The following is a 54905-nucleotide window of genomic DNA, read 5'->3' on the forward strand; positions in this document are numbered from 1 at the left end:
ATCTGCGCGACCCGAATGCCGACCGGCAGCGGCGAGCCGGACGACTTTGTCGTGCTCTGCGTCGTTATGGTCGCATCGGGCTGCGGCGGACGAATGAAGTTCACGGTCGTTGCGGAAACCCGGTCTGCGCGGAAGACGCCGGAGACCAGCGCCGATGGCGACCAGTCGACCTCGATGCCGCCGATTTCGGCATAGGCACCGTCCTTGTCCGACAGCGTCAGGCTGTCGATGCGCAGATCACCCGACAGCAGACCTTCCGGTCGAGAGAAACTGACCTTGCGGTCCGGGGTGGACACCAGCGCCGAGATCCGCTCTGCCGCAATGTTTCCGCCGAACGGCGTCAATGCAACGAACAGGACGACGCCGAGCGCCATGACGAAAAGGACCCCGACCGCGGCAATCGCGGCCTTGAAGACCCATCTCAGCAGGCGAACGAAAAGCGTCATGCTGGCAACTTTACCTTTCAGAATGCCTGGCCAATGCCGGCATAAATTCCATACTGGCTACCGTCGTCATAGCGTCGCAACGGAAGCGCGACGTCCAGCCTGATCGGCCCGAAAGGAGTGGCGTAACGCAACCCGATCCCCGCTCCAGCTCTTATATCAGAAAAATCAGGCACGATTTCGGTCGAAACCGTACCGACGTCGAGAAACGGTACGATGCCGATGCTATCTGACACTTTTACGCGCATTTCAAAAGAGGCCACAGTGTAGGATCGTCCGCCCAGCGCTTCGTCATCGCCGTTATAAGGCGAAATTTCGCGATAGGAATAGCCGCGCACCGATCCGCCGCCGCCGGCATAAAAGCGCCTGGTGGCTGGGATGTCCTGCAGCTCGTCGGCGCCGACCAGCGTCCCCGCACTCAGCTTGCCTGCAAACACGACCCGATCCTCTGCACCCAAACCGAGATACCCGGAAATCGAGCCCTCGAAAGACGAGAAAATGCTCTGATTGAAGAACTCATAACTAGGCTTGGCGGAAAGCGTTGCGCGGTAACCTTCGGTTGGGTCCAGTTTGTTGTCACGCGCGTCGCGTTCGAAGCCGACAGGCACGCTGAACGTCAGGTACTCATTCTTTCCGAAGGCATCGTCGGCGAGAATATACGCGACTTCACCGCCGGCGGTGAGCTTGTCGGTGTCGTTGAGTTCGTAGGAAAAGCCGGCCGAATAGGCGATCGACTGCGCGTCGTAGATATCGTCTGGATTTTCGCTCTTGGCTTCCAGGCGCGATTCGAACGTTGCCTCAGGCACGGGAAAGCCCGGCTTGGTAAAGACGATACCGGCGGAATAGTCGAATGTGGTGACGTCGGTCGTTGCGCCGATGCCGGAAACCTTGCCTTCCACGCGCAGCGATTCGGCCTGGCCAAACAGATTGCGATGCCCCCAGTAACCCGAGAGACCCGCTCCATCGAGCGAAGAGTATTCGGCACCAAAGCCGAAATACCGCTGCTTGCCGTCCGAAACCTCGATCATCAGCGGCAGCGATCCATCCGGTGCAAGAGCATCGGATTCCTGAATCGTGACGCTCGAAAACACGCCGAGCTCGCGCAGCCGGTCATTGGCCTTTTTCAGCTGCACCGGTGAATAGCGGCCGCCCTTGTCGAGGCGGGAATAGCGTTTGATGAAGGCTGGGTCGACTGTGCGCGAGCCTTTGACCGTGACCATGCCGAACGGTGCGATCGGGCCCGAGATGGCGCCAAGCACGACATCGACCGTGTTGGTGCGATGGTCGGCGGTTACCTGCCGTTCGGTGAGCTTGGCAAGCGGACGACCTTCTGCCTTGACGTCGACCAGCAGCTTTTCGCCGGCCTTCAGAATCACGCGCGAACCAGCTTCGCCGCCAGGCTCCAGATCGTAGTCCGCGGGGTTGCGACCGGCCGCATCCTTGTCGAACCGTACCGAGCCAAGTTTGAAAACCGGACCGGGTTCGATCTGAACCGTCACGGGAACGGGTGATGAGTGGTCGAAGGTGGGGTTGGGTGGCAGCGCGTCGATATCCGTTCCGGCAACAGAGATACGGACGACCCCGCCATACCGGGCTTCTTCGTAGAGAACAGCAACCAGGCGGTCCCGGTCTTCGCGGGCCTTGATGACGATGCCAAGGTCACCGGATACAGGCTCGTCCTTGTCGGCGATCAGCGATGCCGCGGTTTCCAGGCGATCCTTGAGTTTCTTGTCCGCATCACCGGCTTCCAGAGTCGCGTCGTAGCGGACCGGGTCGATCACCTCGACCTTGTCCTCGTCGTCGCCAAACAGTGTAATGCCGAAAAGCTTGAAGGCGTAGGCGCTCTCGATGAGCGCAGGCGAACAAAGAAGGGCGGCCGCAATCGCTGCGACGGAACCGGTCCTCCGGTAATTCATCTTCTTCCGCCCGCTGCTTACGTTCTGCATACGCTAACTTATTGCCGACTTATCACCGCCCCGGCCATCATGACCAGCTCCTGGTCTTGTGTAGCCGCAAATTGTTTAACGGGGTACCCCCTTCTCGTCGATAAGTATGTCTACATAAATGAAAAAGCCCTGGAGCATGCTCCAGGGCCACAGTCTTGCGGTGCTCGTCGAGCGCCGCTCCGATTAGTAACGGCGCGGGCAATCGTCGATGTAGCGACGGCCGTAGCGATCGCGATAATAGCACTGGCCCGGCTGTTCCGACACGTTGCCGATGACCGCACCGGAAACGCCGCCGATGGCTGCGCCAACGGCTGCGCCGCGGACGTTACCGGTGACTGCGCCGCCAATGATGGCGCCGGATGCAGCGCCGATACCGGCACCCTTTTCAGTCGCGGTGCAGCTCGCGAGAGATGCGCCGAGCACGAGAAGCATCAAAGCCTTTTTCATGAATTCCTCCTGAGTAGTTCCTGCCGGTTGATTGTGTCCGGCGAAACCCTTGCAGGTGCGCACGCCGGGCTTTTGTGCATCCGATGAACAATAGGCCGGCTCTTCAAATAGTCCATATAAGCAAGACACATTCTGATCTCATTCTTCGATGGCTGTGGCAAAAATCCGCTTTCAGTCAGGTTTCGCCGGTATGAAATGGGGATTGATCGGCTGGCCGACTTGGGGAATGATGAGAAGGTGGGGGAAGTCGCATCACGCCAGATCGAGCCGATTGTTCGGAAAGTCTTTCGTCTTTTCGGGGTCGCCTGACTCGTAACGATTTTGGCAGATTTCAATGGTAGTTTCGCTTCATTGGAATTGTTCCAAAAAATCGGACTTTTCGCCGCAGGTCGGGGCAAATTGACCTATTCGGGCTTGACGCATGGCGAAACCGGACCCAAAACCGGGGTAGGTTCTGGAGTGTGACATGGATTTCGAGGCATTTTTCAAAAGCGAACTGGACGGACTTCATTCGGAAGGCCGCTACCGCGTGTTCGCCGATCTCGAGCGGCATCGCGGAAGTTTTCCGCGCGCGACGCGTCATACGCCCGAGGGACCGAGGGAGGTTACCGTCTGGTGTTCCAACGATTATCTCGGCATGGGCCAGAACCCGGCCGTGATCGAGGCCATGCACGAGGCCATTGATCACTGTGGCGCGGGTGCGGGAGGCACCCGGAATATTTCTGGCACCACCCACTACCATGTTCTTCTGGAGCAGGAGCTCGCGGACCTTCACGGCAAGGAATCCTCGCTCGTGTTCACGTCCGGATATATCTCCAACTGGGCGACGCTGGGTACGCTCGGCCAGAAGATCCCCGGTCTGATCATTTTTTCCGACGCGTTGAACCATGCCTCGATGATCGAGGGCATCCGCTATGCCAAATGCGACCGGGTGATCTGGAAGCATAACGATCTGAACGATCTGGAAGCAAAGCTTGCGGCAGCCGATCCGAAGGCGCCCAAGATGATCGCGTTCGAGAGCGTCTACTCGATGGACGGCGATATCTCCCCGATCAAGGAGATCTGCGATCTTGCCGACAAATACGGTGCGATGACCTATCTCGACGAAGTTCATGCGGTCGGGATGTACGGCCCGCGCGGCGGCGGCATTGCCGAACGCGAAGGCCTCATGGACCGTCTGACAATCATCGAAGGTACGCTTGGCAAGGCTTTCGGCGTCATGGGCGGCTATATCGCAGCATCGACGGCGCTGTGCGACTTCATCCGTTCGTTCGCATCCGGTTTCATCTTCACCACGGCTTTGCCACCGACACTTGCTGCCGGCGCGATCGCATCGATCCGCCACCTCAAGGCAAGCCCGTTCGAGCGCGTGCGTCACCAGGATCGCGTCAAGAAGCTGCGGATGATGCTTGATCAGCAGGGCATCCCGCATATGCACAACCCAAGCCATATCGTGCCTGTCATGGTCGGCGATGCGGCCAAGTGCAAGTGGATCTCCGACATCCTTCTCGACACCTGCGACGTCTATGTCCAGCCGATCAACTATCCGACGGTTGCGAAAAAGACCGAGCGCCTGCGCATCACACCGACGCCGCTGCATACGGATGCGGATCTGGAACATCTGGTCAGCTCGCTGCATCAGCTGTGGTCGCGCTGCGCATTGGCACGCCAGGTCGCCTGACACGACGTTTGCCTCATCCCCGTGCGTGTCACGGGGATGCCGGGCGCTCCAAGTCGCCCCGTCTTCACATCACGCAATGAACTTGTCTGATCACGCGGCCGTCCCGCCGTAGCCGATGGCTTTGGGCGCTTAGGCGGCCATTTCCCGTTTGTCGATGATTTCGTCGGCACGGCGGCGTGCTTCAGCGTCTGCTGCAAACACGGCATCCATCGTTGTGGCAGCGTGACCCATCATCGCGTCCATCACGTCTTCGACCACATCCGCCATGGTGAGGAAGCCGATCCTGCCGGCGCAGAAGGCATGAAATGCCATCTCTTCCGCGGCATTCATGATCGCGCCCTGCGCGCCGCCGCGCTCCAGCGCAGTGCGGGCGAGCCTGAGTGCCGGAAACCGAACCTCGTCCGGCGCCTCGAAATCCAGCCGTGCGAGCTTGGCGAAATCGAGCCTCTCTACATTCAGCTTCGGCCGTTCGGGATAGGTCAGCGCATAGCCGATGGCGGTGCGCATATCCGGACTGCCGAGCTGCGCAATGACGGATCCATCCTGGTAACCCACCATGGAATGAATGATGGATTGCGGATGCACGATCACCTCAATCTGGTCCGGCCTGATATTGAACAGGTGCTTCGCCTCGATGATTTCAAGCGCCTTGTTGAACATCGAGGCGCTGCCGATCGAGATCTTTAGCCCCATGGACCAGTTGGGATGGGCGCGGGCAACCTCTGCCGTGACGCCGGCCATCTCCTCGCGGCTCCATGTCCGGAACGGTCCGCCGGACGCGGTCAGAACGATGCGTTCCACCGCATGGTGCTGGTCGTCTTCCAGCGACTGGAAGATCGCGCTGTGCTCACTGTCGACCGGGATCAGCCGACCGCCGCCCTCGGCCACCGCCCGAACGAAGAGTTCGCCAGCGGAAACCAGGCACTCCTTGTTGGCAAGGGCGATGTCTGCTCCGCGTTCCGCAGCAGCAAGCGTCGGCGCAAGGCCGGCAGTCCCGACGATTGCCGCCATCACCAGGTCGGACGGTCGTGCACCCGCTTCGATCAGCGCCGAGCGTCCCGCCGCGACCTCGATCCCGGTGCCTGACAGTGCCGATTTCAGCGCGTCGTAATGGGCATCATCGGCGGTTACGGCCAGCGCTGCGCCGCAGGCTATCGCCTGCTCGGCCAGCAATGTGACATTGGCGTTGCCGGTAATTGCAACGACATCGAATGCGTCGCGCCCGCCAAGCTGGCTCACGACATCGAGCGTGTTGACGCCGATCGAGCCGGTGGAACCAAGAATGCTGATGCGACGCTTGCCGGTTTCGGCCATGGTATGTCCTGTCTTTACGGTGACCGCTGGTCTAAAAGAGAAAGCGGCGGCTCACAAGTGTAAGCGCTCAACTCCGAACTTTCGAAGAGCCCGGTAGGTCATGACGGATATGCAGACGATCGAGACCCAGACGATCGAAACCCAGAAGATCGAAACCCAGTGTGTCATCGCCGGGGCAGGGCCGGCGGGCCTGATGCTGGGCTTTCTTCTGGCGCGGGCCGGCGTCGATGTGGTCGTGCTCGAAAAGCACGCGGATTTCCTGCGCGATTTCCGTGGCGATACCATCCATCCCTCGACGCTGGAAGTGATCACAGAGCTCGGCCTGATCAATGACTTTCTGGCACTGCCGCATACAAGGGCGCCAAAGCTTTCCGCGCAGATGGGCGGCGAGACGATCACCATGGCGGATTTCTCCCGTCTCCCGGTCAAGAACCGTTTCATCGCCTTCATGCCGCAATGGGATTTTTTGAATTTCATGGCAAGGCAGGCGCAAAGCTATCCCAATTTCAAGCTGATCATGGATGCCAAGGTAACCGGGCTCATTGAGGAGAAGGACGCAATTGCCGGCCTCTGCGTCGAAACGCCGGATGGTCCGCTGACCATCCGCTCGCAACTCGTCGTCGGGGCCGATGGCCGCAATTCCATCATCCGGGACAAGGCCGGCCTCACCGTCGAAAGCTTTGGAGAGCCGAGCGAAGTCCTGTGGATGAAGCTTTCCAAGCAGAAGGATGATCCGAACGAGGTGATGGGGCATGCCGGTCCAAGCCAGGGTCTGGTGCTGATCGACCGGGGTGACTACTGGCAATGCGGCTATGTGGTCCGTCGCACGACCTATGCAGACATCCGCGAAAAAGGCATCGAGGCTTTTCGTCAGCGAGTGGTGGACGTTTCGCCGCTTCCGGCCGCGCGGATGGCGGAGATCTCCTCCTTCGACGACGTCAGCCTTTTGACCGTACGGATCGACCGGCTGACACAATGGTGGCGCAGCGGCCTGATCTGCATCGGCGATGCGGCGCATGCGATGTCGCCGATCGGCGGCGTTGGCGTCAACCTTGCCATCCAGGATGCGGTGGCGACGGCAAACATTCTGGCAAAGCCGCTGCGCGAAAACAGGCTCTCGGATGCGGATCTCGCGGCCGTGGAAAAGCGCCGCAGCTTTCCGACGCGCGCCACGCAGAAACTGCAGCTGATGATGCGCTCGAGCCGCCGCAGCGATGAGGTCGATGCGCAAAAACGCAAAGGCCCGCCAGCTTTTATCCGCGGCATCGCCCGCTTTCCGCTTCTCGCCCATCTCTCGGGACGACTGATGGGCCTCGGCTTCCGTATGGAGCATGTCCGCAAGACCTGAACCGTTTGCCGTGGGTTTTCAGATCGACGAGGTCGGCGCAGCGGGTAAAGCGCAACTTTGAGGCGCCTCAAAATGCCACCAGTATTCCTGCCCGCAACCTTTCCAGGTATCTCCCGTTGTGAAAGGGGTCCACGAACGGGGTGATGCGATGCTGATGTTCGGACGAATGCTGACGATGGCTGCAGCGATACTGGGCGGCCTGTTTTTCTCTCAGGCGCCCGAGTTTGCCCAGCAATACCGCCAGCGCATCGGCGGCGCGCTCGATGAGCTGAAGGTGATGATCACCCAGTTCGACACCCAGGCCAACCACCACGGTCTTGGCCGGCAAGAAGCGCTCAACGTCTATTCGAGCTCGCCGGAAACCTTCCTGCGCGACCAAGGCGACACGATGCGCGGCATCTTTCAGCGTTACGAGACCTTGCTGACGCAGCAGGATGAACTGATCAAGGCCTCGCTGCCGATCAAGCCGTTCGTGGTGATGCGCAACGCCGACCCCATGACATTCACCAACACATGGCGCGACTATGTGCCGGCCGTGCCGATCGACGCCGCAGGCCTCACCTGGGCCGGCGGTGGCTTCTTCGCCGGCTGGGTCGCCGCTGGCATTCTCGGTTTCGTGCTCAAGGGGGCGACCCGCCCATTGCGCACAAACCGCGCCAGGAAGCAGGCCACGCCGCAAGTATAGACGAGGAGGGTGCGGAATTGGTGATCCCGAATGGACGGCGAAATCTCCGAGAACGTAATCCCGGGAACACGGAATTTTCGTAGAGAGAAACGCGACATCCTTCCGACAGCGCGCGTTCTCAGCCACGGGAGCGGCCTTCTGGAAGTGAAAGGCGTGGCGCAGTATGTAGACATCGTGCACTGGTATAAGAGTTTGGCCTGCTGGCGCCGCACGTTGGCCAAGTACCCGCTTTCTACAGGTATCGACCTCAAGTCGATCTCGTACGGTGGCGCCGATCTACTACATCGCCAGGTCCTCTTTTCCACACGACAGTCACCAGCCCCGCTCAAGTATTGCCCGCTAAATTAGCTCTACTTGAGGATTGGGCGAACATAGCCATGGCTGAATGGGACAACGTCGTCACCATCGAGTTGCGGGGGGAAACCAAGACCTTTGTGCGTATCAAAAGCACGAAGGAGGCGGCGAAGTATTTGATCGAAGCGTGGCCGGGTTCCCGGGACGCAGCTTACCATGATGCCGTGGTCGCCTGCGCTGGAGCATTGAGGGGCCTCACGAACGAAAGACGCGTTGTCGAAGTGCTGTGTAAGGCGGCTTCGTCGTCCAACCTGATCGCCTACCACAGCATCGATGCTTTCGAGGCAGAGATGATCAGCGCAATCAGAATGGCCTTGGACACCGATCTTCAATCTTGTCTCGAGGCAACGTTAAATAAATTCGAGCTAAACAGTATAAATTTCGTCGAGGTCGGGATTTAGTTGATCCGCTGTTTGATGAATTTTGCAGGCGCTCTATTGTGTGTTGAAAGAGCCATGCGAAAATTCAAGCCTGGCCAAAATCGAGACGTTGAGCATGGCCGCAGCAAATGCAGTTACGATGGCTTGGGTCGAAGCAAATCCTTTGCAACTACGAGTTCTCGCCACGGTTCTGAGTTTGCGTATTTCGACGGTAGCGGATGGTTGTGGTGCTGAGCTGTTCTTACTGTGCAGCAACGCATCACGTCGCGGGTAACGGCTGAGCGAACTCGGACGTAATCAGCCAGCGAATGATCAGTTTGTGGGAACGCCGGGAACGCGGACGCCCCAAAAGTCCTGCAAATGTGGTGATCCCAATTGGATTCGAACCAATGGCCTCAAGATTAGGAATCTTGCGCTCTATCCTGCTGAGCTATGGGACCACTCGGCAAAACCCATACAAAAGGTGATGCGTTTAGCCAAGCTTTTTTCTGCGGGTTATGATGACAGGCGCTGCTCCGTGAGCTTGACCCAGTAGGAAATGCCATAGGCGATTGCTTCGTCGTCGAAGTCGTAGTTGGGGTTGTGCAGCGCTGCCGTATCGCCGTTGCCGATGAAGATGAAGGCGCCGGGGCGGCGTTTGAGCATGAAGGCGAAGTCCTCGCCGGCCATGGTGGGTTCGACGTTCGCATCCACATTGGCGGCGCCGACGATGGATGAGGCGACGCCGATCGCGTGGTCGGTCTCGCTGTCGTGGTTGGAGGTAACAGGGCATTTGCGCTCGTAGTCGATCGACCAGCCGGCGCCGTGGGCGCTTGCCAAGCCTTCGACGATCTGGCGGATGCGGTTTTCGGCAAGGTCGCGGGTGTCTTCGTTCAGCGTGCGCACCGTGCCCATGATGATCGCGTTGTCGGGGATGATATTGTGTGTCGTGCCGGCATCGAAGCGGGTCACGGATATCACCACCGACTGTACGGGGTCTGCGTTGCGGGCAGCGATTGCCTGCAGGCTGCCCACCAGCTGCGAGCCGATGAAGATCGGGTCGATCGTCTTGTGAGGCTGGGCCGCGTGGCCGCCGCGACCCTTGATGGTGATGGTGAAGCGGTCGGGTGCGGCCATGATGCCGCCCTTGCGGATGGCAAACTGGCCGACCGGAATGCCCGGCATATTGTGCATGCCGTAGACTTCGTCGATGCCGAAGCGCTCCATCATGCCGTCTTCGATCATCGCCAGCGCGCCGGCGCCGCCTTCTTCGGCGGGCTGGAAGATCAGCGCCACGGAGCCTTCGAAATTGCGGGTTTCGGCAAGGTATTTTGCAGCACCCAGCAGCATGGACGTGTGCCCGTCATGGCCGCAGGCATGCATCTTGCCAGGGGTTTTCGAGGCCCAGGTCTTTCCCGTGAGTTCGGTCAGCGGCAGCGCGTCCATGTCGGCGCGCAGACCGATCGTGCGTCCACTGCTCCCTGCGCCTGAGCCCGCGGCGCCCTTGCCCCTGATGATGCCGACAACGCCGGTGCGGCCGATGCCGGTCGCGACCTCGTCGACGCCGAATTCCTTCAGCTTAGCGGCTACGAAGGCTGCGGTCTCAACGACGTCATAGAGGATTTCGGGGGTCTGATGGAGATGTCGGCGCCATTCGCTGACTTCGCCTTGAAGTTCGGCGGCGCGGTTCAAGATGGGCATTCGGATTTCCTGTGCTGCTGCTGCTCATAAGGTTGTGACCCATCCTCCCGAAGGGAGTGTGCCTCGCCTGATTGACGTAATCAATCATCTTTGCCATTGCTTGGCCACAGTGGCCACATATGCGCCAAACGTTTCGGGCCTCCATTCCCGGCTCCAGCGACGAGGAACGCTCTTGTCATTCTTGCATCTGAAATCCGCGACCGCCGTTCGGGTGGTCTCCGCCATTGCGGCACTAGGCCTCCTCGTTTCCGCCGGCAGCGCTGCGGCCAATCCGCGGCTGATCGTCGATGTGAAGAGCGGGCGGGTCATCGCCCATCAGGATGCGTTCCTGAAATGGTATCCGGCTTCACTGACCAAGCTGATGACGGCCTATGTCACCTTCAAGGCGATCAAAAGCGGCCGTCTTTCGCTCGAAACCCAGGTGGTGATGAGCAAGAAGGCGACGGACCAGCCGGCCAGCAAGATGTATTTCAAACCGGGCACGCGGCTGACGCTCGACAATGCGATGAAGATCCTTCTCGTCAAGTCTGCCAACGATATCGCCGTGGCCGTCGCCGAAACGGTGGGCGGCTCGCTCGATCAGTTCGTGGAAATGATGAACTCGGAAGCGCAGGGGCTCGGCATGGCATCGAGCCATTTCATCAATCCGCATGGCTTGCCCGGCAAGGGCCAGTTCACGACGGCGCGCGATCTCGCCGTGCTGACGCTGGCGCTGAAGCGGGAATTTCCGCAGTACCAGAGCTATTTCTCGCTGGAAGGCATCGATACCGGCAAGAAGCAGTATCCGAACTTCAACACGCTGATCGGCCGCTTTGATGGGGCCGACGGCATGAAGACCGGCTTCATCTGTGCCGCCGGCTTCAACCAGATCGGCTCGGCCACCCGCAACGGCCGCACGGTGATTTCGGTCGTGCTCGGGTCCGACAGTCTCGCCGGCCGGGCGGATGATACTGCGAACCTTCTGCAGCAGGGGCTCACCTCCCAGGCAAACGAAGGCGTGCCGCTCGCCTCGCTGCCGCCCTATGGAAACACGGCCGAGGTGAATGATGTCAGCGCCGAGATCTGCAATCCGAAGGCTGCCAAAGTCCGCAGTGAAAATCGCGACGATGCCGGGCGAACCGTTCTGCATTCGCCCTATATTCACGAGATGACGCGGCCGCCGCAATATGCGGTGACAAGCCTCATCCTCGGCGGCGAAGACGTGCCGGATGCCAATACGGGCACGAAGTCCGTACCGATCCCGCAGCCGCGCCCAGCCAATCTCTAAAGGGCTGGCTGAACTTTAAGGTACGAAAACATGTCCTTTAGCGGTCGCATTCCGGTTTCCATCCTCACCGGCTTTCTGGGGGCGGGCAAGTCCACGCTTCTCAACCGGATCCTGAAGGATCCGGCCGCCAGCAACACGGCCGTCATCATCAACGAATTCGGCGATGTGAGCATCGACAATTTCCTGGTCGAAAGCTCAGGCGATGCATTGCTCGAGCTTTCCAATGGCTGCCTGTGCTGCACCGTGCGCGGAGAGCTCATCGATACGCTCGCCACGCTGATGGACGGCGTTCAGACCGGACGGCTGAAGCCGATCCACCGGGTGGTTATCGAAACGACAGGGCTTGCCGATCCGGCGCCGGTCATGCAGTCGGTCATGGGCAATCCCGTCATCGCGCAAAATTTCGAGCTCGACGGCGTCGTCACCGTCGTCGATGCGGTCAACGGTATCTCAACGCTCGATCGTCATCCGGAAGCGGTCAAGCAGGCTGCGGTCGCCGACCGGCTGGTTCTCTCCAAGCTTTCCATGTCCACACCGGAGGAGAGCGACGCGCTGCGGGCCCGGCTGCGCGCGCTCAACCCGCGGGCACCCATCGTCGATGGCGATGACGAAAGCACCGGTGCCGCCGCGATCCTCGTCAACGGGCTCTACGATCCGGAAACAAAGATCGCCGATGTCGGCCGCTGGCTGCGGGAAGAAGTGGCGCACGATCACGCGCATGAGGCTCATGGGCATGGGCACGATGGGCACGGGCACGGGCACGACCATCACGACCATAAGCACGATCCTCATGATCACGGCCACCATCATCACGATGTAAACCGGCACGGCGCCAACATTCGCTCCTTCTCGATCGTCCACGACAAGCCGATCGAGCCGATGGCGCTCAGCATGTTCGTGGATCTGCTGCGCTCGGCGCATGGCGAAAAGCTTCTGCGCATGAAGGCGATCGTGGCGATGTCCGATAATCTCGAGCGTCCGCTGGTGCTGCACGGCGTGCAGAGCATTTTCCATCCGCCGGAACGGCTGGCGAAATGGCCTGAAGGCTCCGATCGTCTGACGCGCATGGTGCTGATCACCCAGGATCTGCCGGAGGCGTTCGTGCAGGATCTTTTCGCGGCCTTCACGGGCAAGCCGCAGATCGATCGTCCGGATCGTGCGGCGCTCGAAGACAATCCGCTGGCCGTGCCGGGCATGCAGTTCTAAGGCTGCATCGCCAGTTCCAATTTTCGATTTGATGCTGTTGCGCAATCAACCCTTGCGGATCACGAACCTGTGGCCCGTCTCGGTCCGCTCGGACGAGAGCAGGACGTGGCCGTCCTGGCTGCAGAAATGCGGGATATCGATGCCTGCAAGCGGATCGGTGGTTTCCAGGGTAAGAGACGCGCCCGTCTCCATGGACTTCAGACGCTTGCGGGTCTTCAGCACGGGCAGGGGGCATTTCAGCCCGCGAAGATCATAGGTCTCTCCGAGGGCTTCCCCAGGCACTGGCGTCAGTCCTTGGACCAGAACTTCCAGGCGGGCTTCTTGGCGGTCTCGGTCACCGGCTGTGTTGCCGTATAGGCAAGCGGGTTCTGTTCCGGCACAGGAACGGCAACGGTCGTGCCCTGCGCTGTCTGAACGGTCGGCGTTGCAGCCTTTGGTGCCGGCGCCGATGGAACGCTGGTGGTCTGGGCGCCACGCAACTGCGTATTGGCAATCGAGCCGGTCGTCGTTGCAGGCAGGCGGTCCTGCTTTACCATCATGCGCTCGTTGATCGAGGCTGTACGGGCAGACGTCGGGCCAGCGGAGGCAAGCACGGTGGTCGCCGGCTTCTCGCCGCCCGAGGCCATGCGCTTTTCCATCATCTGCTTGAATTCCGACTGGCTCAGCAGCTTGCCGGCTTCCAGCGACGTGCCTGTTGGTGCATAGGCGAGTTCACGGCCCTTGCGCTTGCCGGCAACGACGGCCTTGCGCTCGGCTTCCGTCGGCTCGTACCAGACCTTGCCGTCATACTTGTCCATCGCCTTCTGATAGGCGAGTTCGTAGGTCTTGGAATAGGACGACAGTGCGGATACCAGCGTCGGCGGCGTCGACATGGTCGGGCAGGCGGCGGCCGGTGCGAACTTGCCGTTGCTGTCCGCCTGCTGGTTGAAGACGTACTTCTTTTCGCAGACGTTCACTTCCGGCGGGCGCTTCGTCACTTCGAAATTGTCGTAGCCGGTCTTGATCATCTTCCAGAAGTCATAGTTCTGGTTGTCGCGGTGGCGCACCATGTTTTCCGCGCTCATGCGGAAGGGAAGCGCCTGCAGCTGGATCGAGGTCTGGCCGCCCTTAAAGGCGTCGCGTGCAAAGGCGTAGATTTCCAGAACCTGTTCGTCGGTCATGGAGTAGCAACCCGACGACGAGCAGGCGCCGTGGATCATCAGATTGGTGCCGCTGCGGCCGTTGGCGGCGTCGTAGCGGTTCGGGAAGCCGGTGTTGATGGCGAGGTAATACTGCGAATTGGGGTTCAGGTGCGCAGGGGTCAGGCTGTAGAAGCCTTCCGGCGCCTGACGGTCGCCTTCCTTCACCTTCGGTCCGAGCTTTCCGGACCAGGCGCAGATGTCATAGCTCTTGATGACGTCGAAGCGGTTGTCGGCCTTCGCCTTCCAGATCTCGAGCTTACCCTCTTCCTTGAGGATGCGGATCATGATCGGCGACTGGCGCGGCATGTTCCTCTTTTGCATCTCGGCAACGATGCTGGAAGGAAGAGGCTGCTCCTTCTTGTTCTTGACGGTCGAGAGATCGATCTTTGCAGAGTCCAGCGTATCGTTACAGCCGGTAAGGGCCGTTGCGACAAGAAGGGCGAAGGCGATGTGTTTCAGGCGCATCGAGACAAACCACATATCAGGAATGGCGAACAAAACCGTACGAGACACGATCAATAAGACGGTAAGCTTTACATCTTCTTAAACGCTTGCACGCGGCTGTCTAGCGAAACCGCCGCGGTTTTCACCGCACACCGGCAATTGCCAAAGTCCTATACCGGCGATTTTGGCAATTTCAGGGGCAGACGATCGGTTTTACGCCTAATCCTACAGGTTGCGGCCGATATCGAGGAATTTCTGCCGGCGCTGGTTGCGCAACTCGATGCCGGAGAGCTTCCCAAGTTCTTCCAGAGCCGAAGCAATCACCTTGCCGGTGGCAGCAATAACGGTTTCCGGATCGCGATGGGCGCCGCCGATCGGCTCCGGAATGATCTCGTCGATGATGCCGAGACCCTTCAGGTCGTCGGAGGTGATCTTCATGTTAGTCGCAGCTTCACGGGCGCGGGTCGAATCGCGCCACAGGATGGAGGCGGCGCCTTCCGGCGAGATGACCGAATAGATCGAGTGCTCGAGCATATAGACCCGGTTGCCGGTGGCGATGGCAATCGCACCGCCGGAGCCGCCTTCGCCGATGACGATGGAGATCAACGGGACTTTCACGCCAAGGCACATTTCCGTCGAGCGGGCGATGGCTTCCGCCTGGCCGCGCTCTTCCGCGCCGACGCCCGGATAGGCGCCTGCCGTATCAATCAGGGAGATGATCGGAAGACCGAAGCGGTCGGCCATTTCCATGATGCGGATCGCCTTGCGATAGCCTTCGGGACGCGGGCTGCCGAAATTGTGCTTCAGGCGGCTCTTGGTGTCGTGACCCTTTTCCTGGCCCATCAGCGCGACAGGCATACCGTTGAAACGGGCAAGGCCTGCCTGGATCGCCGCGTCTTCACCGAAATTGCGGTCGCCGGCAAGCGGCGTGAAATCGGTAAACAGCTTTGCGGCATAATCGACGAAATGCGGGCGCTGCGGATGGCGGGCAACCTGCGTCTTCTCCCAGGCGCCGAGCTTGGAATAGATGTCCTTGACCGCTTCCTTCACCCGGCCTTCAAGGCGGGTAATCTCGTCGGTCGTGTCTATGCCTTCATTCTCGTCCGTGAGCTTCTTGAGCTCGTGGATCTTGCCCTCGAGGTCAGAGATTGGCTTTTCGAAGTCGAGATACGTTTGCATGAGATCCGGTTTCCGGTTGTTTTTCTCTTGAGGAACGTAGCGTTCCAATTTTCGATCGGGGCTTCTAATCCCGGTTTTTGGCCTGTTTTGCAAGAGGGTGATGTGTTTGCACCGTCTGGCGAAGCCGTTCTTCCAGGACATGAGTGTATATTTGAGTGGTGGAAATGTCTGAATGTCCAAGCAGTTCCTGTACCACTCGAAGGTCGGCGCCGTTTGCCAAAAGATGGCTTGCAAAGGCGTGACGCATAACATGCGGCGAGATCGCAGCGGTTTTTAAGCCCGCCCGCGCCGCCAGTCCCTTGAGGTCGCGGGCGAAAACCTGGCGGGGAAGATAACCTTCCTTGCTGCTGGAAGGGAAGAGCCAGATGCTGTCCGCATCTTTTTCGCGGCTGCTCCGCATTTCGCCATAAACTTTCATCGCGGCGATGGCCGAGCGGGAGAGCGGCACCAGCCGTTCTTTGTTGCCCTTGCCGCGCACCATCAGGAACCGGCCTTCCTGATCCAGCACCTTTGCCGGCAGTGAGACGAGTTCGCTCACCCGCATTCCCGTTGCATAAAGAAGCTCGAGCAGTGCCAGCATGCGGGCGCGGGAAATCTGGTCGGGTCCCGGTTGTGCCGCTTCCTCCATGGCAAGACTTAAGAGACGGGTCACGTCTGCCTCGGTCATGATCTTCGGCAGCGAGCGGCCTTTCTTCGGCGCGTCGAGAATGGATGTGGGATCGTCGGTGCGAAGGCCTTCGGCATAGAGGAACTTGTAGAATTGCCGCATGGCAGAAAGGCGTCTTGCCTGCGAGGACGCGGCAAAGCCCTGCTTGCCGAGATGGCCGAGATAGGCCGACAGATCGGCGCTTTGCGCAGACGACGGCGTCGATTTGTGGGTCGCGAGGAAGGAATGCATGTCCTCCAGATCGCGTTCATAGGAGGACAGCGTGTTCACCGCCGCACCGCGCTCGGCGCTCATCATTTCCAGAAAGGCTTCGATGTGAGCGCGAGACAGGTCGGCCATTGGTTCGTCCTATCCTTGTCAGGCGGTCAGGGCTTCTGGGCGGGCGGGTTCAGCCGTTCGGAGGGCACGCGCACGGTGACATCGCGTTCGCGCGGCTCCACCAGAAAGACCAGTGCCACCATGCTTCCGTAGATGATGCCAGCGATCACCGCGAGCACGAATAGAAACCGGAACAGGGTAGGCATCGAGAACTCCGCTTCGTTGCGCTGCACTATATCCGTAAATGTTTATAGATCGACAAGAAGAAACGGTGAGGGCGGTGTTTCAGGCGCCGCGCGGCTTGACGCCCATCCCGCATTTGTCGATACCGTTTCGCAAACGGACGAGACGATGAACGAAGTTGCATCCATTGCGGAACAGTCGCTCAAGCAGCGGGCGAGCGCGGCACTCGGTGGCCGCAACCTGACCCTTGTCGGCCTGATGGGAGCGGGCAAGTCGGTGATCGGAAAGCTGGTCGCCCAGGCTCTCAACGTGCCCTTCGTCGATACGGACGCGGAAATCGAAAAAGTCTCCCGCATGACGATCTCGGAGCTTTTCGCATCATACGGCGAAACGGAGTTCCGGGCGCTGGAAACGCGGGTCATAGAGCGGTTGCTGAAGCAGGGACCGCGGGTGGTCTCGACCGGCGGCGGTGCCTTCATCAACGAGGCGACCCGCGCGCAGATCAAGGCCGGCGGCGTTTCGCTCTGGTTGAAAGCGGATCTGGATGTTCTGTGGGAGCGCGTCAACCGGCGCGATCACCGCCCGCTTCTGAAAACCGAAAACCCGAAGCAGACGCTGGAGAACCTGATGATCCAGCGCTACCCGATCTATGCCGAAGCCGATCTCACCGTGCTGTCGCATAATGTCCGCAAGGACGTGATGGTCAACGAGGTGCTAAAAGCGCTGGCCGGGCTTCCCAAGGCCGGCCTTGCAAAGACAGGTGACATGCCATGAACGAAACCTCCCGTGCTTCCGAACGCCTGGTGCATGTGCCGCTCCAAGGGCGCGCCTACGATATTCTGATCGGCCCCGGTCTCATCGAGCGCGCCGGCGGCGAGATCACGTCGCGGCTGAAAGGCCGGCGCGCGGCGATCGTAACGGACGAAAACGTGGCACCGCTCTATCTCGAAGCGCTGATGGACAGCCTCCAGACCGACGGCATCGAAGCCGTATCGCTGACGCTGCCGGCCGGCGAAAAGACCAAGAGCCTCGAACACCTGTCAACCGTCTGCGACATGGTTCTGTCGGCGCGGATCGAACGTAACGATGCGGTGATCGCGCTTGGCGGCGGCGTGATCGGCGATCTCGCGGGTTTTGCGGCAGGCATCGTGCGGCGTGGCGTGCGCTTCGTGCAGATCCCGACCTCGCTTCTGGCGCAGGTGGATTCGTCCGTCGGCGGCAAGACGGGCATCAACACCCGTCACGGCAAGAACCTGCTCGGCGTCTTCCATCAGCCGGATCTGGTTCTCGCCGATACCGCAGCCCTCGACACGCTGTCCGAGCGGGAGTTTCGGGCAGGTTACGCCGAGGTCGCCAAATACGGACTGATCGACCAGCCGGATTTCTTCGAATGGCTGGAAAAGAACTGGAAGGCCGTGTTCTCGGGCGAGCCCGAGCGGATCGAGGCAATTGCCAGAAGCTGCCAGTCGAAATCCGATGTGGTTGTCGAAGACGAGCGGGAGACCGGCCGTCGGGCGCTCCTCAATCTCGGTCACACGTTCGGCCACGCGCTGGAAGCCGCCGTCGAATACGACGGGAAGCGCCTCGTTCATGGCGAGGGCGTCGCGATCGGCATGGTTCTGGCCTACCAGTTCTCGGCCCGCATGAACCTTGCAAGCCCCGATGATGCCAGCCGCGTCGAGGCGCATCTGAAAGCCGTCGGCCTGCCGACCAGGATCAGCGATATTCCGGGCGAACTACCGCCGACGCAAAGGCTTCTCGATGCGATTGGGCAGGACAAGAAGGTGAAGAGCGGCAAGCTCACCTTCATCCTCACCCACGGGATCGGCCAGTCCTTCGTCGCTGATGATGTGCCGTCTTCCGAAGTGCTGAGCTTCCTTGACGAAAAGCGGAGCCGATGAGCGCCAAACGCAGCCTGCCATCGCGCCTGCTGAACGCGGTCATCCGCCGCCTGCTTCGCATGTCCGGCCTGTCGCTGTCACCGGAAACGCTGGTCTTTGCGGACCGCGACGATCTGCATTCGGCACTCGAGGCCCGGCACCGGGAGCGCGATCCCGTGCAGCGGGACCGCAACCGGCTGAGCGGACTGTTCGAGCTTCAGGAGCTCGAAGTCTCCGACGTGATGCGGCATCGCACCGTCATGCGCGCGCTGAACGCCGACGATCCGCCTGAGGTTCTCGTGCGCACCGTGTTGGAAAGCCCCTATACCCGCATGCCGGTGTGGCGCAATTCGACCGAAAACATCATCGGCGTGCTGCATGCCAAGGACCTGTTGCGCACACTTGCCGACGTGGAGGCCGACGGGGCCCCTGTCGATGTCGTGAAGATCGCCCAGCGGCCGTGGTTTGTGCCCGATAGTACCAGCCTCAAGGACCAGCTTGCCGCATTCCTGAAGCGCAAGGTGCATTTCGCCGTCGTGGTCGACGAATATGGCGAGGTGCAGGGCATCGTCACGCTGGAGGATATTCTCGAGGAAATCGTCGGCGATATCGCAGACGAGCATGATATCGAGGTCCGTGGCGTGCGCCAGGAAGCCGACGGCTCGATCCTGGTCGATGGCTCGGTGCCGATCCGAGATCTCAACCGGGCGCTCGGCTGGAGCCTTCCCGATCAAGAGGCGACGACGATCGCCGGCCTCGTCATCCACGAATCAAAGCTCATCCCCGAAGAGCGGCAGGCCTTCACCTTCCACGGCAAGCGCTTCATCGTCCTGAAGCGCGAGAAGAACCGCATCACGCGGCTCAGAATCCGCCCGGCAGTCGAGACAGCGCTGCCCGGCGAATAGGTCTCCGCTACCAGCGCGTCGCTTCGCCCGGTGCCGCGGCTTCCACCGCCAGCGCGTGCAGGCCTGCGTCGAGTTCGGGCTTCAGCAGCGCATTCACGGCCCGGTGCCGGTCGATACGGCTCTTTCCCGCAAATGCCGGAGACACGATCCGCACCCGCATATGGGTCTCGCCGGTTCCTGTAATATCCGGCTGATGTCCGGCGTGATGCTGGCTCTCGTCGATCACCTCGAGCCGATCGGGGGCAAGGTTGTCGCGAAGCGTAGCTTCGATGCGGGCTCTTACGGTCATGTTCGGCTTCCTTTGATGGCAGACAGGGCGACGCAGAAGGGCATCTCAGAAACCAGCAACAAACCGGTTTGTCAATTCTTGTCCCGACTTCTCGGCGGCCCCATAATAGGAGCCTTATGAAACTCGATTCCAAATATTTCGACCGTATCCGGACGCGCCGGAACAGGCAGCAGGAAACGGCTGCGCAGGCTCCGACCTGCCAGTGGGACGGGTGCGACAAGCCCGGCGCCCACCGCGCGCCCGTGGGTCGAAATGCGGAAGGACAGTTCTTCCTGTTCTGCTTCGAGCATGTGAAGGAATACAACAAGGGTTACAACTATTTCTCCGGCCTGTCGGATGGCGAGATTGCGCGCTACCAGAAGGAGGCGATCACCGGTCATCGCCCCACATGGACAGTTGGCGTCAACAAGGCGGCGAAAGACGGGCCGTTGCATTCGAGCGCGCGTTCCAGTGCAGGCGGTGCCAGCGGAACCGCTTACGCGCAGCAGCGTTTCAAGGATCCGTTCGGTTTCGTTTCTCAGGCCCGGGCGGGCACCGGTGGACGGTTCGAAACGCAGGGACGAAAGCTGAAAACGCTGGAAGCCAAGGCTTTCGATACGCTGGAACTGGCGGCAAACTCGAATTCGACCGATATCAAGCGGCGCTACAAGGAACTGGTCAAGAAGCACCACCCGGATGCCAATGGCGGAGACCGCGGTTCTGAAGACCGTTTTCGCGCTGTCATTCAAGCATACCAGTTGTTGAAGCAGGCGGGTTTCTGCTAAGCCGTAAAAACATATGGCAGCGAGGATGAAGGCCGGGCATTTGCCCGTGCCCTGGAGTTATGATGAGCAAGATCGACTTAGACATTTCCAACCTTCCCGACACCACAGTATCTGTCCGGGATGTTTTCGGCATTGATACCGATTTGAGGGTTCCGGCCTACAGCCACGGCGACCCTTACGTTCCGGACCTTGATCCGGACTACCTGTTCGACCGCGACACGACGCTCGCCATCCTCGCAGGGTTTGCCCATAACCGCCGCGTCATGGTGTCCGGTTTCCACGGAACCGGCAAATCGACCCATATCGAGCAGGTTGCCGCCCGCCTCAACTGGCCTTGCGTGCGCGTCAACCTCGACAGCCACGTCAGCCGTATCGATCTCGTCGGCAAGGACGCGATCGTGCTGAAGGACGGCAAGCAGGTCACCGAATTCAAGGACGGCATCCTGCCCTGGGCCTACCAGCACAATGTCGCACTTGTGTTCGACGAATACGATGCAGGTCGTCCGGACGTGATGTTCGTCATTCAGCGGGTGCTGGAATCGTCGGGCCGCCTGACTCTTCTCGATCAGAGCCGCGTCATTCGTCCTCACCCGGCATTCCGCATCTTCTCGACCGCCAACACGGTTGGTCTGGGAGATACGACGGGCCTTTATCACGGCACCCAGCAGATCAACCAGGCACAGATGGACCGCTGGTCGATCGTGACCACGTTGAACTACCTGCCGCACCAGAAGGAAGTCGATATCGTTGCCGCCAAGGTGAAGTCTTTCGGCAAGACGGCCGAAGGTCGCGAGACCGTATCAAAAATGGTGCGCGTCGCCGATCTGACCCGTTCGGCCTTCATCAACGGCGACCTGTCGACCGTGATGAGCCCGCGTACGGTCATCACCTGGGCCGAGAATGCCGAGATCTTCGGTGATGTCGCCTTTGCCTTCCGCATCACCTTCCTCAACAAGTGCGACGAGCTTGAGCGCACGCTGGTGGCCGAACAGTATCAGCGCGCCTTCGGTGTCGAGCTCAAGGAAAGTGCCGCCAACATGGTTCTTGGCGCTTAACGTCGACAGGGGCGTGACCTAACGCGCCAAGCGAAGGAAATGCAGGCCATGTCAGGTCGTGGAGACAATTCGAAACCCAAGTCCAGCGGCATGGTCGATACCGAGCCGTTGCGCCGGGCGATCACCGGCTGCGTCCGGTCGATTGCCGCCAATGGCGAGGTCGAGGTGTCGTTCGCCAACGAGCGCCCCGGCCTTGCCGGTGATCGCATTCGTCTGCCTGAAATCTCAAGGCGTCCGACGGCTCATGAGCTTGCCGTCACAAGGGGCCTCGGCGATTCTATGGCGCTGCGGATTGCCTGCCACGATACGGCCATGCATGCCAATCTGGCGCCGCAGGGATCGGATGCGCGCACCGTGTTCGATGCGGTCGAGCAGGCCCGGATCGAATCGATCGGCGCGCTGCGGATGACCGGCGTTGCCTCCAACCTCAACTCGATGCATCAGGAAAAATACGCCAAGGCGAATTTCACCGGCATCGAGCGTCAGGAAGACGCACCCATCGGCGAAGCGATCGCCATGCTGGTTCGCGAGAAGCTGACCGGCGTGAAGCCGCCCGAAAGCGCCGGCAAGGTGCTCGACCTCTGGCGTCCGTTCATCGAGGACAAGGCGTCGGGCGATCTCGACAATCTGAGAAATGTCATCGAGGACCAGCAGGCCTTTTCCAAGGTCGTGCGCCGCATGCTGTCATCCATGCAGATGGCCGAGGATCTCGCCAGCGACGACAGCGAGCCTGAGGACATCGACAACCAGAACGACGAGGAACAGCCGAGCAGCGGCGAGACCGAGAACGAGGAAGTCGAGGAAGAAGCCGGCTCTGATGCCGCGCCCGCCGAACAGAGCGACGTTGCCGACGACGACATGGACGAAGGCGAGATGGACGGCGCCGAAATGTCGGACGAGGAGATGTCCGACGAGAGCGACGATCACTCCGAGACGCCAGGCGAAACCCGCCGGCCGAACAGCCCGTTCGACGATTTCAACGAGAAGGTGGATTATCACATCTTCACGCAGGAGTTCGACGAGGAGATCACCGCCGAAGAGCTGTGTGACGAAGCGGAACTCGACCGGCTGCGCGCTTTCCTCGACAAGCAGCTCGCGCATCTGCAGGGCGCCGTCGGCCGTCTGGCCAACCGGCTGCAGCGTCGCCTGATGGCGCAGCAGAACCGCTCCTGGGATTTCGACCTGGAGGAGGGCTATCTCGACCCGGCCCGCCTCGTGCGCCTGATCATCGACCCAATGCAGCCGCTTTCCTTCAAGAAGGAACGCGATACGCAGTTCCGCGATACGGTCGTGACGCTGGTGATCGACAATTCCGGCTCCATGCGCGGCCGTCCGATCACGGTTGCGGCAACCTGCGCCGACATTCTTGCGCGCACGCTGGAACGCTGCGGTGTGAAGGTGGAGATCCTCGGCTTCACCACCAAAGCCTGGAAGGGCGGCCAGAGCCGCGAGAACTGGCTTGCGAACGGCAAGCCGGCGACACCCGGCCGTCTCAACGATCTGCGCCATATCGTCTACAAGTCCGCCGATGCTCCGTGGCGCCGCTCGCGCCGCAATCTCGGACTGATGATGCGCGAAGGCCTGCTTAAGGAAAACATCGACGGCGAAGCGCTGATGTGGGCGCATAACCGTCTCATCGCGCGGCCGGAACAGCGCAAGATCCTGATGATGATCTCGGATGGTGCGCCGGTCGATGATTCGACTCTGTCGGTCAATCCGGGCAACTATCTGGAGCGGCACCTGCGCGCCGTCATCGAACAGGTCGAGACCAAGTCGCCTGTCGAGCTTCTGGCGATCGGCATTGGCCATGATGTGACGCGCTACTATCGCAATGCCGTGACCATCGTCGACGCAGACGAGTTGGCAGGTGCGATGACCGAGCAGTTGGCCGAACTCTTTGCCGATAAGTCGTCGGCACAGGGCGCCCGTGGCGCCCGCGGTGGCCGTATGCGACGGGCAGGCTGAGGGCTTCGGTGAAGTCCTTGCGCGTGGCCGTTGCTGCGGCTCTGTTGTCGACCGTAGTGTTCGCTCTGCCGGCCGGTGCCGCAGGTCCTTATATAGAGGCGAGCGTCCATACCGTCTCCCGTTTCAAGTCGGGCTCTGACGCCACCCGTTTTGGCAAGCTCGAATTTCTGGGCGGGCTGCAGTTCTCCTCAAACGACAGCATGCTGCAATCGCTTTCGGCGATCCGATTCCGGCCGGACGGTAAGAGTTTTGTTTCGGTGCTCGATACCGGTCACTGGCTGACCGGGCAGATCGAACGGGATGCGGAGGGCCGTCTCTCGGGTCTCAGCCGCCTGCAGGTGTCGCCACTGCTCTACAGAGGCGGGCGGCCGAGGTCGAAGTTCCATTCGGATGCGGAGGGTCTTGCCCTGCGTAAGGGCGAGGCGGTGGTAAGCTTCGAGCAGCTGCACCGGATCGAGACCTATCCGGATCCTGGTTTCGAGGCTTCAGGCCCGACGCGCACCATAGACTTCGTCTTTCCCCGTAGGGAGTTGCGGATGAATGCCGGCATGGAAACGCTGGCACTCTCGCCTGAAGACAGCCCGCTAAAGGGCTCGCTCGTGACGGTGACGGAACACAGCCTCGATCAGAACGGCAACATGTTTGCGGCAATTCTCGAGGGACCGCTGAAGGGCGTTTTCAAGATCGTCCGTCACGACCCCTATGACGCGACCGATGGCGCATTTCTGCCTGACGGCGACTTTCTGCTGCTGGAGCGCCGTTTCAGCTTCCTCGGCGGCCTCGGCATGCGCATCCGCCGCTTCGACGCCGCACAGATCCGTCCGGATGCCCTAATCGACGGTGAGGTCCTGCTGGAAGCGGATATGACCTACGCGATCGACAATATGGAAGGTCTCGACGTGATCGAGGCGCCCGACGGCCGCCCGCATCTCATCCTCGTCTCCGACGACAACGGCAACTTCCTGCAGCGCAACCTGATGCTGGAATTTCGGCTCGCGGAATAAGAAAGGGAAGCTTCAGGCTCCCCTTGATTATGTCACACGGTCTTTGCAGTGACCTGCGGCATCGGCCGCAACACGGTCATCAGCGCGCCATAGGGCAGCAACAGCACGATTCCGACGAGGATCTTGACCACGAGGTCGCCGAGCGCCCAGGAAACCCAGCGCGGGGCTTCGGTCGAGAGTGCGCCCAGAATCGGAGACCAGCCGACGGCGAAGTCGTCATTGGCGCCGAGGAAGGCGAAGATCGGGGCAAAGGCCAGCGAGAAGAACAGCAGTGTATCAAGCGCCGATCCGAGCAGGGAGCCTGCCAGCGGCGCCTGCCACCAGGACTGGCGACGCAGGCGGTTGAACACCGAGATGTCCAGAAGCTGGCCGACCAGATAGGCGGTGCCCGAGGCGATGGCGATGCGCGGAGCGGATGCCCAGAGCGACAACGTTACGCCGAAGATAAAGCCGACCAGAACCACACGGCGTGCGATTGTCGTCCCGAACTGGCGGTTGGTCAGGTCAGTGACGAGGAAGGCGAAGGGATAGGTGAAAGCGCCCCAGGTCAGGAGATCGCCAAGGGCTACTCCGAAAAGGCTTCCTGTGACAGGGAACTGTACGAGGAAGTTCGAGGCGACGACGACCGCTGCCATCAGCAGGGCATAGATGAGGGTATAGCGTTTCGCTTGCATTTTTTTATCCTGGGGTATGCCACCAGTTGCGGATATGACCATGAGAAAGGGCTTGTCCGGTTATCCGGTCAAGCCCTCTTCAAAGCCGGTGGTGTCGAAGGTGCTGATTAAGCAGCAGCAGTCGCTGCTTCTGCAGTCTTCTTGGCAATCTGGCGACGCAGAAGACGAGCGCGCATGGACAGCTCAGTCTCGCTGGACTTCAGAAGGAAAGCGTCAAGACCGCCGCGATGCTCAACGGAGCGAAGCGCGTGAGCGGAAACCCGCAGACGGAAGCGCTGGCCGAGCGAATCGGAGATCAGAGTGACCTGGCACAGGTTCGGCAGGAACCGACGACGGGTCTTGTTGTTGGCATGGCTGACGTTATTGCCGGTCATTACGCCCTTGCCGGTCAGTTCGCATACACGAGACATGGGATACACCTTTGTTCTATTCTGCAATCGGAAGCAATTTCCGGGCAATGCCCGACATGCCGATCCAATTGGTCCTGATTGGAAAGTTGCGGTTCTATAGTCAGTGAGGTCCGGCGCGTCAAGCCAAAACCTTGCGTTTCGGACTCTCAAGGCGTCGCTTGGTGCTTTTGCGGCTGGCGCGTCGCTGTTTTCTTGCCATTATGGTCAGTCACACTCGTCAGGCAAGTCGCTTCCATCTCATCCGTCAGGGCCGTTCATGCTTTCTCGCACATATCTAGCCGTCGCACTGTCCTCTCTGGTGAGTTTCGGTGCCGCAACGCCCTCGATGGCGGCCGAAACCCGGCAGGTCAGCCAATACAGTATCACGCTCGGGATATTACCGATCGCGACAGCGAGCTTTTCGAGCGAATTCGACGGCGGGCAGTACAAGATCAACGGCACGTTCAAATCTGCCGGTATCGCCGATATCATCAGCAAGGTCTCGGCGGAAACCAGCGTGACGGGGCGCATCGATGGCCAGAAGCTGCAGGCCGACCGCTACAATCTTGTCTACAATGTCGGAAAGCGGAAGCGCGTCTACGATATCTTCTACAGCAATGGCAACGTGACGGAGACGAAGATCACGCCGCCGCCGCGTCGCAACCGGGAAAACTGGGTGCCGGTGACGGACAAGGATCTTCGCGCCGTACTCGACCCGTTGAGCGGGCTGATCTTTCCGGCGGATGCCAAGATCTGCCCGAACCGGTTGCCGATCTATGACGGTGAATCGCGCATGGATCTGGTTCTGTCACCGATGGGCACCAAGCCGTTTGCGGCGGAAGGGTTCAAGGGAGAGGCCATCGTCTGCTCGATCCGCTACACGCCCAAATCCGGGTTCCGTCGCGGGCGCACCGATATCGAGTATCTTCGCAAGACGCCGATGGAAATCTGGTTTGCCAAGGCCGATGGCGCAAATGTATACGCTCCTGTCTATGCCCGTATCCCGACCAGGATGGGGCCGCTCTACGTGACGGCCGTGAAGATCGGCGATTAGAAGATCGGCTTATGCCGAAGGAGGCATAGTGAAGATCCGGGGGACGCTGATCGGTTTTACGGCCATTCTGATGTGGTCGCTTTTGGCGCTGATGACGGCAGCATCCGGCAAGGTTCCGCCCTTCCAGATGAACGCGATGACGTTTGCGATCGGCAGCCTGCCGGGGCTGATCCTGTTCGCCTTCAGGCCGCAGCGCATCCGGTTGCTCAAACAGCCCGCCAAGGTGTGGATCATCGGGATCGGCGGATTATTCGGCTACCACTTCCTGTACTTCACGGCGCTGCGCAATGCGCCGGCCGTCGAGGCGGGACTGATCGCCTATCTCTGGCCGCTGCTCATCGTCGTCGGCTCGGCGCTCCTGCCGGGCGAGCGGCTGCGCTGGTACCACGTCGCCGGTGCGCTTGCCGGGCTTTGCGGCACGATTGCCATCGTTTCGCGCAACGGCCTGTCGTTCGACGGCGCCTATACGCTGGGTTATGGCACAGCCTTCATCTGCGCCTTCACCTGGGCGGGGTACTCGCTGCTGACCCGCAGCTTCGATCGTGTCTCGACCGACGTGGTGACGGGGTTCTGCCTCGCCACATCGCTGTTGTCGCTTGTGTGCCATCTGGCGCTGGAGATCACGATATGGCCGGCGGACACCAGCCAGTGGGCGGCGGTCGTCGGCCTTGGCCTGCTGCCGGTTGGCGCTGCCTTCTACGCTTGGGATTACGGCGTGAAGAACGGCGATATACAGGTGATCGGCGCCGCAAGTTATGCCGCGCCTCTGCTCTCGACCTTGATCCTGGTGCTTTCCGGCTTTGCCGAACCGGACTGGCGTATTCTCGCGGCCTGCGTACTGATCACCGGTGGAGCGGTGCTTGCTGCACGTGATATGCTGCGGCCGAGGAAACCAGTTCGGCTTCCGGTGGAGTAAGGTATGTCGGCGGCAGACAACGAACGCGTGAAGTATGTCGCCAACGCATTTGATCGTGCGTCAACGTCCTCCCTGACAGTCGGCGTCTTCGCGCCTATCGCTGCGGCGATCTATGCGCCGGCAAGCTCGGTCGGGAACTTATGGGTGCTTTCAATCGCCGGCCCCTGTTGGCTTTTCACGGCAGGCATACTACATTTCGTAGGAAGGTTCATTTTACGGAGGCTGCTATGACTGGCTTGCAGATCTATGCATTCATCGTTTTGCCGCTCTCGATCGCGGCGGTTGGATCTGCCTACGCGTATTTTTTCGTGAAGAGTGAAGAGCGCAAACGCAAGATTCCTCCTGCTGAATAAGCCGATCCTTTCCCGGCGCCCTTAACCCGGCTCCCAGCCAAGCGCTGCCATCTCGAAGCTCGCAAACTCGAATCCGGGCGCCACGGTGCAGCCCACCAGCGTGTAGGCTCCAAGCGGTTCTGCCGACTGCCACGCATCGGCCGGCACCACGGCCTGTGGCCGCTCGCCGTTGGCCAGATCCACACCGAGCCGGATTTCCTCGACGGTCGTTCCATCCGAGATCTTCAGAAGCAGCGGATCGCCGGCATAATAGTGCCAGACTTCCGCTGCATCGCGCACCCGATGCCAGTGCGATTTCTCGCCGGCCTGCAGCAGATAGTAGATCGCTGTCGAGGCGCCGCGCCCGGTGCCGTCGCCATCGCGAAACGTCTCCGCATACCAGCCGCCTTCCGGGTGGCGCTGCATGCCGAGTATGGTGATGATCTCTTGCGCAGTCATCGCTTTAGAAATTGTCCTTGCGCTTGCGGATTTCGGCAAACACTTCCTCGTTGGTTTTGCCTTCCATGATCAGGTTGCGGCGGATCGCGGGATCGGCGGGGCGCAGGAACGGGTTGGTTTCCTTTTCCAGGCCCATCATCGTCGGAATGGTGAACTTTCCGTCGGCGCGCAGTTCTTCGATCTCGGCGGCGCGGGTCTTCAGCCGCTCGTTGTCCGGATCGATCGTCAGCGCGAAACGTGCGTTGGAGAGCGTGTATTCATGGCCGAAATAGATCGCCGTCTCATCCGGTAGAACAGCTAGCTTCTGCAGCGAAGACCACATGTCGGCAGCGGGCCGCTCGAACAGGCGGCCGCAACCGAGCGCAAACAGCGTGTCGGCGGCAAACAGGATCTTGTCGTCCGGAAAATGGAAGCAGATGTGTCCGGCCGTGTGGCCCGGCGTTTCGATGACGCGAACGAGATGGTCGCCGAAATGGAACTCGTCGCCATCTGCGACCGCCCGGTCGAGGCCGGGGATCGCCACCGCCTCGTTGACAGGGCCGATGATCTCCAGTCCGAACTTCTGCTTCAGCGCCAGGTTTGCTTCCACGTGATCGGTATGGTGATGGGTGGTGAAGATGTGGGTGATAGTCCAGCCGCGGCGGGCGGCAGCGTCGATGATCGGTTTTTCTTCCGGCGCATCGATCGAAGCGGTCAGCCCGCTTTCGGGATCGTGCACGAGAACGCCGAAATTATCGCTCCGGCAGGAAAAAACTTCGAGTTCCAACGGCTTCATATTGCCTCACCTATTGCTCAAATCCACTTGTGGAACAATGTAGAGACTGGTGCCTTGAAGTCCAACCACCTTCAGCGAGCAATTTATCTTGTCCGTCGATATCGTCGATCTGCGTGAGTTCTATCATTCTGCCCTTGGCCGGTTCGCCGAGCAGTCGATCGTCATGGCGTTGTCGTCGCTCTGGGCGCGCCTGCCGGAGGAGCGTCTGGTCGGGCTTGGATACGCGGTGCCCTATCTCGATCACTTCCGGGCCGATACGGAACGCACCTTCGCCTTCATGCCGGCCGGGCAGGGGGCTGTGAACTGGCCGCCAGGCGAGCTTTCGAGTACAGCTCTGGTGTTCGACGAGGAGTTGCCGCTGCCGGACAGTTCGGTCGATCGCGTGCTGCTGGTGCATTCGCTCGAATTTGCCGAAAACCCGCGCGAGACGCTGAAGGAAATCTGGCGGGTGCTGGCGCCGGGCGGGCGCCTGGTGATCGTCGTGCCCAACAGACGTGGTGTCTGGGCACGCATGGAACATACGCCTTTCGGCTCTGGCCGGCCCTATTCGCGGGGGCAGTTGACGACGTTGATGCGCGAGACGAACTTCACGCCCGGGGCCAGCGCCGAGGCGTTGTTCTTTCCGCCGTCGAAGGCGAGGACCATCATGAAGATGCGGCAGGTGTTCGATCGTATCGGTCGCCGCTTCTGGCCGGTGTTTTCCGGCGTCATAGTGCTGGAGGCGCAAAAGCGGCTGTATCAGGGTCTGCCGGTGGCAGCCCGCGCGTCGAGACGTGTGTTCGTGCCGGTCATGGCACCGCGCGGCGTGCCGACGACGCGGACGCAGCCCGAGACACCCAAAGGCTCTTAAAACCGGCTCGACATTGGGCCTTTTGAGCTTTAATGCCTGAGCATACCCTGCCCACAGACATTACCGAGAAGGTCCAATCGATGAGCATCGTTGCGAGTGAGCCCGTTCCGCGTCCAGGCATTCTGGATATCGCCGCCTATGTGCCCGGCAAGGATCATGCTCCCGGCGTTGCGCGCGTGTTCAAGCTCTCGTCCAACGAAACGCCGCTTGGTGCGAGCCCCGCTGCGATCGAAGCCTTTCGTGAGGCAGCCGGTCACCTCGAACTCTATCCGGATGGCCAGGCCTTGGCGCTGCGCGAAGCGATCGGCTCGGTGCACGGGTTGAACGCTGCCAACATCATCTGCGGCAATGGTTCGGATGAACTGCTCGGCCTGCTGTGCCATGTCTATCTCGGTGCCGGCGACGAGGCGATCATCACCCAGCACGGGTTCCTGGTCTACAAGATCCAGATCACCGGTGCCGGCGCCAAGGCGATCGAAGTGCCGGAGAAGGATTGCACCGTCGATGTCGACGCGATCCTCGCGGCTGTGACGGAAAACACGAAGATGGTGTTCATCGCCAATCCGGGCAATCCGACCGGCACCTATGTCCCGGTTTCCGACATCCGCCGCCTGCATGCCGGCCTGCCGAAAAACGTCATCCTCGTTCTCGACGCGGCCTATGCGGAATACGTGAAGAAGAACGATTACGAGGCCGGTCTTGAGCTCGTTTCGAACAGCAAGAACGTCGTGATGTGCCGGACCTTCTCGAAGGCCTATGGTCTTGCGGCGCTGCGGATCGGCTGGATGTACGGCCCGGCCGCCATTCTCGATGCGCTCAACCGCGTCCGCGGACCGTTCAACCTGAATGCGCCGGCGATTGCCGCAGGTGCTGCGGCCATCCGCGATCGGGCTTTCGTCGAAAAGGCCGTCGAGCACAACACGCTCTGGCTCGACAAGCTGACCCACGCATTCGAAACGCTCGGGCTCAAGGTGACGCCGTCGGTCACCAATTTCGTGCTGATCCATTTCCCCGATGTGGACGGCAAGCGTGCGCCGGATGCCGATGCGTTCCTCACCAGCCGTGGCTATATCCTGCGGGTCGTCAAGGGCTATGGCCTGCCAAACGCGCTGCGCATGACGATCGGCTCGGAAGAGGCCAATCGCGGCGTTATCGAAACGCTCGGCGAATTTCTGGCACGCTGACAGCAACGGGACCGACATCATGACCCATCCGCAGTTCGATCGGATCGCTCTGATCGGCATCGGCCTGATCGGCTCATCTATTGCGCGCGACGTGAAGGAGCTCGGGCTCGCCAATCACGTCGTCATCTCGACACGCAGTAGCGAGACGCTGAAGCGGGCCGAAGAGCTGGAGCTTGGCACGGAATACACAGCCTCTGCAGCCGATGCGGTGAAGGATGCCGACCTCGTTATCGTCTCCGTTCCTGTCGGTGCGTCCGAAACGGTTGCCAAGCAGATCGCGGGCAGCCTGAAGCCGGGTGCCATCGTCACCGATGTCGGCTCGACCAAAGCTTCGGTCATCGCGCAGATGGCGCCGCATATGCCTGATGGCGTGCATTTCATTCCCGGTCACCCGCTGGCCGGCACCGAGAAGTCCGGTCCGGATGCGGGCTTTCCGGGTCTGTTTCGCGATCGTTGGTGCATCTTCACGCCGCTGCCGGAAACGGATCAGGCGGCGCTCGAGCAGTTGAAGGCTTTCTGGGTGGCGCTCGGTTCGCGCATCGACGAGATGGATCCCGAACACCACGACAAGGTGCTCGCGATCGTTTCGCATCTGCCCCATATCATCGCCTATAATATCGTCGGCACGGCGGATGATCTGGAAACGGTCACCGAATCGGAAGTCATCAAGTATTCCGCCTCCGGTTTCCGCGATTTCACGCGTCTTGCGGCCTCCGATCCCACCATGTGGCGGGACGTCTGCCTGCACAACAAGGATGCGATCCTGGAAATGCTGGCCCGGTTTTCGGAAGATCTTGCCTACCTGCAGCGGGCAATCCGCTGGGGCGAGGGCGACAAGCTGTTCGAACTCTTCAGCCGCACCCGCACCATCCGCCGCTCCATCGTTCAGGCCGGCCAGGATGTGGACGCGCCGGACTTTGGCCGGCACGCACTGGATGTGAAGAAATAAGCAGGTCTGTCTGCACTAGATCCGCGGAATTTCGCCGATCTGGATCAGCCCGCCCGCCAGAACTTTGCCGCGCCGGATGGTGATGTCGAGTGAGGCATTTTCACCACCTCCAAGCGCTGCCAGCATGTTTGCCGCGGTCTTGATGGTCGATGCGAGATCCGGAAACACTTCGCCGAGGCTCTGCTGCCACGCGTCGATCTTTTCCACGCGCAGTTTGAGCTTGCCTGACATGCGCCCTTCGTCATCGAAGGAGAAGGGGCCGGAGATAGTGGCAACCCGTCCCTCGCCGAGATCGGCCTTCAGGGAACGAAGCTCGCCCTTGGTATTGTAGAGTGCTGTACCGTTCGGATCGCTGCCGTCAATCATGCCGGCGCGACCGGCAAGCGTCACGTCCACGAGAGCGTTGAGCTTGGGCAGAAGCTCTGCCATGCCCTCGGCTGTCGTCGAGGTGCCGTCGAGCGAGATCGCGGCATCGAGATCGTCGCCGTTCTGGCGCAGATGGATTTCCGTCCGGTCGGTGGTGATGTCGAAGGGCTGGGTGTTCGTCGCGGAAACGACGCTTGCGCGCGAGCCCTCGATGACCATCGACGCCCGCTCGACGCCTTTCAGCTTGGCAGCGATACTGGATTGCAGCGATTTCCAGGTGGTGGATACGGAGAAGCCATGGCTGGTGCGGACTTCAGAGGGTGCGTCGAGTTCCCAGACGATGTGACCAGGCGCATAGACCTGGGCTGCCGAGCGCAAAGCGCCGAACGTGCCCGAAATGCCGTTTTCACGGTCATCCACCGTCACCTTGGAGCAGAACAGGCCTATACGGAAAGGATAGCCGCGATATTCGGCATCGGTGCATTCGGCGACGATGCCGCGCTTCTGCTGGCTACCCAGCAGTGCCAGCGTGTTCTGTTTCAGAACCGATGCGGCATAGAACCAGCCTGCCGTATAAAGGGCTATCGCCAGAATGACGGCACTCGCCAGGATCCATAGTTTTCTGCTGACGCCGCTTCGGCTTGACGCTGCCATGTTGTTCTCCCAAAGGTCTTTTCGCAAATCTCGATGACGGCATGGCGTGCGATATGGACGAATTTTGGGTGTTTGGCTACGGATCGCTGATGTGGAACCCGGGCTTTCCGTTCGAAGAGAAGGCGCAGGCCCGCGTTTACGGCTTTCGCCGGTCGCTGTGCATCTGGTCGACAGTGCACCGTGGAACGCCGGATCGTCCGGGTCTGGTCATGGGGCTCGACCGTGGCGGATCGTGCAGGGGCGCGGCCTTCCGGGTAGCTGGCGGCGAATGGGACGATGCGATCGAGTATCTGCGTCGTCGCGAACTTGTCACCAATGTCTATCTCGAAAAGATCGTGCCGATCACGCTGATGGACGGGCGGCAGGTGAAGGCCGTCACCTACGTCGTCGATCGTTCGCACCGGCAATATGCCGGTGCGATGGATGTCGAGAAAGCAGCTGGCATCGTGCGTCACGCGGCCGGCCAGTCCGGCCCCAACGATGCCTATGTGTTCAACACCGTCGAGCATCTCGCCCAGATCGGTATTCGCGACCTGTGGCTGGAAGGGGTTGCCGCAGCGCTTGCGGCCTGAAGTTCCCCGCTCAAACCGGCGTTTGTTGCGCTTTCAGTTCCGCCAGACGTTTCGACGCCGTCGGCGGCAGCGGCAGATGCGGGTTCGCCGCAACGGTCTCGACCAGCAGCTGATCGCTTGCCGTTTCCAGCGTTTCGATCAGGTGCTTGTAGAAGGCATCCGGCTGCATTCCCGGCTGGATGGCCGGCAGGATCCGGACCTTGAAATGGCCCGGATATTTCACCAGCTTGCGGCGTCCCCAGAACAGCCCCCAATGGGCGACGACCGGGACGACCGGAACCTTCGCATCGCGATAGATGCGGGCAATGCCGTAGCGATAGTCCGGCTCGGCGCCAGGCGAGCGACGGGTTCCCTCAGGGTAGATGATCAGCTGGCGGCCGCTTTCCATCTCTTCCTTGGTGCGCTTCATCACCTCGACCATGACCTTGCCGCGGGCACCGCGGTTCACCGGGATCATCCGCTGCCTGGCCAGATACCATCCGAACAGCGGGATCCACAGAAGCTCGCGCTTCAGGATATAGACCGGGTCGGGATAGTGGGGCATCAGCGCAAAGGTGTCCCACACAGACTGGTGCTTGGGCGTAAAGATGCAGCCGCCTTCCGGAATGTTCTCGAGGCCCTCGATTTCGAAAGTGGCACCGACGATCTTGCCCATCAGCCAGTTGCTGGACGAAGCCCAGCCCTTGGGGACGCTGAAGGCGGCCTTTCGCGAAGCCAGGAAGTAGTAGGGAGCAAACACGATCATCCGCAGGATCATGTTGGCGTAGAAGGCGGTATTGAACACGACGGAGCGGATGAGAAGCATGGAGCGGGCTTTCTTGCAGACTGCCCGTTGCCTACACGAGAACTCGAGCGGATAAAAGCGCGAGATCGACGGCCTGCTCAGATCAGGGAGATTTTTTCGGCACCGACCCGGTCGAATCGCCGTCGGTTCGAAGGCCGCTGCCCTTCTGCATGCCCACCCAGTCGCGAATGGTTGCCAGCACCACCTTGACGTATTCCGACAGCATCGTGCGCAGCGTATCCGGCTCGGCGAACCAGGCGCGGCGGGCGAGATCTGCATTGATGACCGGATAGGGAATGAATTCCGTCGCGGGATCGGCGCGGCGTAGTTCGTGCAGACTGCGCAGCATGTGGTAGTTGTTGGTCACGACGAGCACGGATTTGTAGTCTTTGTCGTGGATCCAGCGGGAGATCTCGTTGGCATTGCCGATTGTATCGATCGCATCATAGCCGATATCGACGCAGCACTTGAAAAGGTCGGGCGAGGCCTGCGTGACCTTGCGGATCTGCGTTGGCGTGGTGGATGGATGCGCGCCGGAAATCAGAAGCCGCCTGCCGGCCCCGTCGCGCAGCAGACCGAGCGCCTGTTCTATGCGCAGATATCCACCTGTCAGAACAACGATTGCATCGGCCTTGACGCCATCGGGCGCTCGCAACGATGTGACCGCGTCCGCGAACCAGAGGAAACCGCCGACGACGATCGCAACGCAGATGAACGCCACCATGACGATCCGTCTTGCTATTCGTCTAAACGTGCTCCGGCGCGAGAGCAAAGCCCTTCGTCTCCGGTCCGAAGTCCGGTCGTCCGTCACATCGGGAGGGGTCTGGCCGAGTGTCATGATTTCGTTGATAGACCTAGATTTCGTTGTCGCCTAGTCCCACAACGGGTTCACTTCAAAAAACACGTGCGGGTTATGATTTCGGCGCGCCATCCGCCCGTGCCGGATCGGAGCGGATCAGGTCGATCTCGTCGATCGTTTTCATCACCGTCAAGCGGGCTGTCAGCGTCGTCAGAAGGGCGATCACGAGGATCGTCGCAAAAATTCCGAGATAGCCTCCGAATCCGATCGTGAAGGAACCGAACAGGGCTGTCGCCTGCTCGCTCTGGGGCGTCGCGCGCGAATTCGACTGCCACAGATTGGCGGCCGCAAACAGCAGTGCCGCCAGCGCGCCGCCGGCTGCCGATCCCTTGATGCTGATCTTCAGGAAATGCTTCTGGAATTCGCGGGCGACGAAACCGCTTTCGGCGCCGACGAAATGCAGGACTTCGATGATATGCCGGTTGCCGGACAGGGCGCCGCGGGTGGCAAACACGACGGTCAGGATCATCGCGGTAAAGACGAGGATCAGCACACCCATGCCGATCAGCACCGTCGTGCGCGCCATCGAGACCAGCCGGTCCACCCAGGTGCGGTGGTCATCGAGAAAGGCTTGCGGCACCTCGGTCTTCAGGAGGTCGCGCATGGCTGCGAAATCGGGCGGGTTCTGCTCGTCGATCGTGATGATCACCAGCCGCGGCACGGGCAGGTCGGCAAGGTCGAGGCCGGTGCCGAGCCAAGGTTCCAGCAGCCGCGCGGTGGCGCTGTCATCCATGATCGTGCCGTCCCGGGTGCCGACAAAGGTCAGTGCGACATCGCGCGCCTTCTTCAGCGCCGCATCCATGTCGAGGCCATCGTCCGGCTTGATCTGGATGGTGATTTCGCGGGCGATCTCGCTCTGCCAGCCGGCCGCGGTGGCGCGCACCATGCTGACCCCGCCGAGCGTCAGGCATGCGAGGAAGGCCATGATGGCGATCACCACCATCAGCGCATTGCCCTGGATATTGGAGGGAGGCAGGATCGGGGCCGTCGGGCGCACGCGCATCGAGGCGCGGCGCGGACCCTGGTCGTTCGCTGTCTCGGCGCCTTTCTCCTGCCAAGCGTTTGCCGGTGCCGGGGCTTTCTCCGTCTTAGCCGGTTTGGTCTTCTTGGGAGGGCGCGGCTCATTCATAGATATCAAGCCGCCCTTCGGTGAGGATCATCCGCCGTGCATCGACCTGATCCATCAGCGCCAGATCGTGCGTCGCGATGACGACGGCGGTGCCGAGCCGGTTGAGCTCGAGGAACAGGCTGAGCAGCCGGCGGGCCATGGGCGGGTCGACATTGCCGGTGGGTTCGTCGGCGAGCAGGATTTCCGGACGGTCCATCAGCGCACGGGCAATCGCCGCACGCTGCTTTTCGCCGCCTGAAAGCACCGCGGGCAGCACATTGATGCGCTCGCCGAGGCCGACCCATTTGAGGAGCTCGATCACGTCATTGCGATAGGACGCCTCGTCCTTGCCGCGCACCCGAAGCGGCAGGGCGACGTTCTCATAGGTGGTCAGATGGTCGAGCAGGCGAAAGTCTTGGTAGACGATGCCGATTCGCCGGCGCAGCATCGGCAGCTCGCTCCGCGGGATCTGCGACAGCTCGCGGCCGAACATGCGGATGATGCCGCGGGTGGGGTAGAGCGAGGTGAACAGCAGGCGCAGAAGCGTCGTCTTGCCGGCACCGGACGGGCCGGTCAGGAACTGAAATGACCGTTTCGGGATGTCGAACGTCATGTCCCGGAGAATCTCCGGGCCCATTCCATATCGCAACCCAACATTTTCGAAATGAATCAACGGAAGACCAAATCCCTGAACCCTTCAGATTCGCACCTGACCATCTCTTAACGATGAAGGTAAACGAAAGGTAAAACGCCGGTCGAAAAGGGCTTATTTCGGGCGCTGTTTGCAAACGGTTAACCAATCGAATTTACGACTAGGGGGGATTCGTTTCAATGGCCGCCTCTTTCGATATCGGGGGACAAGCGGCGCCGAAGAGGTCCGATGAACACGTTCAGCAGCCGCGCCGGCAAGACGATTGTCCGCATGGACATCCTGCCGCCCGAAATCACAACAGGCCCCAAGGGCCGGGTGAAGGCGCGTGGTCCCGTGGTGGATGCGCAGTTCGTGCCCGTGACTGATGGCGGGTGGCAGCGGTCCAGACCGCGTTCGCACAACGACAATTCAGACAACAGGACCAAGAACCGGTCGACCGGTAAGCCTGCAGAGAGGGTGAGGTCCGGTGCTCCGGCCTCGGTGCTGAATGGCTTCGTCGGCAAGGTCGAGCGCGTGCTGAGTACGCTTTCGGCCGATCTGTTCTGCGCTCTTGTGGCTGCCGCTTTCGTGCTGGTGTTTGCGAGTGCCGGCGGCTTCTCGTTCCTGTTCAACGAGAGCGGAGAAGCCCAAGCCGAGCCATCGCTCGATATCACTCACATCACCATGACGCCACGCGATGCGGATGGCATGCGGGTTCTACTGATCAACGGAATCGTCGAGAACCGGACCAGTAACGCAAAGACCATGCCCGCGATCCGGGCCGAACTGATGGCCGGCGACACGCTGGTCGCCTCGACGTTGATTGCCCCGCCGGCTTCCGCCATTGCTGCCGGCCACAGCCGCGGGTTTTCTGCGCGCGTGCCGCATCCCGGCGGAAAACTCCCGGATTTGCGCCTGACCTTTGCGGAACGGGATGCGTCCCGCCTCTGATTGTGCTATCGCGGCGCTTCCGATCTATCAGGAGTATCCGTATGCCCGTCGTCCGCGGCAAAAACATCGAGCCGCTTTTCACTGCCGAACAGATCGCCGTGCGCAATCACCAAATCGCAGCGCAGATCGCGACCGGTCCCACGAAGGATCTGCTCGTCATCGCCGTCCTCAAGGGCTCGTTCATTTTCGCAGCGGATCTTCTGCGCGCGCTGCATGAGACGGGCCTTGCACCAGAAGTGGAGTTCATCACACTTTCGAGCTACGGCACCGGCACGGTCTCGCAGGGCGTTCGCATCGTCAAGGATATCGACAGCGACGTGAAGGACCGCGATGTTCTTCTGATCGACGACATCCTGGAATCCGGCCGCACGCTGAAATTCGCCAAGGAACTGCTCTATGAGCGCGGCGCCCGCCATGTTTCGCTGGCCGTTCTTCTCGACAAGAAGGTGAAGCGCAAGGAAGAGCTTGAGGCGGATTACGTCGGCTTCGAATGCCCCGACTACTTCGTCGTCGGCTACGGCATGGACGTCGCCTACGCGTTCCGCGAACTGCCTTTCGTCGGCGTCGTGACTGGCGACGCGTGAGTTGATTTTGGTTCGGATGGGGGCAGAAATCTGCCGCCATCCGGTCGCAAGGTGTTAACCATGGCGCGGTTTGAGCCTCGCCTGTTTACTCCTCGACAACCAAACTCTGGTGAATTGCTCCCGGATTGATACACAAAATGGGAGCGATGATCGCTATGGCCAAGATCCTTATTACCGAGGATGAACACACGTTGCGCATGTTTGTTGCGCGCGCTCTCCGGATGGATGGCCATGAGACGCATGAGGCCGGCGATGGCGCCGAAGGCCTCGAAAAGCTCGAGCAGGGCGCGTTCGATCTTCTGCTTTCCGACATACGCATGCCTGTCATGGATGGCATTGCGCTGGCGCACGAAGCCGCCGCCCAGTATCCCGACATGAAGATCCTGCTGATGACCGGCTATGCCGAACAGCGCGAACGCGCCGATGACCTGTCGTCGAAGATCGTCGATGTGGTGCAGAAGCCTTTCGCATTGCCAGAAATCCGCAAGGCTGTCGCCATGGCGCTTGCCGTGCAGACTTCCTGCGCGGCCTGATCTCTCGCAGGTGGATTTAGCGGATCTCGAGCAGCCGCTCGAGATACTGCCGCTCGGCATCGCCTGATAGGGCGTTGCCCAGCTTCTCGCGGATCGCATCGAGGATCTCGCGGGCGCGCTGCACGTCGATTTCGTCGGGCACCTTCACCTGATCGCCAAAGTCCGGACCTGACGTCGCACGCGGGCGCCCTAGGGGATCGCGACCGTTCTGGCCGCCTTGGTTGGCCATGCCCTGTCCCTGGCCGTCCTGCTGGCCTTCGCCTTGGCCCTGGCCCTGGCCCTGCTGCATCGCCTGCATCATCTGCTGCATCATGCTCTGGGCGCCTTGGCGAAGCGCGTTAAGTGCGTTGCCCTGGCCTTCGACGGCCTGTTCGCCCTGGCCGTCACCGAGCGCCTTGCCGGCGCTGCCCATTTCACTCTGGGCCTCCCCGAAGCCTTGGCCTGGGTCCATGCCCATGCCCTTCAGCGCCTGCTGTAGCTCGCCAAGCTGTTTGCCGAGGCCTTCCTGCTGGGCACGCAGGTTCTTCAGCGCCTCACGCAGCTGCTCGGCTGTCATCTGGTCGGTATTCTGTTCGCCGCCCTGGCCGTTCTGGCCCTGACCTTGTTGGCCCTGCTGCCCGCGCTGTGCCTGCTGGCCTTGCTGACCCGGTTGGCCCTGCTGACCCGGTTGGCCGTTCTGGCCCTGCTGCTGCTCGCCCTGTTCGCCGCTCTGCGGATCGGGGTCGCCGCGCTGCATGCGATCGCGCAATGCCTGGTCCAGCTTGAATGTCTGGTCCATCAGCCGCTGCTGTTCCTGCATGATCTGGCCGAGCTTGTCGATCTGCTGGCGCATCTGGCTGTTTTGCTGCTGCTGCTGGCCCTGCTGACCGCGCTGCGGGCGTCCTGCCTGCAGGTTGTTCATCATCCGCTGCATCTGCGACAGCATTTCCTTGGCCGCGTCACGATTGCCGGATCGAGCGAGGTTTTCGATCTGGTCCATCATGTTCTGCAGGTCGCGCTGGCGAATGACATTCTGCGCCTGCATGTTCTGCTGGCCCGGCGGTGCGTTTTGCATGCGCTGCGCGAGCTCGTTCATAAACTGCTGCATCGCCTCGCGCAGTTCCTTCATGAGGGCAGCGATTTCCTGATCCCCGGCACCTTTCTCGAGCGCGTCCGACAGATTGCGCTGGGCATCGCGCAAACGGCGTTCGGCGGCGGAAAGATCGCCGTCCTCGATGCCGAGCGCGATTTCCCAGAGGTAGTCGGCGGCGTCCTTCAGCTGTTCCTCGTTGCGGGCAATCTTCATGCGCTCGCGGGCCGAGCGGATTGCCAGGAAGTGGCCAAGGTTCGGAATGGTCTCGTCGGGACGGATCGCCAGCGCGTCGTTGAGCTCGATCGCGCGCGGCACCTGGCGCGTGTCGAGCGCGAAAACCTGGCGCTGTTCGGCAACGGCTGCCGCCAGCGGTTCCGAGAAGCCGCGGCCCGGCATTACCATTTCATGGGCGGGGCTGCGGCCGGTCTGGCCTGCGCCGTCCTTGGCAATCAACGTAATCCTGACCCGCTTTCCGGCCAGCGGATGCTCGACCAGGCTACGGCTGGTCAGGGCCTTCACCTCCTGGCCGCGGTTCTGGCGCGGCAGGTCGAGGCGGTATTCCGGCGCCGGGTAAAGCGGCGTGGCCGCCGGGTCGACAGGGCCGACAGGCTCGATCAGCGCATGGGCTTCCCGAATGCCGTAATCGTCCTTGCCGCGGAAACCGATTTCCAGCGCGCCATTGACGGACCGCTTCGGCTGGCCGTCGAAGGCGATCTCCGGGGGGCGGTCGGGAATGACGTCGAAGGTCCATGTCTGGCCATTGACGGTGAGTTCGCCGCTTTCGTCCACATTGAACGCATAGCTGCGCGGCGGCACCGTCTGTGCGGTGTGCGGCTGACTGACGGGTGGCTGCGGCTTTGCCTGCTGGCCCTCGGGCAATGGCGTGCCTGGTGCGTTACCTTGTGCCTGCTTGCTTGCGTCTTCAGCCGCCTTGCGCGCTTCCTCGGTGATCAGCGTCAGCGGCTCTCCGCCGGATTTCGGCGTGAAGACGACCGCTTCCTCGCCCTCGCCACCGGTTACGCGCACGGTCAGGCCCGAATTCTGCGGCACAGATGCCGTGTTGCCGGCCGTATCGCCCGCGGCTGCGGGCGCCGTGTCGCGGCCGGTCAGGAATATCGGGGCGCGGCCGGTGTAGGATGGCGGCGTCAGCCAGGCGTCGATGCGAAGGTCCGGGTTGGTACTTGCAGCCAGTGGTGCCGGGCGGAAGGCGTCCGCGGGCGAACCGCCACCGTTCGAGAAGGAATAGCCGAGCGCCACGGCAAACACGAGCGCCGGTACGGCGCGCAGCGCGAACCGGTCATGGCTGGCAATATCGGGCCGCGGCATGCCCGTATCGAGCGCTGCGATCCGCTCGGCCATGCGGATCTGGTGTTCTTTCCAGAGCGCGCGGGCAAACGGTGTCTCGAACGCCGGCTGGTCTTCCTGCACGGCGACGGGCTGGTGCGGCAGGCCGTTGCGATCTTCCAGCAACCGATCCGCATCGGCCGCATCCGGCCAGCGAAGCCGTGCCAAAGGAAGGAGAGAGGTCAGGAACGCGAAGGTGAAAAAGCCGAGCAGAATCCAGCGCAGAAGATCGGGCGTTACGCGAAAAAGGCCGAACCATGAGACGGAGAAAAACAGGGCGACGACCGCGAGCGGGGCCAGAAGCTTCGGCAGAAGGCGCTCGGAAAACAGCACGAAACGGGCAAACGACCGTTTCAGCGCAACGCGTCTTGCGAGCGCCGGATGTGTTTCGAAAGCACCTTTGCGGATCAAGCTCATGCGGTCCGTCTCCGATCGTGGCGGCCCAAATCAAGCTATCAACATAACAATGTTTGTGGCGAAGACGAGGGCGGCGACATGCCGGCCCCGATATTTCCAAGCGGTTTGCCGCAAAAGTGAACGTCTCTGCGCCGGTCTAGCCAAGCCAGGCGGGCACGGAATCCAGGCCGATCAGGTCCTCGTAGGAGCCGCGCGGGCGGATCACATGGAACTCGGAGCCCTTCACCAGCACTTCCGGCACCAGCAGGCGGGAATTGTAGGTGCCGGCCTGAACGGCGCCATAGGCACCGGCAGAACCGACGGCGATCAGGTCGCCGGGCTTCGGTTCGGCCATCTCGCGGTCGAGCGCCAGATAGTCTCCGGTCTCGCAGACGGGACCGACGACATCGCCCTTGATCCGCGGCGCGTCTGCCGGCGGCACAACGACCGGGCGGATCGAATGATAGGCTTCATAGAGCGTCGGGCGGATGAGGTCGTTCATCGCGCCATCGACGATCACGAAGGTCTTTTCGCCGCCATCCTTCACATAGATGACCTCGGTCACCAGGATGCCGGCATTGCCGACGATCAGGCGGCCGGGCTCGGTGACGATCTTGCAGTCGAGCGTGCGCAGCTGCCGCTTGATCGTTTCCGCATAGGCGTCGGGCAGCGGCGGCGGGGTGTTGTCGTCCTTGTAGGGAATGCCGAGACCGCCGCCGACATCGACGTGGCTGATCGTGTGGCCATCGCCGCGCAGGACATCGACGAGTTCGCGCAGGAGCCGGTAGGCATCCTCGAACGGCTGGAGCTCGGTGATCTGGCTGCCGATATGCATGTCGATGCCGGTGACTTCGATGCCGGCAAGCGTTGCCGCATGGGCATAGACGTCACGGGCCCGGTCGTAAGCGATGCCGAACTTGTTTTCCTTCTTCCCCGTCGAAATCTTGGCATGGGTGCCCGCATCCACATCCGGGTTGATGCGGAAGGAGACATGCGCGCGCTTGCCGACTTTGAGAGCGCGCAGGTTCAGCACTTCCAGTTCCGGCTCGGATTCGACGTTGAAGCAGTAGATCCCGGCCTCGAGCGCCAGATCCATTTCGGCAACGGTCTTGCCGACGCCCGAAAACATGATGCGGGATGCGGGAATGCCGGCCGCCAGCGCGCGCCGCAACTCGCCGCCCGAGACGACGTCGACGCCGGCGCCGAGCTTTGCCAGGGTTTTGAGGACTGCCTGGTTGGAGTTCGCCTTCATGGCGTAGCAGACCATCGCATCCACATCGGAAAACGCCTGCGCGAACACCTTGTAATGGCGCTCCAGCGTGGCTGTCGAATAGACGTAGAATGGCGTGCCGACGGCTTTTGCGATTTCCGGGATGGCGACGTTTTCGGCGTGAAGGACGCCGTCGATGTAGTGGAAATGATTCACGTCAAAACTCGGAAAACTGAAGGGGTCTGGGAACTACAGAAGCGGGTCGAGGACGAACGGCCGCTCGGCAACCGGTTCCTTGTTGGCGTCACCGGGTTTGCTGCTCTTGCGGATGTTCTGCTGTTCGACGGGCGTGCTGGGGCGGTCGAGGTCGCCCTTGCGGCCGCAACCGGCGACAACGAGGCTGACGACGCCCAGGATCAGGCTGACATGGGCGATTTTCACCAGGGATTTCGACATTCTCTTCCTTCTCCGGCACGGTCACGCAGACTTCATAGCGAAGTTCCGCGCGCTTGTGCAGTATCCTTGCCGCTTCATTCGTCGCGCAGGCGTCAGTTTCTCTCGCGCCACCAGGCGATCTGCTTGCGCACCTCGGAGGGAGCCGTACCGCCGAAACTGACGCGGCTGGCAACCGAGGCATCCACCGAAAGCACGTCGAAGACCTTGTCGGTGATGGCAGGGTTGATCGCCTGCAGTTCTCCAAGGGAGAGCTCGGAAAGGTCGCAGCCCTTCTTCTCCGCCAGCGCGACGGCATGGCCGGTCGCATGATGGGCTTCGCGGAAGGGCAGGCCCACTTCGCGAACCAGCCAGTCGGCTAGATCGGTCGCAGTGGAGAAGCCGGCACCGGCAGCGGCGCGCATCTTGTCGGCGCGGATGGTCATGTCGCGCATCATGCCGGTCATGGCGGCAATCGCCAGTTCCAGGTTCTCGGCGCAGTCGAACACCTGCTCCTTGTCTTCCTGCATGTCCTTGGAATAGGCGAGCGGCAGACCCTTCATGACGGTCAGCAGCGCTACCAGCGATCCATTGATGCGGCCGGTCTTGGCGCGCACCAGTTCGGCGGCATCCGGGTTCTTCTTCTGCGGCATGATCGAGGAGCCGGTCGAAAACGCGTCGGACAGGCGCACGAAGCCGAATTGCGGCGTCGACCAGATGACGATTTCTTCGGCAAGACGCGACAGATGCACGGCGCAGATGGCAGCAACCGACAGGAATTCCAGCGCGAAATCGCGGTCGGAAACGGTGTCGATCGAGTTGCGGGTCGGTTCGCGGAAGCCGAGGGCCTTTGCCGTCATGTGGCGGTCGATCGGGTAGGGCGTGCCGGCAAGCGCTGCGGCACCGATCGGGCTTTCGTCGAGATGTTCGATCGCATGGCGAACGCGGGCGCGGTCACGGCCGAACATTTCGACATAGGCCATGCAGTGATGGCCGAAGGTGACCGGCTGCGCCGTCTGCAGATGGGTGAAGCCGGGCATGACCGTATCTGCATGCTCTTCGGCGCGGTCAAGAAACGCGGCGATCAGGCCCGTCAGCATCTTCTCGGTCTTGACGAGCTCTTCCTTGACCCAGAGGCGGAAATCGAGCGCGACCTGGTCATTGCGGGAGCGGGCGGTGTGGAGGCGACCGGCGGCGGGACCGATCAGGTCTGCCAGCCGCGCCTCGATGTTCATGTGAATGTCCTCGAGCTTGCGCGAGAACTGGAACTGTCCGCTTTCGATCTCTGACATGATCGTGTTCAGGCCGGAAACGATCTTGTCTTTATCTTCGTGCGAAATAATGCCTTGTTCCGCCAGCATCGTCGCATGGGCGATCGAACCGCGGATATCCTGGGCGAACAGCTTCTTGTCGAAACCGATCGAGGCATTTATCTCCTCCATGATCGCATCCGGCCCGGAAGCGAAGCGTCCGCCCCACATCTGGTTGGAAGATGTCGCGTCCTTCGTGTCGGCCATGAGAATTCAGTCCTGGAGTAGTTGATGACGTCCAAAAGACCGCTTGGCCTTCCGTCTGTCCGATTGATCCTGATTGCCGCCGTCCTCGGGATCGTCGCCGGCACTGTCGCCGTATACGTGACGAACATGGGGTCTGGCAATGGTTCGGATGGGGGTTCGGAGACCGCGATGTCCACCTCTGCCGGGCAATGCGAGGGCTCCGCGGAACTGGCGAAGTCCGTCGGCGCCTTTTCCAAGGGCCAGGTTGCCGCCATGGTCGAGGCACAGCCGCCGCGCCCGCTCTCCCTGTCCTTCAAGGGACCGGCGGGGCAGGACATGACGACGGCGGATCTTGCAGGCAAAACGGTGCTGCTCAACCTCTGGGCCACCTGGTGCGTGCCCTGCCGCGAAGAGATGCCGGCGCTGAACGGTTTGCAGGCGGCGATGGGCGGCGATGATTTTGAAGTCGTCGCCATCAACATCGACACCGGCACCGACGAGAAGCCGAAAACCTTTCTTGAAGAGTACAAGATCGACAAGCTCGGCTTCTACCGCGACAGTTCGATGGGCACATTCAACGCCCTGAAAAAGGAAGGCCTCGCCTTCGGCCTGCCGGCGACGCTGATCCTCGACAAGAAGGGCTGCCTGATCGGCTCGATGAACGGCCCCGCCGCATGGGATAGCGACGATGCAAAGGCGCTGGTGGCGGCCGCCAAGGGCGCTTGAGGGCTGCGGATGAAGGGCTTGCCCTTCACCTCAGTCGACCCCTTCTAGCGTCCAGTCAAGCGGGTGAGGAGCGAACCGCCACAAGGCTGATCCTTACCGCGTCGGGACTGGAACCTCGCCGCGATAGTCGTAGAAGCCGCGGCCGGATTTGCGGCCGAGCCAGCCGGCTTCGACATATTTGACCAGAAGCGGGCAGGGGCGGTATTTGCTGTCTGCGAGGCCGTCATGCAGCACCTGCATGATCGACAGGCAGGTGTCGAGGCCGATGAAATCGGCGAGCTGCAGCGGTCCCATCGGGTGGTTGGCGCCAAGCCTCATGGCCGTATCGATCGCCTCGACCGAGCCGACGCCTTCGTACAGCGTATAGATCGCCTCGTTGATCATCGGCAGCAGGATGCGGTTGACGATGAAGGCGGGGAAATCCTCGGCAACGGTCGCGGTCTTGTCCAGCGCGACCACGTATTCCTTGGCGGCCCGGAAGGTCGGCTCGTCGGTGGCGATACCACGCACCAGTTCCACCAGCTTCATCAGCGGCACCGGGTTCATGAAATGGATGCCCATGAACCGTTCCGGCCGGTCGGTCGCGGCGGCAAGCCTGGTAATTGAGAGCGACGAGGTGTTGGTGGCGAGAAGCGCTTCGGGCTTCAGAACCGGACAGACCTGCGCATAGATCTTGCGCTTGACGCTTTCGTCTTCGGTGGCGGCCTCGATGACCATGTCCATCGGTGCGAGGTCGTTGACATCGGCAGAGCCGGTGATGCGCGAAAGAGCGGCGTTGCGATCGTCGTCGGAAAGCTTGTTGCTGGAAACCTGGCGGGCCAGGTTGCCGTTGATGGTTGCAAGAGCGCCTTCGATACGGTCCTTGGAGAGATCATAGATATGCACGTGATAGCCGGCGAGCGCCGAAACATGTGCAATTCCGCAGCCCATCTGGCCTGCGCCGATGACGCCGATATTCTTCATGATCTCACTCGCTCCCTGGGTGCGGTTTTCGCCCGCGTCTCGCATTCATCATAACCGTACGGCGTCTCACAGCAAAATGCCGGGTTGCTTGAGACATCCCGGCATTTTTCTAGTCTGCTAGCGTGTTTTTTGCCAGCATTTTCGCATGCGCGAACTGCGGTGCGAAAAAGCTGGTCGCCCTCACAGGGCCTTTTCGAGCTGCGGCAGGATCTCGAAGAGATCACCGACGAGACCGTAGTCGGCCACCTGGAAGATCGGGGCCTCCTCGTCCTTGTTGATCGCAACGATGACCTTGGAATCCTTCATGCCGGCCAGATGCTGGATGGCACCGGAAATCCCGACCGCGATGTAGAGCTGCGGTGCAACGACCTTGCCGGTCTGGCCGACCTGCCAGTCGTTCGGAGCATAGCCTGCGTCGACCGCTGCGCGCGAAGCGCCAACGGCCGCACCCAGCTTGTCTGCGACAGGCAGGATGACTTCCTGGAATTTTTCCGAGGACCCGAGTGCGCGGCCACCGGAGATGATGATCTTGGCGGATGCGAGTTCAGGACGGTCCGAGGAGGCGAGCGCATCGGATACGAAGGACGAAAGGTCAGGGTTTGCTGCGGCGGCCACGGTCTCCACGGAAGCGGAACCGTCTTCACCGGTCGCTGCGAAGGATGCCGTGCGCACGGTGATCACCTTCTTGGCATCGGTCGCCTGGACGGTCTGGATGGCGTTGCCGGCATAGATCGGGCGACGGAACGTATCCGGCGAAATCACCTCGATGATTTCCGAAACCTGCGCCACATCGAGCAGCGCGGCAACGCGCGGCATGACGTTCTTGGCGGACGCTGTTGCCGAGGACATGATGACATCGTAGGAGCCGGCCAGCGACACGATCAGTGCTGCAAGTGGTTCGGCAAGGCTGTTGGCAAGGCTTGCATCGTCGGCAAGCAGCACCTTCGAGACGCCGGAGAGTTTCGCCGCCGCGTCGGCTGCGGCTTGCGCGCCCGAACCGGCGACCAGAAGGTGGACCTCGCCACCGATCTGCGAAGCTGCCGTCAGCGCTTTGGCGGTCTGGTCGTTGAGGCTGGCATTGTCGTGTTCTGCCAGAAGAAGAATGGCCATGATGTTATCTCCCTAAAATCAGATCACGCCGGCGGTCTTCAAGGCGCCGACCAGTTCCTCGACGGACTTTACCTTGATGCCTGCCTTGCGGCCGCCCGGCTCCTCGGTCTTCAAAACCTTGAGGCGAGGGGCGATATCGACGCCGAAATCCGCTGCCGTCTTCTTGTCGAGCGGCTTCTTCTTTGCCTTCATGATGTTCGGCAAGGACGCGTAGCGCGGTTCGTTCAGGCGCAGGTCGGTGGTGACGACGGCTGGAAGCTTGACCTCGACGGTCTGCAGGCCGCCATCGACTTCGCGCGTGACCACAGCCTTGTCGGCGGAAAGCTCGATCTTCGAGGCAAAGGTTGCCTGTCCGGTGCCGAGCAGGGCTGCCAGCATCTGGCCGGTCTGGTTGGAATCGTCGTCGATAGCCTGCTTGCCGACGATAATGAGGCCCGGCTGTTCGGCGTCGACGACGCCCTTCAGGAGCTTCGCCACGGCAAGCGGTTCGACCGTCTCGTCGGTCTCGATCAGGATCGCCCGATCGGCGCCCATTGCAAGCGCCGTGCGCAGCGTTTCTTCAGCCTTTGCCGGACCGATCGATACGACGATCACTTCCTCTGCCTTGCCAGCCTCCTTCAGGCGCAGGGCTTCCTCGACGGAAATTTCGTCGAACGGGTTCATCGACATCTTGACGTTGGCAAGCTCGACACCGGATCCATCCGGCTTGACGCGGATCTTCACGTTGTAGTCGACGACGCGCTTTACAGGCACCAGGATCTTCATGGGGTCCTTCCTTGACTTTTCTCCAGCCGCAGATTGCGACATCTGCGGCGTATCCATTTGTCAGTGGGCGACATGGATACCCATTTTTGCCCTGATGACAACGTGGATTATCCCATCTGGGTTGCGGTTTTCTCATAGGCCTATTCGGCCGGTCGGGTCTCTTGCGATACGCTCTGCCTGTGCAGCACGGCCTTCGGCGTGACGATCTCGCGGTCGAGCAGGGGAACGCCCCGGCGGCGCATCACGATGACGAGCGCGGCGCCCGCCAGAATTCCGCCGACATGCGCGCCCCAGGACACCGCACTATCGGCTTCGAGCCAAAGCATCACGAATTGCTGAACGATCCACAGCGTCAGCGGAACGAAAGCGGGCAGCGGCAGCGGAATTCGAAACAGAACGAGCACCCATACCCGGACGCGCGGATGCAGCAGGAAATAGGCGGCGACCACACCGGAGATCGCGCCCGATGCGCCGATCAGCGGCCCCTCGGACATCGGGCCGACCAGGCCGTGCACAAGCGCGCCGGCTGCGGCACAAAGCAGGTAGAATATCAGGAAGCGTACATGACCCAGAGCGTCCTCGACATTGTCGCCGAACACCCAGAGAAACAGCATGTTCGACGCGAGGTGCCAGAAATCCAGATGCAGGAAGGCGTAGGTGACGAAGGTCGCGTCTTCCGGGACAAGGATGACAGAGGGATCGAGCACCGCATAGTCGAAGATGATCGCCGGAATGAAGCCGAGACCCAGCGAGGCGATCTCCGTCGTTTCCGAGGGAGCAAGCGTCGTGAACACCCACATGAGTATGTTGGCAGCGATCAGCGAGATCGTCACCCACTGCACACGGATGTATTTTAGCGCGACGGCATCATGCAGCGGAATGAACATGCGTCGCTTCCTCCCCTCCCGTCCGTCGCGCCTTGGTCGCGTTTTCGCCTACCGGTTCTTGCCGGGTACCCACAGAATGTCGGTCCTGCCATTCTCGTTGGCGACGCGGGCGGCGACAAACAGGAAATCCGACAGGCGGTTGATATATTTGAGCGCAGCCGGGCCGATCGCCTCATGCCGCGAAAGCTCGACCATCAGCCGTTCGGCACGCCGCGATACGGTGCGGGCGAGATGCAGATAGGCAGAAGCCGGCGAACCACCGGGCAGCACGAAGGATTTCAGCGGTTCGAGATCCGCGTTCAGCGTATCGATCTCGGTTTCGAGACGTGTCGCCTGTGCTTCGACGATCCGCAGAGGCTCGTATTCGGGCTTTTCGCCGGTATCTGGCGTTGCAAGATCGGCACCGAGATCGAACAGGTCGTTCTGGATGCGAAACAGCATCTGGTCGACTTCGCCCATGCCGGCCGTATGAAGCCTTGCCATGCCGATCGTCGAGTTGACCTCGTCGACCGTGCCATAGGCCTCGACCCTGATGTCGTGCTTGTCGCGCCGCGGGCCGGATACCAGTGCGGTGGTGCCGTCGTCGCCGGTGCGCGTGTAGATCTTGTTGAGCTTGACCATGAAGACTGTAATTTCCTTAGTTCGGCATTTGCTCTAGCTCGGCCGGCCGCCGCCGGTCAGCCAGAGCGTGAACATGATGAGGATGACGGCCACGGCCTGGAGCAGCAGACGCAGTTGCATCAGCTTGTTCGACCGGTTGGCATCGGTGCCCTTCACCATGTTGAACAGGCCCTTGATCAGCACGAGCACGACCAGGCCGATGACGATCACGGTCAGAACGGTGGTAAAGGTGGCCATCGAGATTTTGCTTTCCGCTTGCGGGCGATCAGTCGATCCGTTGCATCAATTTGTAGAAGAGCGCTGCCGGCAGGATACGTTTCAGAAACGCGCCCTGCTTGGCCGGCTTCGTCACCAGATAATGTGGCTTCGGGTTGTCGGCGGTCAAGGCATGCTTCAGTACCGTGTGAACGGCGTCCGGACCCAGCTTGTGGCGGTTGACCGGCCCGCTCCCGTCCAGCCGCTGCAATTGCCGCTTGTATTGTTCGGCATGCGGCGAATTGACCAGGTCGATATTCTCTTTGACCTTGGCGAGCGCGTTGGCCGTGAACTGCGTGTCGATCGGTCCGGGCTCGATCAGGCTCACATGGATGCCGCTTCCGTAAAGCTCCATCCGCATCGTCACGGTCAGACCTTCCAGCGCGAATTTCGAGGCGGTGTAGGCGCCTCGGTAGCGATAGGGAACGATGCCGAGAATGGAGGAGCAGTTGACGATGCGTCCATGACCCTGTCGCCGCATGACAGGGATGATGCGGGTCGTCAGGTCATGCCAGCCGAACAGATTGGTCTCGAACTGGATCCTGAGCACGTCGGTCGAAAGGTCTTCCACAGCACCTGGCTGGCCATAGGCGCCGTTGTTGAAGAGCGCATCAATGCGGCCGCCGGTGCGGGCGAGAACGGTGTCGACCAACGCCGCGATCGTTTCAGGCTTGGTGTAGTCCATCACCAGGGCTTCGATGCCGGCCTCATCCAGCGCTGCCAGATCGGCCTCTTTGCGCACGGTCGCGAACACCCGCCATCCCTCGGATTTCAGCGCGCGGGCACAATGAGCGCCGATCCCTGAGGAACAGCCTGTCACGATAATCGTTCTTCCGTCTGTCATGCCGATTGCATACCGTTAAGGTCTCTCTGTACAAGTTGCCGCCTACCTTCCATATTTTGTCATAAGCCTCAACTCATCCTCCACCGAAGCCCTCAGGGAGATGCCGCCTTTGGAAGAAAACTCCCCGGTCAGGTGGCCGAGACTGGCGTTCAAGGTGCTCTGGGATGCCTATTGGCATTTCTCGGAGGATGATGGGTGGGCCATGGCGAGCCACGTGGCGCTGTCGGGCCTTCTGGCGCTGTTCCCCTTCCTGATCTTCGGCACGGCACTTGCCGGCTTCCTCGGTGCAGGCGGGTTTTCGCAAACGACAGTACATCTCCTGTTCGATACATGGCCGGCCGATGTTGCCGATCCGATCGCGTCTGAACTGCAGCGGGTGCTGGAGATTCCGCGCGGCGGGTTGCTGACCGTATCGGTGCTGGCGGCTGCATACTTTGCGTCGAACGGCGTCGAGGCGCTGCGCATCTCGCTCAACCGCGCCTACCGCGTGACGGAAACGCGGCCCTGGTATGTGACGCGTCTCGCTAGTTTGGGTTACGTCATCCTGGCGGTGGTGATCTTTGCGGTCATCAGCATTCTTCTGCTGGCAGTGCCCGTCGCATCGCGCTTCGCCCAGACCCGCTTTCCCTGGCTGATCAGCGATCTCAACGCGGCTGCCAACTGGGGTCTCGTCGGCACGGCGTTTCTCCTGATGATCGGCCTGCTCGGGTCGCACAAATACCTTCCGGCGGGAGATCGCCGGCTGATCGACATCATGCCGGGCGTGGCGCTGACGGTGCTTTTGTGGACATGCTTTGGGTTCGGTTTCGCGGCCTATCTTTCGACCTTCGCCAATTACGCAGCGACCTATGCGGGTCTGGCGTCGATCATGATCGTGCTGATCTTCCTATATATGGTGGGCGTGATCTTCATGCTCGGCGCCGAGTTCAATGCGGCGTTGATGAAGTACCGGATCTATTCGGTCTTCTCCCGCGTCCGGAAAGAGCGTCGCCGCCGGGGCGATGCTTCGGCTCTAGCCCTCAAGGCCGAGGAGGCGGCGAATGTCGAGCGGGCCGAGACCCGCGTCGCGCAGGGCCGCAAGCCCGGTTGATCCCTCGCTTTTCGACAGTTTTCGCCCGTCTGTGCCAAGGATCAGCCGATGATGGTGGTAGATCGGCTGCGGCAGGCCGAGCAGCTCCTGCAGAAGCCGATGAACCGACGTTGCGTGATAGAGATCCATGCCGCGCACCACGTGGGTAATGCCCTGCGCCGCATCGTCCACGGCGACGGAGAGATGGTAGCTCGACGGAGCATCGGAGCGCGACAGGACGACATCGCCCCAGGCCGCCGGATCCGCCGGGACCTGCCCTTCGGCGCCGTCGCAGATTTCCCGCCATGTCAAAGCGTCCGAAACTCTCGCCAGCGCCTTCTCCATGGCGAGCCGCCAGCTGTAGCGGATGCCGCTTTCGATCAGCGTCTTTCGCTCGGTATCGCTCAGGTGCCGGTCATGATCAGGATAGAGCGGTGACCCGTCCGGGTCGCGCGGCCATGTGGCGCCATCGGCCTCGAAGTCCGCGACCTTCGCCTTTACCTCGCCGCGCGTCATGAAGGCTGGATAGACGAGCCCCATGTCCATCAATCGGCCCAGCGCTTCACGGTACGTCTCGAAATGCTCGGACTGGCGACGCGGCGGTTCTTCCCAGGAAAGGCCAAGCCAGTGAAGGTCGCGGTAGATGGCGTCCTCATAGTCAGGCGTGCAACGGGCAAGATCGATATCCTCGATCCGCAGCAGGAAGCGGCCATTCATGTCCCGGGCCATGTCGTGGTTGAGGATGGCCGACAGCGCGTGCCCGAGATGCAGCAGTCCGTTCGGGCTTGGCGCGAAACGCAGGATTGGTCTATCAGGATCGGTGGCGATTTGGGCGGCTGGCATGCCTCCTTCTGCCATGATTTGTGATGCGCAACCATGGAGAAAACCGTGCGGATCATCCGCGACCGATCGGATATCGACGAGGGGCTTGCCGAACTGGTGATCGCCGATCCGCGCCTTGCCCCCATCATCGAGCTGTCCGGCGAGCTGCCACTGCGGCTGATCGAACCGGGTTTTGCCGGCCTTGCCTCCATCATCGTCTCGCAAGTGGTTTCGCGGGCGAGCGCCGACGCGATCTGGAAGCGCATGGCGGCTGTTCGTGCCACCGAAGCCGAGGCTTTTGCAGCGCTCGATCCCGAGGTCGTCGCGAGCTTCGGGCTCTCGCGGGCAAAGGCTGCGACGCTCACGCATCTTGCGACAGCGATTGCGCAGAAGGGCTTCGATCTCGATGCGATCGCGGGACTGGAGGCTTCCGAGGCGACACGGCAGTTGATCGCACTGCCCGGCATCGGTCCCTGGACGGCAGAGTGCTACATGATGTTTTCCGCAGGCCACCCGGATTTCTTTCCGGTAGGCGACGTGGCGCTGCAGGCAGCGGTTGCCGATGGGCTTGGCATGGAAGCGCGCCCGACAGAAAAGCAGCTCGCCGCCATCGCGCTCATCTGGCGGCCCTGGCGCTCGGTCGCGACAAGGCTTTTCTGGTCCTATTACGGGGTCCGGACCAGGCGCGACGTCTCGCCGATTTTGTGAAGTTTGAGTGACGGAGCCGCCTGTATTTAAAGGGCTTCACAATCCTGTAACAACGGTCCTAATATAGAGGAGATAGATGCCGAATCCGTTAGGAGCGTCATTTGACGATTGCAGTCTCCCCGCAGGCCTTACCGGCGCTCGTGTTGAACGCTGACTATCGGCCACTGAGCTATTATCCCTTGTCGTTGTGGTCCTGGCAGGACGCGATCAAGGCGGTTTTCCTCGACCGTGTGAACATCATTGCCGAATATGATCATTCGGTATGTTCGCCCAGCTTCTCGATGAAACTGCCAAGCGTTGTCAGCCTGAAGACCTATATCCAGCCGACCCGCAATCCCGCCTTCACGCGCTTCAACGTGTTCCTGCGCGACAAGTTCGAGTGCCAGTATTGCGGCGATCACGACGATCTGACCTTCGACCACGTCATCCCGCGGGCCCATGGCGGCGAAACGACCTGGCAGAACGTTGTGGCGGCGTGTTCGCCCTGCAATTTGCGCAAGGGCAGCAAGCTTCCCAAGCAGGCGGGCATGTTCCCGCACCAGAAGCCCTATGCGCCGACCGTGCAGGACCTGCATAACAACGGCCGGCTGTTTCCGCCCAACTATCTGCACGAAAGCTGGATGGACTATCTCTACTGGGATTCCGAGCTGCAGCCGTAAGGGTTACGGCTCACGCGGCTTTCTTGACGCCGATGAGGGCGATGGCCGCGAGGATGACGCTGGCGATCACGTTCCAGCCTGCAAAGGACAGACCGAGCACGCGGAGTGCCGCTTCCGTGCAGGACGGACCGTGCACCGTGTTGAGGTCGGAGAGAAGGCTGCCGGCATTGGTGGTGACGCCCGCGCCGCCGCCGCAGCTCGCTGGACCTTCCCATAAGGCCCATTCGACGCCCGCGTGATAGACGCCCATGCCGGCGCCAACCAGCATCATCAGGCCGACCAGGATCAGAAGCGTGCGGCCGATCCAGGCGGGCATG

At 61.2% G+C, this 54905-nt stretch carries 59 protein-coding genes, 1 tRNA gene and 1 pseudogene (2 of these 61 cut by a window edge); 27 read left to right on the plus strand and 34 right to left on the minus strand.

The features are described 5' to 3' along the window. From BLW69_RS01055 to BLW69_RS01065, 3 genes are all read right to left on the minus strand, one after another. On the minus strand, positions 1 to 446 hold the 5' portion of the coding sequence (locus BLW69_RS01055; RefSeq protein WP_092659352.1) for a translocation/assembly module TamB domain-containing protein. The gene continues 4045 nt to the left of window position 1, outside the view; the window shows 446 of its 4491 coding nt (coding positions 1–446); its start codon is at positions 444 to 446; the stop codon falls past the left edge of the window. 17 nt (positions 447 to 463) lie between these two features. Further along, the gene (locus BLW69_RS01060; RefSeq protein ID WP_162734882.1) at positions 464 to 2359 is read right to left on the minus strand and encodes an autotransporter assembly complex protein TamA; all 1896 of its coding nucleotides are present in this window, start codon (positions 2357 to 2359) and stop codon (positions 464 to 466) included. A gap of 213 nt (positions 2360 to 2572) precedes the next feature. After that, complete coding sequence (locus BLW69_RS01065; RefSeq protein WP_062462576.1) at positions 2573 to 2836, minus strand: glycine zipper domain-containing protein; 264 nt, start codon at positions 2834 to 2836, stop codon at positions 2573 to 2575. A 466-nt stretch (positions 2837 to 3302) separates the two neighbouring features. Between BLW69_RS01065 and hemA the strand changes: the two genes are divergently transcribed. Next, on the plus strand, positions 3303 to 4517 hold the full coding sequence (gene hemA, locus BLW69_RS01070) for a 5-aminolevulinate synthase (RefSeq protein ID WP_062581729.1): 1215 nt from the start codon (positions 3303 to 3305) through the stop codon (positions 4515 to 4517). Between the two features lie 129 nt (positions 4518 to 4646). Here hemA and dxr read toward each other — a convergent pair whose 3' ends face one another. Further along, positions 4647 to 5831, minus strand: coding sequence for a 1-deoxy-D-xylulose-5-phosphate reductoisomerase (dxr, locus tag BLW69_RS01075; protein ID WP_092659356.1), 1185 nt, complete (start codon positions 5829 to 5831; stop codon positions 4647 to 4649). Between the two features lie 109 nt (positions 5832 to 5940). Here dxr and BLW69_RS01080 point away from each other — a divergent pair, with 109 nt between their 5' ends. The 3 genes from BLW69_RS01080 (at position 5941) to BLW69_RS01095 (ending at position 8619) form a co-directional block, all read left to right on the plus strand. Then, positions 5941 to 7179, plus strand: a complete 1239-nt coding sequence (locus BLW69_RS01080; RefSeq protein ID WP_244508761.1) for an FAD-dependent oxidoreductase — start codon at positions 5941 to 5943, stop codon at positions 7177 to 7179. A 148-nt stretch (positions 7180 to 7327) separates the two neighbouring features. Then, on the plus strand, positions 7328 to 7864 hold the full coding sequence (locus BLW69_RS01085; RefSeq protein WP_092659360.1) for a DUF2937 family protein: 537 nt from the start codon (positions 7328 to 7330) through the stop codon (positions 7862 to 7864). A 377-nt stretch (positions 7865 to 8241) separates the two neighbouring features. Next, positions 8242 to 8619 (plus strand): DUF982 domain-containing protein, encoded by a 378-nt coding sequence (locus BLW69_RS01095; protein WP_092659364.1) that lies wholly within the window; start codon positions 8242 to 8244, stop codon positions 8617 to 8619. Positions 8620 to 8961: 342 nt separating this feature from the next. Here BLW69_RS01095 and BLW69_RS01100 read toward each other — a convergent pair. Both BLW69_RS01100 and BLW69_RS01105 read right to left on the minus strand, forming a co-directional pair. Next, positions 8962 to 9038, minus strand: a tRNA-Arg gene (locus BLW69_RS01100). A 55-nt stretch (positions 9039 to 9093) separates the two neighbouring features. Beyond that, positions 9094 to 10278, minus strand: coding sequence for a M20 aminoacylase family protein (locus BLW69_RS01105; protein WP_092659366.1), 1185 nt, complete (start codon positions 10276 to 10278; stop codon positions 9094 to 9096). 181 nt (positions 10279 to 10459) lie between these two features. On the opposite strand from BLW69_RS01105, the gene BLW69_RS01110 reads away from it, so the two are divergent. Both BLW69_RS01110 and BLW69_RS01115 read left to right on the plus strand, forming a co-directional pair. Further along, positions 10460 to 11545, plus strand: a complete 1086-nt coding sequence (locus tag BLW69_RS01110) for a D-alanyl-D-alanine carboxypeptidase family protein (protein WP_244474111.1) — start codon at positions 10460 to 10462, stop codon at positions 11543 to 11545. 30 nt (positions 11546 to 11575) lie between these two features. Continuing rightward, the gene (locus BLW69_RS01115; protein WP_092659370.1) at positions 11576 to 12751 is read left to right on the plus strand and encodes a CobW family GTP-binding protein; all 1176 of its coding nucleotides are present in this window, start codon (positions 11576 to 11578) and stop codon (positions 12749 to 12751) included. A 45-nt stretch (positions 12752 to 12796) separates the two neighbouring features. Here the strand turns inward: BLW69_RS01115 and BLW69_RS01120 are convergent, their stop codons facing one another. From BLW69_RS01120 to BLW69_RS01140, 5 genes are all read right to left on the minus strand, one after another. Then, entirely contained in the window at positions 12797 to 13033 is a 237-nt protein-coding gene (locus BLW69_RS01120) for a sulfurtransferase TusA family protein (protein WP_062461809.1), read from the minus strand. A 5-nt stretch (positions 13034 to 13038) separates the two neighbouring features. Next, positions 13039 to 14397, minus strand: a complete 1359-nt coding sequence (locus tag BLW69_RS01125) for a L,D-transpeptidase family protein (protein WP_092660942.1) — start codon at positions 14395 to 14397, stop codon at positions 13039 to 13041. A gap of 204 nt (positions 14398 to 14601) precedes the next feature. After that, complete coding sequence (locus BLW69_RS01130; RefSeq protein ID WP_092659372.1) at positions 14602 to 15555, minus strand: acetyl-CoA carboxylase carboxyltransferase subunit alpha; 954 nt, start codon at positions 15553 to 15555, stop codon at positions 14602 to 14604. Positions 15556 to 15619: 64 nt separating this feature from the next. Beyond that, complete coding sequence (gene xerD, locus BLW69_RS01135; RefSeq protein WP_092659373.1) at positions 15620 to 16561, minus strand: site-specific tyrosine recombinase XerD; 942 nt, start codon at positions 16559 to 16561, stop codon at positions 15620 to 15622. A 26-nt stretch (positions 16562 to 16587) separates the two neighbouring features. After that, positions 16588 to 16746 carry a hypothetical protein gene (locus BLW69_RS01140; RefSeq protein WP_092660944.1) on the minus strand — a complete coding sequence of 53 codons (159 nt, stop codon included), beginning with the start codon at positions 16744 to 16746 and terminating at the stop codon, positions 16588 to 16590. A gap of 145 nt (positions 16747 to 16891) precedes the next feature. Between BLW69_RS01140 and BLW69_RS01145 the strand changes: the two genes are divergently transcribed. The 3 genes and pseudogenes from BLW69_RS01145 to BLW69_RS01155 all read left to right on the plus strand — a co-directional run. Next, positions 16892 to 17497 carry a shikimate kinase gene (locus BLW69_RS01145; protein ID WP_062461798.1) on the plus strand — a complete coding sequence of 202 codons (606 nt, stop codon included), beginning with the start codon at positions 16892 to 16894 and terminating at the stop codon, positions 17495 to 17497. After that, positions 17494 to 18624 (plus strand): 3-dehydroquinate synthase, encoded by a 1131-nt coding sequence (gene aroB, locus BLW69_RS01150; protein ID WP_092659375.1) that lies wholly within the window; start codon positions 17494 to 17496, stop codon positions 18622 to 18624. The genes BLW69_RS01145 and aroB overlap by 4 nt, the downstream gene beginning before the upstream one ends. A gap of 29 nt (positions 18625 to 18653) precedes the next feature. Next, positions 18654 to 19508, plus strand: a pseudogene (locus tag BLW69_RS01155) (transporter associated domain-containing protein); the annotation flags it as partial. Positions 19509 to 19515: 7 nt separating this feature from the next. Here the strand turns inward: BLW69_RS01155 and BLW69_RS01160 are convergent. Continuing rightward, entirely contained in the window at positions 19516 to 19797 is a 282-nt protein-coding gene (locus BLW69_RS01160; RefSeq protein WP_092659377.1) for a BolA family protein, read from the minus strand. A 116-nt stretch (positions 19798 to 19913) separates the two neighbouring features. On the opposite strand from BLW69_RS01160, the gene BLW69_RS01165 reads away from it, so the two are divergent. From BLW69_RS01165 to BLW69_RS01180, 4 genes are all read left to right on the plus strand, one after another. Beyond that, a complete protein-coding gene (locus BLW69_RS01165; protein ID WP_062461786.1) occupies positions 19914 to 20561 on the plus strand; it encodes a J domain-containing protein in 648 nt (215 codons plus the stop codon). Between the two features lie 62 nt (positions 20562 to 20623). Then, positions 20624 to 21616 (plus strand): cobaltochelatase subunit CobS, encoded by a 993-nt coding sequence (gene cobS / locus BLW69_RS01170; RefSeq protein ID WP_092660946.1) that lies wholly within the window; start codon positions 20624 to 20626, stop codon positions 21614 to 21616. A 48-nt stretch (positions 21617 to 21664) separates the two neighbouring features. Further along, positions 21665 to 23581 (plus strand): cobaltochelatase subunit CobT, encoded by a 1917-nt coding sequence (gene cobT / locus BLW69_RS01175; RefSeq protein WP_092659379.1) that lies wholly within the window; start codon positions 21665 to 21667, stop codon positions 23579 to 23581. Between the two features lie 8 nt (positions 23582 to 23589). Beyond that, a complete protein-coding gene (locus BLW69_RS01180) occupies positions 23590 to 24585 on the plus strand; it encodes an esterase-like activity of phytase family protein (RefSeq protein ID WP_244508717.1) in 996 nt (331 codons plus the stop codon). Positions 24586 to 24617: 32 nt separating this feature from the next. Here the strand turns inward: BLW69_RS01180 and BLW69_RS01185 are convergent, their stop codons facing one another. Together BLW69_RS01185 and rpmB are read right to left on the minus strand one after the other, a co-directional pair. Next, positions 24618 to 25259 carry a queuosine precursor transporter gene (locus BLW69_RS01185; RefSeq protein ID WP_062461780.1) on the minus strand — a complete coding sequence of 214 codons (642 nt, stop codon included), beginning with the start codon at positions 25257 to 25259 and terminating at the stop codon, positions 24618 to 24620. 107 nt (positions 25260 to 25366) lie between these two features. Beyond that, positions 25367 to 25669, minus strand: a complete 303-nt coding sequence (rpmB, locus tag BLW69_RS01190) for a 50S ribosomal protein L28 (RefSeq protein ID WP_062461777.1) — start codon at positions 25667 to 25669, stop codon at positions 25367 to 25369. Between the two features lie 256 nt (positions 25670 to 25925). Here rpmB and BLW69_RS01195 point away from each other — a divergent pair, with 256 nt between their 5' ends. The 3 genes from BLW69_RS01195 (at position 25926) to BLW69_RS23075 (ending at position 27971) form a co-directional block, all read left to right on the plus strand. Then, positions 25926 to 26702 carry a DUF3108 domain-containing protein gene (locus BLW69_RS01195; protein WP_092659381.1) on the plus strand — a complete coding sequence of 259 codons (777 nt, stop codon included), beginning with the start codon at positions 25926 to 25928 and terminating at the stop codon, positions 26700 to 26702. A 28-nt stretch (positions 26703 to 26730) separates the two neighbouring features. Next, positions 26731 to 27618 (plus strand): aromatic amino acid exporter YddG, encoded by an 888-nt coding sequence (locus tag BLW69_RS01200; protein WP_092659383.1) that lies wholly within the window; start codon positions 26731 to 26733, stop codon positions 27616 to 27618. Between the two features lie 227 nt (positions 27619 to 27845). Then, entirely contained in the window at positions 27846 to 27971 is a 126-nt protein-coding gene (locus BLW69_RS23075; protein ID WP_280141276.1) for a hypothetical protein, read from the plus strand. Between the two features lie 21 nt (positions 27972 to 27992). On the opposite strand, the gene BLW69_RS01210 is transcribed toward BLW69_RS23075, so the two are convergent. Together BLW69_RS01210 and gloB are read right to left on the minus strand one after the other, a co-directional pair. Next, on the minus strand, positions 27993 to 28409 hold the full coding sequence (locus tag BLW69_RS01210; protein WP_092659387.1) for a cupin domain-containing protein: 417 nt from the start codon (positions 28407 to 28409) through the stop codon (positions 27993 to 27995). A gap of 4 nt (positions 28410 to 28413) precedes the next feature. After that, positions 28414 to 29184 (minus strand): hydroxyacylglutathione hydrolase, encoded by a 771-nt coding sequence (gene gloB, locus BLW69_RS01215; RefSeq protein WP_092659389.1) that lies wholly within the window; start codon positions 29182 to 29184, stop codon positions 28414 to 28416. Positions 29185 to 29272: 88 nt separating this feature from the next. Here gloB and BLW69_RS01220 point away from each other — a divergent pair, with 88 nt between their 5' ends. The 3 genes from BLW69_RS01220 (at position 29273) to BLW69_RS01230 (ending at position 32167) form a co-directional block, all read left to right on the plus strand. Beyond that, positions 29273 to 30034, plus strand: a complete 762-nt coding sequence (locus tag BLW69_RS01220; RefSeq protein WP_092659391.1) for a class I SAM-dependent methyltransferase — start codon at positions 29273 to 29275, stop codon at positions 30032 to 30034. 80 nt (positions 30035 to 30114) lie between these two features. Further along, positions 30115 to 31218 (plus strand): histidinol-phosphate transaminase, encoded by a 1104-nt coding sequence (hisC, locus tag BLW69_RS01225; protein ID WP_062581772.1) that lies wholly within the window; start codon positions 30115 to 30117, stop codon positions 31216 to 31218. 19 nt (positions 31219 to 31237) lie between these two features. Next, positions 31238 to 32167, plus strand: a complete 930-nt coding sequence (locus BLW69_RS01230; protein WP_092659393.1) for a prephenate/arogenate dehydrogenase family protein — start codon at positions 31238 to 31240, stop codon at positions 32165 to 32167. Between the two features lie 15 nt (positions 32168 to 32182). Here BLW69_RS01230 and BLW69_RS01235 read toward each other — a convergent pair whose 3' ends face one another. Then, positions 32183 to 33187, minus strand: coding sequence for a DUF2125 domain-containing protein (locus tag BLW69_RS01235; protein WP_062581776.1), 1005 nt, complete (start codon positions 33185 to 33187; stop codon positions 32183 to 32185). A gap of 53 nt (positions 33188 to 33240) precedes the next feature. On the opposite strand from BLW69_RS01235, the gene BLW69_RS01240 reads away from it, so the two are divergent. After that, complete coding sequence (locus tag BLW69_RS01240; RefSeq protein WP_092660949.1) at positions 33241 to 33759, plus strand: gamma-glutamylcyclotransferase; 519 nt, start codon at positions 33241 to 33243, stop codon at positions 33757 to 33759. 10 nt (positions 33760 to 33769) lie between these two features. On the opposite strand, the gene BLW69_RS01245 is transcribed toward BLW69_RS01240, so the two are convergent. The 4 genes from BLW69_RS01245 to ftsE all read right to left on the minus strand — a co-directional run bounded on the left by BLW69_RS01245 (position 33770) and on the right by ftsE (position 37183). Beyond that, positions 33770 to 34564 carry a lysophospholipid acyltransferase family protein gene (locus BLW69_RS01245; RefSeq protein WP_092659395.1) on the minus strand — a complete coding sequence of 265 codons (795 nt, stop codon included), beginning with the start codon at positions 34562 to 34564 and terminating at the stop codon, positions 33770 to 33772. 82 nt (positions 34565 to 34646) lie between these two features. After that, positions 34647 to 35381, minus strand: coding sequence for a YdcF family protein (locus tag BLW69_RS01250; protein ID WP_062461744.1), 735 nt, complete (start codon positions 35379 to 35381; stop codon positions 34647 to 34649). Between the two features lie 73 nt (positions 35382 to 35454). Next, entirely contained in the window at positions 35455 to 36405 is a 951-nt protein-coding gene (locus BLW69_RS01255; RefSeq protein WP_062583035.1) for a cell division protein FtsX, read from the minus strand. Between the two features lie 118 nt (positions 36406 to 36523). Further along, positions 36524 to 37183: a cell division ATP-binding protein FtsE gene (gene ftsE / locus BLW69_RS01260; RefSeq protein WP_062461741.1), complete on the minus strand. Its 660-nt coding sequence runs from the start codon at positions 37181 to 37183 to the stop codon at positions 36524 to 36526. A gap of 207 nt (positions 37184 to 37390) precedes the next feature. On the opposite strand from ftsE, the gene BLW69_RS01265 reads away from it, so the two are divergent. The 3 genes from BLW69_RS01265 to BLW69_RS01275 all read left to right on the plus strand — a co-directional run bounded on the left by BLW69_RS01265 (position 37391) and on the right by BLW69_RS01275 (position 39209). After that, entirely contained in the window at positions 37391 to 38092 is a 702-nt protein-coding gene (locus BLW69_RS01265; protein ID WP_092659397.1) for a hypothetical protein, read from the plus strand. A gap of 41 nt (positions 38093 to 38133) precedes the next feature. Next, on the plus strand, positions 38134 to 38676 hold the full coding sequence (gene hpt / locus BLW69_RS01270; protein ID WP_092659399.1) for a hypoxanthine phosphoribosyltransferase: 543 nt from the start codon (positions 38134 to 38136) through the stop codon (positions 38674 to 38676). A 155-nt stretch (positions 38677 to 38831) separates the two neighbouring features. After that, positions 38832 to 39209 (plus strand): response regulator, encoded by a 378-nt coding sequence (locus BLW69_RS01275; RefSeq protein WP_062462002.1) that lies wholly within the window; start codon positions 38832 to 38834, stop codon positions 39207 to 39209. A gap of 16 nt (positions 39210 to 39225) precedes the next feature. Here BLW69_RS01275 and BLW69_RS01280 read toward each other — a convergent pair whose 3' ends face one another. From BLW69_RS01280 to argH, 4 genes are all read right to left on the minus strand, one after another. Then, a complete protein-coding gene (locus BLW69_RS01280; RefSeq protein ID WP_092659401.1) occupies positions 39226 to 42042 on the minus strand; it encodes a TIGR02302 family protein in 2817 nt (938 codons plus the stop codon). Positions 42043 to 42178: 136 nt separating this feature from the next. Beyond that, the gene (gene lysA / locus BLW69_RS01285) at positions 42179 to 43447 is read right to left on the minus strand and encodes a diaminopimelate decarboxylase (RefSeq protein ID WP_092659403.1); all 1269 of its coding nucleotides are present in this window, start codon (positions 43445 to 43447) and stop codon (positions 42179 to 42181) included. 33 nt (positions 43448 to 43480) lie between these two features. Continuing rightward, a complete protein-coding gene (locus BLW69_RS01290; protein WP_062581790.1) occupies positions 43481 to 43687 on the minus strand; it encodes an LPS translocon maturation chaperone LptM in 207 nt (68 codons plus the stop codon). Between the two features lie 92 nt (positions 43688 to 43779). Then, entirely contained in the window at positions 43780 to 45180 is a 1401-nt protein-coding gene (gene argH / locus BLW69_RS01295) for an argininosuccinate lyase (protein ID WP_092659405.1), read from the minus strand. Positions 45181 to 45204: 24 nt separating this feature from the next. On the opposite strand from argH, the gene BLW69_RS01300 reads away from it, so the two are divergent. Beyond that, entirely contained in the window at positions 45205 to 45885 is a 681-nt protein-coding gene (locus tag BLW69_RS01300) for a thiol:disulfide interchange protein TlpA (protein ID WP_092659407.1), read from the plus strand. 93 nt (positions 45886 to 45978) lie between these two features. On the opposite strand, the gene BLW69_RS01305 is transcribed toward BLW69_RS01300, so the two are convergent. From BLW69_RS01305 to BLW69_RS01335, 7 genes are all read right to left on the minus strand, one after another. Further along, complete coding sequence (locus tag BLW69_RS01305) at positions 45979 to 46893, minus strand: 3-hydroxybutyryl-CoA dehydrogenase (RefSeq protein ID WP_162759490.1); 915 nt, start codon at positions 46891 to 46893, stop codon at positions 45979 to 45981. A gap of 135 nt (positions 46894 to 47028) precedes the next feature. After that, positions 47029 to 47958, minus strand: a complete 930-nt coding sequence (locus BLW69_RS01310) for an electron transfer flavoprotein subunit alpha/FixB family protein (protein WP_092659411.1) — start codon at positions 47956 to 47958, stop codon at positions 47029 to 47031. Between the two features lie 18 nt (positions 47959 to 47976). Continuing rightward, on the minus strand, positions 47977 to 48723 hold the full coding sequence (locus BLW69_RS01315) for an electron transfer flavoprotein subunit beta/FixA family protein (RefSeq protein WP_062461709.1): 747 nt from the start codon (positions 48721 to 48723) through the stop codon (positions 47977 to 47979). 140 nt (positions 48724 to 48863) lie between these two features. Then, positions 48864 to 49610 carry a rhomboid family intramembrane serine protease gene (locus tag BLW69_RS01320; RefSeq protein WP_092659412.1) on the minus strand — a complete coding sequence of 249 codons (747 nt, stop codon included), beginning with the start codon at positions 49608 to 49610 and terminating at the stop codon, positions 48864 to 48866. Between the two features lie 48 nt (positions 49611 to 49658). Continuing rightward, positions 49659 to 50231 (minus strand): cob(I)yrinic acid a,c-diamide adenosyltransferase, encoded by a 573-nt coding sequence (locus BLW69_RS01325; RefSeq protein WP_092659414.1) that lies wholly within the window; start codon positions 50229 to 50231, stop codon positions 49659 to 49661. A 33-nt stretch (positions 50232 to 50264) separates the two neighbouring features. Continuing rightward, positions 50265 to 50468: a twin transmembrane helix small protein gene (locus BLW69_RS01330; RefSeq protein WP_062461700.1), complete on the minus strand. Its 204-nt coding sequence runs from the start codon at positions 50466 to 50468 to the stop codon at positions 50265 to 50267. Between the two features lie 28 nt (positions 50469 to 50496). Continuing rightward, positions 50497 to 51330: an SDR family oxidoreductase gene (locus tag BLW69_RS01335; RefSeq protein WP_092659416.1), complete on the minus strand. Its 834-nt coding sequence runs from the start codon at positions 51328 to 51330 to the stop codon at positions 50497 to 50499. Positions 51331 to 51439: 109 nt separating this feature from the next. On the opposite strand from BLW69_RS01335, the gene BLW69_RS01340 reads away from it, so the two are divergent. Next, positions 51440 to 52420 (plus strand): YihY/virulence factor BrkB family protein, encoded by a 981-nt coding sequence (locus BLW69_RS01340; protein ID WP_244476240.1) that lies wholly within the window; start codon positions 51440 to 51442, stop codon positions 52418 to 52420. Here BLW69_RS01340 and gluQRS read toward each other — a convergent pair. Next, positions 52343 to 53242 carry a tRNA glutamyl-Q(34) synthetase GluQRS gene (gene gluQRS / locus BLW69_RS01345; protein WP_092659417.1) on the minus strand — a complete coding sequence of 300 codons (900 nt, stop codon included), beginning with the start codon at positions 53240 to 53242 and terminating at the stop codon, positions 52343 to 52345. The two genes, BLW69_RS01340 and gluQRS, sit on opposite strands and share 78 nt — an antisense overlap. A 33-nt stretch (positions 53243 to 53275) precedes the next feature. On the opposite strand from gluQRS, the gene BLW69_RS01350 reads away from it, so the two are divergent. Continuing rightward, a complete protein-coding gene (locus BLW69_RS01350; RefSeq protein ID WP_175487235.1) occupies positions 53276 to 53929 on the plus strand; it encodes a DNA-3-methyladenine glycosylase family protein in 654 nt (217 codons plus the stop codon). A 101-nt stretch (positions 53930 to 54030) separates the two neighbouring features. Next, a complete protein-coding gene (locus BLW69_RS01355) occupies positions 54031 to 54588 on the plus strand; it encodes an HNH endonuclease (protein ID WP_062461688.1) in 558 nt (185 codons plus the stop codon). A gap of 10 nt (positions 54589 to 54598) precedes the next feature. Here the strand turns inward: BLW69_RS01355 and BLW69_RS01360 are convergent, their stop codons facing one another. Next, on the minus strand, positions 54599 to 54905 hold the 3' portion of the coding sequence (locus BLW69_RS01360) for a disulfide bond formation protein B (RefSeq protein WP_092660953.1). The gene runs 203 nt beyond the window's last position; 307 of the gene's 510 nt are visible here — the last part of the coding sequence; its start codon lies off the right edge, out of view; its stop codon occupies positions 54599 to 54601.

Origin of the sequence: Rhizobium sp. NFR12, assembly GCF_900108545.1 — a bacterium.
Taxonomy (GTDB): Bacteria; Pseudomonadota; Alphaproteobacteria; order Rhizobiales; family Rhizobiaceae; genus Neorhizobium; species Neorhizobium soli.

Bases quoted from the DNA above. Each gene is read 5' to 3' on its own strand.
- BLW69_RS01060 (WP_162734882.1), bottom strand. From the start codon at position 2,359: ATGAATTACCGGAGGACCGGTTCCGTCGCAGCGATTGCGGCCGCCCTT.
- BLW69_RS01065 (WP_062462576.1), bottom strand. From the start codon at position 2,836: ATGAAAAAGGCTTTGATGCTTCTCGTGCTCGGCGCATCTCTCGCGAGC.
- hemA (WP_062581729.1), top strand. From the start codon at position 3,303: ATGGATTTCGAGGCATTTTTCAAAAGCGAACTGGACGGACTTCATTCG.
- dxr (WP_092659356.1), bottom strand. From the start codon at position 5,831: ATGGCCGAAACCGGCAAGCGTCGCATCAGCATTCTTGGTTCCACCGGC.
- BLW69_RS01080 (WP_244508761.1), top strand. From the start codon at position 5,941: ATGCAGACGATCGAGACCCAGACGATCGAAACCCAGAAGATCGAAACC.
- BLW69_RS01085 (WP_092659360.1), top strand. From the start codon at position 7,328: ATGCTGATGTTCGGACGAATGCTGACGATGGCTGCAGCGATACTGGGC.
- BLW69_RS01095 (WP_092659364.1), top strand. From the start codon at position 8,242: ATGGCTGAATGGGACAACGTCGTCACCATCGAGTTGCGGGGGGAAACC.
- BLW69_RS01105 (WP_092659366.1), bottom strand. From the start codon at position 10,278: ATGCCCATCTTGAACCGCGCCGCCGAACTTCAAGGCGAAGTCAGCGAA.
- BLW69_RS01115 (WP_092659370.1), top strand. From the start codon at position 11,576: ATGTCCTTTAGCGGTCGCATTCCGGTTTCCATCCTCACCGGCTTTCTG.
- BLW69_RS01125 (WP_092660942.1), bottom strand. From the start codon at position 14,397: ATGCGCCTGAAACACATCGCCTTCGCCCTTCTTGTCGCAACGGCCCTT.
- BLW69_RS01130 (WP_092659372.1), bottom strand. From the start codon at position 15,555: ATGCAAACGTATCTCGACTTCGAAAAGCCAATCTCTGACCTCGAGGGC.
- xerD (WP_092659373.1), bottom strand. From the start codon at position 16,561: ATGGCCGACCTGTCTCGCGCTCACATCGAAGCCTTTCTGGAAATGATG.
- BLW69_RS01140 (WP_092660944.1), bottom strand. From the start codon at position 16,746: ATGCCTACCCTGTTCCGGTTTCTATTCGTGCTCGCGGTGATCGCTGGC.
- BLW69_RS01145 (WP_062461798.1), top strand. From the start codon at position 16,892: ATGAACGAAGTTGCATCCATTGCGGAACAGTCGCTCAAGCAGCGGGCG.
- aroB (WP_092659375.1), top strand. From the start codon at position 17,494: ATGAACGAAACCTCCCGTGCTTCCGAACGCCTGGTGCATGTGCCGCTC.
- BLW69_RS01160 (WP_092659377.1), bottom strand. From the start codon at position 19,797: ATGACCGTAAGAGCCCGCATCGAAGCTACGCTTCGCGACAACCTTGCC.
- BLW69_RS01165 (WP_062461786.1), top strand. From the start codon at position 19,914: ATGAAACTCGATTCCAAATATTTCGACCGTATCCGGACGCGCCGGAAC.
- cobS (WP_092660946.1), top strand. From the start codon at position 20,624: ATGAGCAAGATCGACTTAGACATTTCCAACCTTCCCGACACCACAGTA.
- cobT (WP_092659379.1), top strand. From the start codon at position 21,665: ATGTCAGGTCGTGGAGACAATTCGAAACCCAAGTCCAGCGGCATGGTC.
- BLW69_RS01185 (WP_062461780.1), bottom strand. From the start codon at position 25,259: ATGCAAGCGAAACGCTATACCCTCATCTATGCCCTGCTGATGGCAGCG.
- rpmB (WP_062461777.1), bottom strand. From the start codon at position 25,669: ATGTCTCGTGTATGCGAACTGACCGGCAAGGGCGTAATGACCGGCAAT.
- BLW69_RS01195 (WP_092659381.1), top strand. From the start codon at position 25,926: ATGCTTTCTCGCACATATCTAGCCGTCGCACTGTCCTCTCTGGTGAGT.
- BLW69_RS23075 (WP_280141276.1), top strand. From the start codon at position 27,846: ATGACTGGCTTGCAGATCTATGCATTCATCGTTTTGCCGCTCTCGATC.
- BLW69_RS01210 (WP_092659387.1), bottom strand. From the start codon at position 28,409: ATGACTGCGCAAGAGATCATCACCATACTCGGCATGCAGCGCCACCCG.
- gloB (WP_092659389.1), bottom strand. From the start codon at position 29,184: ATGAAGCCGTTGGAACTCGAAGTTTTTTCCTGCCGGAGCGATAATTTC.
- hisC (WP_062581772.1), top strand. From the start codon at position 30,115: ATGAGCATCGTTGCGAGTGAGCCCGTTCCGCGTCCAGGCATTCTGGAT.
- BLW69_RS01230 (WP_092659393.1), top strand. From the start codon at position 31,238: ATGACCCATCCGCAGTTCGATCGGATCGCTCTGATCGGCATCGGCCTG.
- BLW69_RS01235 (WP_062581776.1), bottom strand. From the start codon at position 33,187: ATGGCAGCGTCAAGCCGAAGCGGCGTCAGCAGAAAACTATGGATCCTG.
- BLW69_RS01240 (WP_092660949.1), top strand. From the start codon at position 33,241: ATGGACGAATTTTGGGTGTTTGGCTACGGATCGCTGATGTGGAACCCG.
- BLW69_RS01245 (WP_092659395.1), bottom strand. From the start codon at position 34,564: ATGCTTCTCATCCGCTCCGTCGTGTTCAATACCGCCTTCTACGCCAAC.
- BLW69_RS01250 (WP_062461744.1), bottom strand. From the start codon at position 35,381: ATGACACTCGGCCAGACCCCTCCCGATGTGACGGACGACCGGACTTCG.
- BLW69_RS01255 (WP_062583035.1), bottom strand. From the start codon at position 36,405: ATGCGCGTGCGCCCGACGGCCCCGATCCTGCCTCCCTCCAATATCCAG.
- BLW69_RS01265 (WP_092659397.1), top strand. From the start codon at position 37,391: ATGAACACGTTCAGCAGCCGCGCCGGCAAGACGATTGTCCGCATGGAC.
- hpt (WP_092659399.1), top strand. From the start codon at position 38,134: ATGCCCGTCGTCCGCGGCAAAAACATCGAGCCGCTTTTCACTGCCGAA.
- BLW69_RS01275 (WP_062462002.1), top strand. From the start codon at position 38,832: ATGGCCAAGATCCTTATTACCGAGGATGAACACACGTTGCGCATGTTT.
- BLW69_RS01280 (WP_092659401.1), bottom strand. From the start codon at position 42,042: ATGAGCTTGATCCGCAAAGGTGCTTTCGAAACACATCCGGCGCTCGCA.
- BLW69_RS01290 (WP_062581790.1), bottom strand. From the start codon at position 43,687: ATGTCGAAATCCCTGGTGAAAATCGCCCATGTCAGCCTGATCCTGGGC.
- argH (WP_092659405.1), bottom strand. From the start codon at position 45,180: ATGGCCGACACGAAGGACGCGACATCTTCCAACCAGATGTGGGGCGGA.
- BLW69_RS01300 (WP_092659407.1), top strand. From the start codon at position 45,205: ATGACGTCCAAAAGACCGCTTGGCCTTCCGTCTGTCCGATTGATCCTG.
- BLW69_RS01305 (WP_162759490.1), bottom strand. From the start codon at position 46,893: ATGCGAGACGCGGGCGAAAACCGCACCCAGGGAGCGAGTGAGATCATG.
- BLW69_RS01310 (WP_092659411.1), bottom strand. From the start codon at position 47,958: ATGGCCATTCTTCTTCTGGCAGAACACGACAATGCCAGCCTCAACGAC.
- BLW69_RS01315 (WP_062461709.1), bottom strand. From the start codon at position 48,723: ATGAAGATCCTGGTGCCTGTAAAGCGCGTCGTCGACTACAACGTGAAG.
- BLW69_RS01320 (WP_092659412.1), bottom strand. From the start codon at position 49,610: ATGTTCATTCCGCTGCATGATGCCGTCGCGCTAAAATACATCCGTGTG.
- BLW69_RS01325 (WP_092659414.1), bottom strand. From the start codon at position 50,231: ATGGTCAAGCTCAACAAGATCTACACGCGCACCGGCGACGACGGCACC.
- BLW69_RS01330 (WP_062461700.1), bottom strand. From the start codon at position 50,468: ATGGCCACCTTTACCACCGTTCTGACCGTGATCGTCATCGGCCTGGTC.
- BLW69_RS01335 (WP_092659416.1), bottom strand. From the start codon at position 51,330: ATGACAGACGGAAGAACGATTATCGTGACAGGCTGTTCCTCAGGGATC.
- gluQRS (WP_092659417.1), bottom strand. From the start codon at position 53,242: ATGCCAGCCGCCCAAATCGCCACCGATCCTGATAGACCAATCCTGCGT.
- BLW69_RS01350 (WP_175487235.1), top strand. From the start codon at position 53,276: ATGGAGAAAACCGTGCGGATCATCCGCGACCGATCGGATATCGACGAG.